At 73.2% G+C, this 56,086-nt stretch carries 56 protein-coding genes and 1 pseudogene (2 of these 57 running past the window's edge); 34 read left to right on the top strand and 23 right to left on the bottom strand.

All coding sequences use genetic code 11. From position 1 onward, the window contains the following. On the top strand, positions 1–264 hold the end of the coding sequence (locus tag ACIQFU_RS16945; RefSeq protein WP_402552206.1) for an ABC transporter ATP-binding protein. 864 nt of this gene lie to the left of the window's left edge; only the last 264 of its 1,128 coding nucleotides appear in the window; its start codon lies beyond the left edge, outside the window; the stop codon is at positions 262–264. A 58-nt stretch (positions 265–322) separates the two neighbouring features. Here the strand turns inward: ACIQFU_RS16945 and ACIQFU_RS16940 are convergent, their stop codons facing one another. Beyond that, positions 323–2,446: a prolyl oligopeptidase family serine peptidase gene (locus ACIQFU_RS16940; RefSeq protein ID WP_402552204.1), complete on the bottom strand. Its 2,124-nt coding sequence runs from the start codon at positions 2,444–2,446 to the stop codon at positions 323–325. 186 nt (positions 2,447–2,632) lie between these two features. Between ACIQFU_RS16940 and ACIQFU_RS16935 the strand changes: the two genes are divergently transcribed. Beyond that, on the top strand, positions 2,633–2,827 hold the full coding sequence (locus ACIQFU_RS16935) for a hypothetical protein (RefSeq protein WP_402552202.1): 195 nt from the start codon (positions 2,633–2,635) through the stop codon (positions 2,825–2,827). Here ACIQFU_RS16935 and ACIQFU_RS16930 read toward each other — a convergent pair. Both ACIQFU_RS16930 and ACIQFU_RS16925 read right to left on the bottom strand, forming a co-directional pair. Further along, the gene (locus ACIQFU_RS16930; RefSeq protein WP_402552349.1) at positions 2,817–2,969 is read right to left on the bottom strand and encodes a DUF397 domain-containing protein; all 153 of its coding nucleotides are present in this window, start codon (positions 2,967–2,969) and stop codon (positions 2,817–2,819) included. The two genes, ACIQFU_RS16935 and ACIQFU_RS16930, sit on opposite strands and share 11 nt — an antisense overlap. Beyond that, a pseudogene (locus tag ACIQFU_RS16925) lies at positions 2,939–3,034 on the bottom strand (transcriptional regulator); the annotation flags it as partial. The pseudogene ACIQFU_RS16925 and the gene ACIQFU_RS16930, both read right to left, overlap by 31 nt. A gap of 72 nt (positions 3,035–3,106) precedes the next feature. Between ACIQFU_RS16925 and mshB the strand changes: the two are divergent. From mshB to ACIQFU_RS16890, 7 genes are all read left to right on the top strand, one after another. Beyond that, positions 3,107–3,994, top strand: coding sequence for an N-acetyl-1-D-myo-inositol-2-amino-2-deoxy-alpha-D-glucopyranoside deacetylase (gene mshB / locus ACIQFU_RS16920; protein WP_402552201.1), 888 nt, complete (start codon positions 3,107–3,109; stop codon positions 3,992–3,994). After that, positions 3,991–4,413 (top strand): DUF6113 family protein, encoded by a 423-nt coding sequence (locus ACIQFU_RS16915; RefSeq protein WP_402552200.1) that lies wholly within the window; start codon positions 3,991–3,993, stop codon positions 4,411–4,413. Before mshB ends, ACIQFU_RS16915 begins: the two co-directional genes overlap by 4 nt. A gap of 155 nt (positions 4,414–4,568) precedes the next feature. Continuing rightward, entirely contained in the window at positions 4,569–6,935 is a 2,367-nt protein-coding gene (locus tag ACIQFU_RS16910; protein WP_402552198.1) for a hypothetical protein, read from the top strand. Positions 6,936–7,078: 143 nt separating this feature from the next. Continuing rightward, entirely contained in the window at positions 7,079–7,987 is a 909-nt protein-coding gene (locus tag ACIQFU_RS16905; protein ID WP_402552197.1) for an ABC transporter ATP-binding protein, read from the top strand. Further along, the gene (locus tag ACIQFU_RS16900; protein WP_402552195.1) at positions 7,984–8,724 is read left to right on the top strand and encodes an ABC transporter permease; all 741 of its coding nucleotides are present in this window, start codon (positions 7,984–7,986) and stop codon (positions 8,722–8,724) included. Before ACIQFU_RS16905 ends, ACIQFU_RS16900 begins: the two co-directional genes overlap by 4 nt. Beyond that, positions 8,721–9,890 carry a sensor histidine kinase gene (locus ACIQFU_RS16895; RefSeq protein WP_402552193.1) on the top strand — a complete coding sequence of 390 codons (1,170 nt, stop codon included), beginning with the start codon at positions 8,721–8,723 and terminating at the stop codon, positions 9,888–9,890. The genes ACIQFU_RS16900 and ACIQFU_RS16895 overlap by 4 nt, the downstream gene beginning before the upstream one ends. Beyond that, entirely contained in the window at positions 9,887–10,501 is a 615-nt protein-coding gene (locus ACIQFU_RS16890) for a DNA-binding response regulator (RefSeq protein ID WP_402552191.1), read from the top strand. Before ACIQFU_RS16895 ends, ACIQFU_RS16890 begins: the two co-directional genes overlap by 4 nt. Positions 10,502–10,632: 131 nt before the next feature. Here ACIQFU_RS16890 and ACIQFU_RS16885 read toward each other — a convergent pair whose 3' ends face one another. Together ACIQFU_RS16885 and ACIQFU_RS16880 are read right to left on the bottom strand one after the other, a co-directional pair. Further along, positions 10,633–11,508, bottom strand: a complete 876-nt coding sequence (locus tag ACIQFU_RS16885; RefSeq protein WP_402552190.1) for a transglutaminase-like domain-containing protein — start codon at positions 11,506–11,508, stop codon at positions 10,633–10,635. A 46-nt stretch (positions 11,509–11,554) separates the two neighbouring features. Further along, positions 11,555–12,571, bottom strand: coding sequence for a GNAT family N-acetyltransferase (locus tag ACIQFU_RS16880; RefSeq protein ID WP_402552188.1), 1,017 nt, complete (start codon positions 12,569–12,571; stop codon positions 11,555–11,557). Between the two features lie 140 nt (positions 12,572–12,711). Here ACIQFU_RS16880 and fdxA point away from each other — a divergent pair, with 140 nt between their 5' ends. Together fdxA and ACIQFU_RS16870 are read left to right on the top strand one after the other, a co-directional pair. Continuing rightward, positions 12,712–13,032 carry a ferredoxin gene (gene fdxA, locus ACIQFU_RS16875; RefSeq protein ID WP_003973842.1) on the top strand — a complete coding sequence of 107 codons (321 nt, stop codon included), beginning with the start codon at positions 12,712–12,714 and terminating at the stop codon, positions 13,030–13,032. Positions 13,033–13,148: 116 nt separating this feature from the next. Then, the gene (locus ACIQFU_RS16870; RefSeq protein ID WP_402552186.1) at positions 13,149–14,246 is read left to right on the top strand and encodes a bifunctional succinyldiaminopimelate transaminase/glutamate-prephenate aminotransferase; all 1,098 of its coding nucleotides are present in this window, start codon (positions 13,149–13,151) and stop codon (positions 14,244–14,246) included. A 414-nt stretch (positions 14,247–14,660) separates the two neighbouring features. Here ACIQFU_RS16870 and ACIQFU_RS16865 read toward each other — a convergent pair whose 3' ends face one another. Both ACIQFU_RS16865 and ACIQFU_RS16860 read right to left on the bottom strand, forming a co-directional pair. After that, positions 14,661–15,032: an ATP-binding protein gene (locus ACIQFU_RS16865; RefSeq protein WP_402552184.1), complete on the bottom strand. Its 372-nt coding sequence runs from the start codon at positions 15,030–15,032 to the stop codon at positions 14,661–14,663. Between the two features lie 320 nt (positions 15,033–15,352). Beyond that, positions 15,353–16,258: a heavy metal transporter gene (locus ACIQFU_RS16860; RefSeq protein WP_402552347.1), complete on the bottom strand. Its 906-nt coding sequence runs from the start codon at positions 16,256–16,258 to the stop codon at positions 15,353–15,355. A gap of 146 nt (positions 16,259–16,404) precedes the next feature. Between ACIQFU_RS16860 and dapE the strand changes: the two genes are divergently transcribed. Then, positions 16,405–17,484, top strand: a complete 1,080-nt coding sequence (gene dapE, locus ACIQFU_RS16855; protein ID WP_402552182.1) for a succinyl-diaminopimelate desuccinylase — start codon at positions 16,405–16,407, stop codon at positions 17,482–17,484. A 117-nt stretch (positions 17,485–17,601) separates the two neighbouring features. Further along, a complete protein-coding gene (locus ACIQFU_RS16850; protein WP_402552181.1) occupies positions 17,602–18,360 on the top strand; it encodes a TIGR00730 family Rossman fold protein in 759 nt (252 codons plus the stop codon). Positions 18,361–18,750: 390 nt separating this feature from the next. On the opposite strand, the gene folP is transcribed toward ACIQFU_RS16850, so the two are convergent. Then, positions 18,751–19,623 (bottom strand): dihydropteroate synthase, encoded by an 873-nt coding sequence (gene folP / locus ACIQFU_RS16845; RefSeq protein ID WP_402552345.1) that lies wholly within the window; start codon positions 19,621–19,623, stop codon positions 18,751–18,753. A gap of 205 nt (positions 19,624–19,828) precedes the next feature. On the opposite strand from folP, the gene ACIQFU_RS16840 reads away from it, so the two are divergent. Both ACIQFU_RS16840 and ACIQFU_RS16835 read left to right on the top strand, forming a co-directional pair. Continuing rightward, positions 19,829–20,188 carry a DivIVA domain-containing protein gene (locus ACIQFU_RS16840; RefSeq protein WP_402552344.1) on the top strand — a complete coding sequence of 120 codons (360 nt, stop codon included), beginning with the start codon at positions 19,829–19,831 and terminating at the stop codon, positions 20,186–20,188. Beyond that, positions 20,185–20,769 (top strand): DNA-3-methyladenine glycosylase I, encoded by a 585-nt coding sequence (locus ACIQFU_RS16835; RefSeq protein ID WP_402552179.1) that lies wholly within the window; start codon positions 20,185–20,187, stop codon positions 20,767–20,769. The genes ACIQFU_RS16840 and ACIQFU_RS16835 overlap by 4 nt, the downstream gene beginning before the upstream one ends. 46 nt (positions 20,770–20,815) lie before the next feature. Here the strand turns inward: ACIQFU_RS16835 and ACIQFU_RS16830 are convergent, their stop codons facing one another. Further along, the gene (locus ACIQFU_RS16830) at positions 20,816–21,619 is read right to left on the bottom strand and encodes an enoyl-CoA hydratase/isomerase family protein (protein WP_402552177.1); all 804 of its coding nucleotides are present in this window, start codon (positions 21,617–21,619) and stop codon (positions 20,816–20,818) included. 358 nt (positions 21,620–21,977) lie between these two features. Here ACIQFU_RS16830 and ACIQFU_RS16825 point away from each other — a divergent pair, with 358 nt between their 5' ends. Further along, positions 21,978–22,145: a DUF3117 domain-containing protein gene (locus ACIQFU_RS16825; RefSeq protein ID WP_003966491.1), complete on the top strand. Its 168-nt coding sequence runs from the start codon at positions 21,978–21,980 to the stop codon at positions 22,143–22,145. A 97-nt stretch (positions 22,146–22,242) separates the two neighbouring features. Here the strand turns inward: ACIQFU_RS16825 and ACIQFU_RS16820 are convergent, their stop codons facing one another. Then, positions 22,243–22,941 (bottom strand): O-methyltransferase, encoded by a 699-nt coding sequence (locus tag ACIQFU_RS16820; protein ID WP_274579073.1) that lies wholly within the window; start codon positions 22,939–22,941, stop codon positions 22,243–22,245. Positions 22,942–23,200: 259 nt separating this feature from the next. Between ACIQFU_RS16820 and sigE the strand changes: the two genes are divergently transcribed. The 5 genes from sigE (at position 23,201) to ACIQFU_RS16795 (ending at position 28,647) form a co-directional block, all read left to right on the top strand. After that, positions 23,201–23,911, top strand: coding sequence for an RNA polymerase sigma factor SigE (gene sigE / locus ACIQFU_RS16815; RefSeq protein ID WP_174855424.1), 711 nt, complete (start codon positions 23,201–23,203; stop codon positions 23,909–23,911). Further along, complete coding sequence (locus ACIQFU_RS16810; RefSeq protein ID WP_402552175.1) at positions 23,908–24,897, top strand: anti-sigma factor family protein; 990 nt, start codon at positions 23,908–23,910, stop codon at positions 24,895–24,897. Before sigE ends, ACIQFU_RS16810 begins: the two co-directional genes overlap by 4 nt. A gap of 205 nt (positions 24,898–25,102) precedes the next feature. After that, positions 25,103–27,115: a trypsin-like peptidase domain-containing protein gene (locus ACIQFU_RS16805; protein ID WP_402552174.1), complete on the top strand. Its 2,013-nt coding sequence runs from the start codon at positions 25,103–25,105 to the stop codon at positions 27,113–27,115. A gap of 147 nt (positions 27,116–27,262) precedes the next feature. After that, entirely contained in the window at positions 27,263–27,736 is a 474-nt protein-coding gene (locus ACIQFU_RS16800; RefSeq protein ID WP_402552173.1) for a sec-independent translocase, read from the top strand. A gap of 239 nt (positions 27,737–27,975) precedes the next feature. Continuing rightward, positions 27,976–28,647, top strand: a complete 672-nt coding sequence (locus tag ACIQFU_RS16795) for a hypothetical protein (RefSeq protein ID WP_402552171.1) — start codon at positions 27,976–27,978, stop codon at positions 28,645–28,647. A gap of 78 nt (positions 28,648–28,725) precedes the next feature. Here ACIQFU_RS16795 and ACIQFU_RS16790 read toward each other — a convergent pair whose 3' ends face one another. The 3 genes from ACIQFU_RS16790 to ACIQFU_RS16780 are packed head-to-tail and all read right to left on the bottom strand — an operon-like array spanning position 28,726 to position 31,794. Next, entirely contained in the window at positions 28,726–29,859 is a 1,134-nt protein-coding gene (locus ACIQFU_RS16790; RefSeq protein WP_402552169.1) for an Mrp/NBP35 family ATP-binding protein, read from the bottom strand. Positions 29,860–29,903: 44 nt separating this feature from the next. Further along, complete coding sequence (locus ACIQFU_RS16785; protein WP_402552168.1) at positions 29,904–30,503, bottom strand: DUF1003 domain-containing protein; 600 nt, start codon at positions 30,501–30,503, stop codon at positions 29,904–29,906. Next, positions 30,493–31,794 (bottom strand): magnesium transporter MgtE N-terminal domain-containing protein, encoded by a 1,302-nt coding sequence (locus tag ACIQFU_RS16780; RefSeq protein WP_402552167.1) that lies wholly within the window; start codon positions 31,792–31,794, stop codon positions 30,493–30,495. Before ACIQFU_RS16780 ends, ACIQFU_RS16785 begins: the two co-directional genes overlap by 11 nt. Positions 31,795–32,325: 531 nt before the next feature. Here ACIQFU_RS16780 and ACIQFU_RS16775 point away from each other — a divergent pair. After that, positions 32,326–33,063 carry a hypothetical protein gene (locus ACIQFU_RS16775; protein ID WP_402552165.1) on the top strand — a complete coding sequence of 246 codons (738 nt, stop codon included), beginning with the start codon at positions 32,326–32,328 and terminating at the stop codon, positions 33,061–33,063. A gap of 34 nt (positions 33,064–33,097) precedes the next feature. Here ACIQFU_RS16775 and ACIQFU_RS16770 read toward each other — a convergent pair whose 3' ends face one another. Then, a complete protein-coding gene (locus ACIQFU_RS16770; RefSeq protein WP_402552164.1) occupies positions 33,098–33,607 on the bottom strand; it encodes a hypothetical protein in 510 nt (169 codons plus the stop codon). Between the two features lie 33 nt (positions 33,608–33,640). Continuing rightward, positions 33,641–34,756 (bottom strand): magnesium and cobalt transport protein CorA, encoded by a 1,116-nt coding sequence (locus ACIQFU_RS16765; RefSeq protein WP_402552162.1) that lies wholly within the window; start codon positions 34,754–34,756, stop codon positions 33,641–33,643. 556 nt (positions 34,757–35,312) lie between these two features. Between ACIQFU_RS16765 and ACIQFU_RS16760 the strand changes: the two genes are divergently transcribed. Next, positions 35,313–35,909 (top strand): suppressor of fused domain protein, encoded by a 597-nt coding sequence (locus tag ACIQFU_RS16760; RefSeq protein WP_402552159.1) that lies wholly within the window; start codon positions 35,313–35,315, stop codon positions 35,907–35,909. A 36-nt stretch (positions 35,910–35,945) separates the two neighbouring features. Here ACIQFU_RS16760 and ACIQFU_RS16755 read toward each other — a convergent pair whose 3' ends face one another. Further along, complete coding sequence (locus ACIQFU_RS16755; RefSeq protein ID WP_402552158.1) at positions 35,946–37,169, bottom strand: MFS transporter; 1,224 nt, start codon at positions 37,167–37,169, stop codon at positions 35,946–35,948. 206 nt (positions 37,170–37,375) lie between these two features. On the opposite strand from ACIQFU_RS16755, the gene ACIQFU_RS16750 reads away from it, so the two are divergent. The 3 genes from ACIQFU_RS16750 (at position 37,376) to ACIQFU_RS16740 (ending at position 39,680) form a co-directional block, all read left to right on the top strand. Further along, a complete protein-coding gene (locus ACIQFU_RS16750) occupies positions 37,376–38,026 on the top strand; it encodes a DUF6758 family protein (protein WP_007444420.1) in 651 nt (216 codons plus the stop codon). 135 nt (positions 38,027–38,161) lie between these two features. Then, positions 38,162–39,019 carry a PHP domain-containing protein gene (locus ACIQFU_RS16745; protein ID WP_402552156.1) on the top strand — a complete coding sequence of 286 codons (858 nt, stop codon included), beginning with the start codon at positions 38,162–38,164 and terminating at the stop codon, positions 39,017–39,019. Positions 39,020–39,074: 55 nt separating this feature from the next. Beyond that, positions 39,075–39,680: a MarC family protein gene (locus ACIQFU_RS16740; protein WP_125628952.1), complete on the top strand. Its 606-nt coding sequence runs from the start codon at positions 39,075–39,077 to the stop codon at positions 39,678–39,680. Positions 39,681–39,758: 78 nt separating this feature from the next. Here ACIQFU_RS16740 and ACIQFU_RS16735 read toward each other — a convergent pair whose 3' ends face one another. Next, positions 39,759–39,911, bottom strand: a complete 153-nt coding sequence (locus tag ACIQFU_RS16735; RefSeq protein ID WP_402552154.1) for a hypothetical protein — start codon at positions 39,909–39,911, stop codon at positions 39,759–39,761. Positions 39,912–40,174: 263 nt separating this feature from the next. Here ACIQFU_RS16735 and ACIQFU_RS16730 point away from each other — a divergent pair, with 263 nt between their 5' ends. Further along, a complete protein-coding gene (locus ACIQFU_RS16730; protein ID WP_402552153.1) occupies positions 40,175–41,071 on the top strand; it encodes an NYN domain-containing protein in 897 nt (298 codons plus the stop codon). Positions 41,072–41,084: 13 nt separating this feature from the next. On the opposite strand, the gene ACIQFU_RS16725 is transcribed toward ACIQFU_RS16730, so the two are convergent. Then, on the bottom strand, positions 41,085–41,981 hold the full coding sequence (locus ACIQFU_RS16725) for an alpha/beta fold hydrolase (RefSeq protein WP_402552151.1): 897 nt from the start codon (positions 41,979–41,981) through the stop codon (positions 41,085–41,087). Between the two features lie 198 nt (positions 41,982–42,179). After that, complete coding sequence (locus tag ACIQFU_RS16720; protein WP_402552342.1) at positions 42,180–44,768, bottom strand: DEAD/DEAH box helicase; 2,589 nt, start codon at positions 44,766–44,768, stop codon at positions 42,180–42,182. Positions 44,769–45,260: 492 nt separating this feature from the next. Here ACIQFU_RS16720 and ACIQFU_RS16715 point away from each other — a divergent pair, with 492 nt between their 5' ends. Then, positions 45,261–46,034, top strand: coding sequence for a ferritin-like domain-containing protein (locus ACIQFU_RS16715; protein ID WP_402552150.1), 774 nt, complete (start codon positions 45,261–45,263; stop codon positions 46,032–46,034). An 87-nt stretch (positions 46,035–46,121) separates the two neighbouring features. On the opposite strand, the gene ACIQFU_RS16710 is transcribed toward ACIQFU_RS16715, so the two are convergent. The 4 genes from ACIQFU_RS16710 to ACIQFU_RS16695 all read right to left on the bottom strand — a co-directional run bounded on the left by ACIQFU_RS16710 (position 46,122) and on the right by ACIQFU_RS16695 (position 48,055). Continuing rightward, positions 46,122–46,391, bottom strand: coding sequence for a hypothetical protein (locus ACIQFU_RS16710; RefSeq protein WP_402552149.1), 270 nt, complete (start codon positions 46,389–46,391; stop codon positions 46,122–46,124). Between the two features lie 243 nt (positions 46,392–46,634). Then, positions 46,635–46,862, bottom strand: coding sequence for a DUF3107 domain-containing protein (locus ACIQFU_RS16705; protein WP_007444428.1), 228 nt, complete (start codon positions 46,860–46,862; stop codon positions 46,635–46,637). Between the two features lie 142 nt (positions 46,863–47,004). After that, positions 47,005–47,646 (bottom strand): TetR/AcrR family transcriptional regulator, encoded by a 642-nt coding sequence (locus ACIQFU_RS16700; protein ID WP_042825084.1) that lies wholly within the window; start codon positions 47,644–47,646, stop codon positions 47,005–47,007. A 187-nt stretch (positions 47,647–47,833) separates the two neighbouring features. After that, positions 47,834–48,055 (bottom strand): hypothetical protein, encoded by a 222-nt coding sequence (locus tag ACIQFU_RS16695; RefSeq protein ID WP_402552147.1) that lies wholly within the window; start codon positions 48,053–48,055, stop codon positions 47,834–47,836. 227 nt (positions 48,056–48,282) lie between these two features. On the opposite strand from ACIQFU_RS16695, the gene ACIQFU_RS16690 reads away from it, so the two are divergent. The 6 genes from ACIQFU_RS16690 to ACIQFU_RS16665 form a co-directional block, all read left to right on the top strand. Continuing rightward, entirely contained in the window at positions 48,283–49,350 is a 1,068-nt protein-coding gene (locus ACIQFU_RS16690; RefSeq protein ID WP_402552145.1) for an alpha/beta fold hydrolase, read from the top strand. Between the two features lie 8 nt (positions 49,351–49,358). Next, positions 49,359–51,053, top strand: coding sequence for a DUF3152 domain-containing protein (locus ACIQFU_RS16685; protein WP_402552144.1), 1,695 nt, complete (start codon positions 49,359–49,361; stop codon positions 51,051–51,053). 214 nt (positions 51,054–51,267) lie between these two features. After that, complete coding sequence (locus ACIQFU_RS16680) at positions 51,268–53,022, top strand: DUF3492 domain-containing protein (RefSeq protein WP_402552142.1); 1,755 nt, start codon at positions 51,268–51,270, stop codon at positions 53,020–53,022. A gap of 359 nt (positions 53,023–53,381) precedes the next feature. Then, on the top strand, positions 53,382–54,488 hold the full coding sequence (locus ACIQFU_RS16675) for a hypothetical protein (protein WP_402552140.1): 1,107 nt from the start codon (positions 53,382–53,384) through the stop codon (positions 54,486–54,488). Between the two features lie 111 nt (positions 54,489–54,599). After that, entirely contained in the window at positions 54,600–55,658 is a 1,059-nt protein-coding gene (locus ACIQFU_RS16670) for an NAD-dependent epimerase/dehydratase family protein (protein ID WP_402552139.1), read from the top strand. Beyond that, positions 55,646–56,086: the 5' portion of a spherulation-specific family 4 protein gene (locus ACIQFU_RS16665; protein WP_402552137.1), read on the top strand. 309 nt of this gene lie beyond the right edge of the window; 441 of the gene's 750 nt are visible here — the first part of the coding sequence; the start codon lies at positions 55,646–55,648; its stop codon lies beyond the right edge, outside the window. Before ACIQFU_RS16670 ends, ACIQFU_RS16665 begins: the two co-directional genes overlap by 13 nt.

Below are 56,086 nucleotides of genomic sequence, written 5' to 3'. Positions count from 1 at the left end.
AACATCCCCTCCGGCTGCCGCTTCCGCACCCGCTGCTGGAAAGCCCGCGAACGCTGCGCGCTGGAAGTCCCGGCCCTCGCCGTCCCCGCCGAGTTCCGCTCGGTCTCCGGACCCGCCGCCCACGACTCCGCCTGCCACTTCGCGGAGGAGAAGCAGGTGGTGCCGCCGGAGGAGACCGGGACGCATGGGACGCATGGAGCGAGCGGGCCGCACGAAGCGGGCGGTCCGCACGGTTCGCACCGGGAGGACAGCGAAGGCGCGTGACACGACGGCGGGCCGGGGCGACAGGGACCCCGGCCCGTGACGGACGAACGGACGGACGCTACGCCGGTGCGGGCAGCGACCGTTTGAGGAAGTCCACCTGGAGCAGCAGCAGGTTCTCGGCGACGGACTCCTGCGGGGTCATGTGCGTGACGCCGGACAGCGGCAGCACCTCGTGCGGCCGGCCGGCCGCCAGCAGGGCCGAGGACAGGCGCAGTGAGTGGGCGACCACCACGTTGTCGTCCGCGAGGCCGTGGATGACCATCATGGGCCGGTGCGGCTCGGCGGCGTCGACCAGCCCGGCGTCGTCGATCAGCGAGTTGCGGCGGTAGACCTCCGGCTGTTCGCCGGGGTGGCCGAGGTACCGCTCCTGGTAGTGGGTGTCGTAGAGCCTGAGGTCGGTGACCGGGGCGCCGACGACGGCGGCGTGGAAGACGTCCGGCCGGCGCAGCGCCGCCAGCGCGGCGAGATAGCCGCCGAAGGACCATCCGCGGATGGCGACGCGGTTCAGGTCCAGCGGGAAGTCGGCGGCGAGTGCCTGGAGGGCGTCCACCTGGTCCTGGAGCACGACGGCGGCCACGTCGTCCTTGACGGCCTTCTCCCAGGCGGGCGACCGCCCCGGAGTGCCCCGGCCGTCGGCGACGACCACCGCGAACCCCTGGTCGGCGAACCACTGTGAGGTGAGGTGGGCGTTGTGCGCGGCCACGACGCGCTGGCCGTGCGGACCACCGTAGGGGTCGAGGAGGACGGGGAGGAGGGCGTCACCGTGGTAGTCCGTTGGCATAAGCACGGCGCACGGGACACGCCGTGCGCCCCCCTGGGTGAGCGTCACGCGCGGGGACATACCGGGGTCTTCCGCATACGAGGCGACGGTCGCCGTCTGCTCCCCGTCCCGCAGCACCCGCACCCGGGCCCCCGGCCGGTCGAGGGCGGCGGAGACGAGTACGGTCACGCCCCCCGCGCGCACCGCCGAGTGCACGCCGGGCTCCTGGGACAGGCGCTCCACGCCGAGTTCGTTCACCCGGTACACGTGCACCTCGCCGATCTCCGTGTCGGGCGCCTCCTCGCCCGCCGAGGCGGAGACGAGCACGTCGTCGGCGCCGACGTCCAGCACCGCCCGCAGGTGCAACTGGGCGCCGGTGAGGGGCCGTTCGCCGACCGCCAGCACCCGCGCACCACCCTCGTCGGCGATCCGCACGAGCTGCCCCGAGGGGCTCCAGCAGGGCACGCCGGGGAACAGTTCCAGCCAAGTTGGATCTTCGTCGGCGTGCACCATCCGGGTCGTCCCGGACTCGGGGTCCACCGCCAGGAAGAGCTGACTGCGCTGGTCGCGCGCCTGTACGAGAAGCAGTGGCGCACCCGCCGCTGACCAGTGCACTCGCGCCAGATACGGATACCGCGCCCGGTCCCAGAGAACCTCCGTGCGCCCCCCGTCGAGGCCGACGACGAACAGCCGTACGTCCGCGTTGGGGGTACCCGCCGCCGGATACGGCACGTGTTGTGGATCACGTCCGGGGTGGGCCGGGTCGGAGATCCACCAGCGCTGGACCGGCGTGTCGTCCACGCGTGCCACCAGCAGCCGGTCCGACTCCGGGCTCCACCAGAAGCCCCGGCCCCGCGCCATCTCCTCGGCCGCGACGAACTCGGCGAGCCCGTACGTGACGCCCTCGCCGTCCGGTTCGGTCAGCGCCCGGTCGCCGTCCCCCTCGGCGTCCACGACGCGCAGGGCGCCCCGGGCGACGTAGGCGATGTGCCGGCCGTCGGGGGAGGGGCGCGGGTCGATCACCGGGCCGGGGACGGGCAGTTCGCGCGCGGTGCCGACCCGCAGCTCGGCCGCGAAAAGCCGCCCCGACAGCGCGAAGGAGGCCAGTTCGACCGCCGTGTCGGTGGCGTAGCCGACGATTCCGGCGCCGCCCTCGCGGCTGCGCTCGCGCCGGGCGCGTTCCTCGGGCGACAGCCGCTCCTGGGCGCCGCCCAGAAGGGCGCGGGGGTCGGCGGCCACGCGCTCCCCACCCTTCTCGACGTCGAGGATCCACAGCGAATTGGCCCGGTCCGTACCGGTACCGGAGCGCAGGAAGGCGACCCGTGAACCGTCGGGTGCCACGGTGAACGAACGCGGCGCGCCGAGCGTGAACCGCTGGGTGCGGGCGTGCCGTTTGGGGAAGGAGTCGGACTCGGTCGTCATGCCTCGACCATATTGGCCATGCGCCCCCTTGTGCGGCCGTGCGCCGAGAGATGCGCGCGCACGGATAGTTATGATCACTAGCACACAGTGGGTATCAACCAGGTACCCCCTGTGTGGATTTATCTGCCCCGAGCACCGACTGCGACCGACCCCCCATGTCCCTGGGCCCATTGGAGGTGAGCCGCCGTGGCACTCTCGATTTCGGCGGTTGTGCTGCTGGCGATCATCGTCTTCCTGCTGGTCAGGAAGTCAGGCTTGAAGGCGGCGCATGCGGTGGTGTGCATGCTCCTCGGCTTCTACCTGGCCTCGTCGACGATCGCACCCACGATCAGCGAGCTGACGACCAACATCGCGGGGATGATCGGGAGCATCAAGTTCTGACCGCGCCGGCCACGAAGCAGACCCAGGCCTCCGGCGCCGGCGCGAGCCGGGGGCCGGTGTCCGCCAGGTTCTTCGAGTCGCGGACGTGGACGGTGCCGGGTTCGAGGGCGACCCCACCGTGGCGATCACGGCCAGGGTCCAGTCGCCGTCCGGGTCCACCTCCCACCCCGGCTCGTCGACCTGGTCCGCCCCGGCGTCCACCGACATGTCGCCCCCTCCCCAGTTCCGTACGGCCCGTGCGGGCGTGAGGACGGGGGCCGCGCCTCATAGGGTGGGGGCATGACGGAACTCCCCGGCCGGCGTCTGCTGCTGGTGCACGCGCACCCGGACGACGAGTCGATCAACAACGGCGTCACCATGGCCCGGTACGCGGCCGAGGGCGCACACGTGACGCTGGTGACCTGCACCCTCGGTGAGCGGGGCGAGGTCATTCCGCCCGGACTCGCGCACCTCGGCGGGCCCGCCCTGGGCACGCACCGCAGGGCCGAGCTGGCCGACGCCATGCGCGCGCTCGGCGTCGACGACTTCCGGCTCCTCGGCGGGCCGGGGCGGTTCACCGACTCCGGGATGATGGGGCTGTCCGACAACGACGACCCCGGCTGCCTGTGGCAGGCGGACGTCGACGCGGCCGCGGCCCTGCTCGTCGACGTGATCCGCGAGGTGCGCCCCCAGGTGCTCGTCACGTACGACCCGAACGGCGGCTACGGCCACCCCGACCACATCCAGGCCCACCGCATCGCCATGCGGGCGGTGGAGCTGGCGGCCGAGTCCGGGTGCCCCGTCTCCAAGGTCTACTGGAACCGGGTACCGCGCTCCCACGTCGAGGACGCCTTCGCCCGGCTCCGCGACGAGTTGCCCGGTCTGCCGTTCGAGAAGGCGGCCGGTGTCGAGGACGTGCCGGGCGTCGTCGACGACGAGCTGATCACCACCGAGATCCGCGGCGAGGGCACCGCGCACGCCGCCGCCAAGGCCGCCGCGATGCGGGCGCACGCCACCCAGATCACGGTCGCCGAACCGTACTTCGTCCTCTCCAACGACCTGGCCCAGCCCCTTCTCACCACCGAGTACTACGAACTGGTGCGCGGCGAGCGGGGCGTCGGCGAGGCGCGCGAGAGCGACCTGTTCGCCGGGATCACCGGCGCCGTGGGGACCGGGGAGGACTCGTGAGCGGCCGCAACGCACCGGCGGGCTCCGCACTCGCCCAGCCGCTGCGCCCGCCCTCGCCCGGACGGGGCCTCCTGTACGCGGGCCTCTTCGTGCTCGGCGCCGTCCTCGGGGTGGCGGGCGCCCTGCTGCAGCCGGCCTGGTTCCCGGGCGGGCTGCTGCTCGCCCTGGCCGCCGAGGCGGGGCTGTGCCTCGGGGCGGGCCGCGCCGTGGGGCGCCGGGGTGGGGCCGTGGCACCCGCACTCGGCTGGGCGCTCGCCGCGGTGCTGCTCACCACCAGCCGTCCGGAGGGCGACTTCCTCTTCGCCGCCGGAATCGGTTCCTACCTCTTTCTGCTCGGCGGGATCGCCGTTGCTGTGATCTGCGCCACCCTCGCGCCGGTGAGGCAACCGGACGGCGACCGAGTCCGACTTCGCAAGTGACGTACCGCTTCGCCGTGCCGCGGGCGTGCGAGTCCCGTGTGGGTTTCCCCGGCGGTCACGGGATACGCGTCAGAAGTGGCCAGTATGGTGGTGCGCGCCGCCGAGCCGCCCGCTGAAGGCGTGACGGGCGGCGGAGCCAATCGGGAGAACCTGCCTTGAGCCGTGAAACTGACAGTTCGTCCTCCGGGCCCCACGGGCGCGGCGGAGCCGCATACCCCTCGGGCACCCCGCCCTACGGGACACCCGCGGCTTCCGACGCCGGTGCGGACGCGGGCCGTTCGGCCACGCGACCGGAGGAGCGCAAGACCGAGACGACGCTGACGACCCGCATCCGGATCAACATCCCCGGGTCACGGCCCATTCCGCCGGTCGTCGTGCGCAAGCCCGTCGCGGACGGTGACCACGCCGCCGACGACACGGAGGCGACGACGACGGGGGAGCGGCCCGCACCGGCGCCGAGCCCCGCCGCCGCGCCCGCGGGCGCCCCCGAGGCTCCCGCCGAGCCCGCTCAGCCCGCCCAGCCCGGCGAGGAGAAGCCGACCAGCGACTGGTTCGCGCCCCGCAAGTCGAGCCAGGGCAAAGGCACTCAGGGCGGCGGCTCCACCAACGGCGCCGGTCTGCCCGGCGGTTCCGCGGCGGCCCCCGGCGGCCCGGCGGCAACCGGTGCGCCGGGCGCCCGGGGTGCGGGTCCCGCGGGCGCGGGTGCTTCCGGTGCCGGTGCGCGACCGGGCGGCGGGAGTGGCCGTCCCGGTGGTGTCGTCGGCTCCATGAACGCACCCGGCGGCTCCCGGACCGGGTCCGCGGGCGGCGCCGCCCGCTCCGGGGCGACCGGCGGGCCCGTGGCACCCGGCCACGGCGGCGGCACCGGCTCCTTCGACGTGACCGAGGCGCTGGCGGCCGGCCCGCTGGGCGGCAACGGCTCCCGCCCGGGCACCGGCGCCGGTAAGGAACCACGCCGCGACGACCTGCCGGACTTCGCGGGGGAGGGCCGGGCCGACCAGGGCCCCGGCACCCCCGCCGGCCAGCGGAACGGCCTGAACGGGCACTCCCCGTACGGTGGCGGCATCCCGGGCACCCCGGGTCCCGCGGGGCCGACGAGCGGCCCGGCCACCGGCGACAGCAGGCTCACGCCGCCCCCGGCCGTCGACCTCGACGGTCTCGGGATTCCCGGTGGGCCCGGAGCGCCGGCCGGTCAGCGCGAGCCCGCACCGAACGGCCTGCGCGGCCCGGGTGGGCCCGGTGCCCCCGGCGGGCCGGCCGGCCCCGGTCCCGACACCGCCCGCCCCGGCCCCGGTCCCGACACCGCCCGCCCCGGTCCCGACACCGCCCGCCCCGGCCCCGGCGGCGGGCTCAGCGACGACACCGCGATCCTCACCCCGCAGCGGCCGGCTCCCCCCGGCATGGGCAACCCGGACAACATCTCCGGCAACACCGTCACCAGCGGCATCCCCGTCGTACCCGGCGAGCGCAACGCGCCGTTCAGGGCCGCCTCCGGCGACGGACCGCTGCCGCACACCCCGCCCAAGCTGCCCGAACCGGTCGCCACGCCCCCGGCGGGCTCCGCCAAGCCCGCCAAGAAGAAGGGACGCAGGAAGCTCCCGCTGCTCGTCGGCGGCCTGGTCGTCGTCGCCGGTGTCGCCTACGGCGCCGGTCTGCTGATGAACCGCTCCGACGTGCCCAAGGGCACCACCGTGCTCGGCGTCGACATCGGCGGCGGCACCCGCGACGACGCCGTCGAGAAGCTGGACAAGGCCCTCGGCGCCCGCGCCGCCAAGCCGCTGAAGCTCACCGTGGGCGGCGACACCGTCTCCCTGAAGCCCGACCAGGCGGGACTCCAGCTCGACACGCAGGCCACGGCCAGCGACGCGGCGACGAGCGACTACAACCCGGTGTCCGTGATCGGCTCGCTCTTCGGCCAGAAACGGGTCGTCGAACCGGCCATGCCGGTCGACGAGGAGAAGCTGCACGCCGCCCTGGAGGGTGCCGCCGGCGGGGCCGGATCGGTGACCGAGGGCTCGATCAGGTTCGAGTCCGGCAAGGCCGTCCCCGTGTACGGCAAGGCCGGCAAGGGCATAGACGTCGCCAAGTCGACCGAGGCCGTGCAGGCCGCCTACCGCGCCCAGGTGGAGACGGGCGCCGCCACCGCGGTGAACGTGCCGACGACCACCAAGCAGCCCACGGTCTCCAAGGCCGAGGTCGACCGGATGCTGAAGGAGTTCGCGGAGCCGGCGATGTCGGACCGCGTGACCGTGCAGACGGACCCGGCGCACTCCATCCCGATGAGTCCCGAGAAGTCGCTGTGGAAGTTCCTCAGGGTCACGGCCGTCGACGGCAAGCTGGTCGACAAGCCCGACCTGAACGCCCTCAAGGAGCTCTACGGCCAGACCTTCGACGGCGTCCTCATCACCCGTGCCAACGGTGACAAGACGCCCGTCACCCCGCAGGACGTCTACGGCGCCATGCGCCAGGCCCTGAAGAGCAAGACCGACCGGGTGGCGGTCATCGACACCGACCCGAGCTGACGCAGGCGCGGAGACAGGGGCGCCCGGCACCCGCCGGGCGCCCCTGTCGTCGTACGCGGCCGCCGACCGCATGACATCTGTCATCCGGCACCCCGGACCGCCGACACTGCCGGACACCCGCCCGCCGCCACCACGATGGGGGCATGACGAGGACAACGGTGGTCGGCTTCGACCAGGTGACCAAGGCGTACGGCGACGTCCGCGCCGTCGACGGGCTGACGCTCGCCCTGCACCCGGGGGAGACCGTGGCCCTGCTGGGCCCGAACGGGGCGGGCAAGTCGACCACGCTCGACCTGCTGCTCGGCCTGCGGCGCCCCGACGGCGGCACCGTCCAGGTCTTCGGCACCGAACCCCGCGAGGCCATCGTCGCCGGACGGGTGGGCGCCATGCTGCAGAGCGGCGGCCTGATGGACGAGATCACGGTCGCCGAACTCGTCCGGCTCGCCTGCGCGCTGCACCCCAAGGCGTACCCGCCCGCCGACGTGCTGGCCCGCGCCGGACTCACGAAGATCGCCGACCGCAGGGTCGACAAGCTCTCCGGCGGCCAGGCCCAGCGGGTCCGCTTCGCGCTCGCAACGGCCGGCGACAGTGACCTGATCGTCCTGGACGAGCCCACCACCGGCATGGACGTCACCGCCCGCCAGGCCTTCTGGGCCACCATGCGCGAACAGGCCGACCAGGGCCGCACGGTGCTGTTCGCCACCCACTACCTGGAGGAGGCCGACGCCATCGCCGACCGGGTGCTCGTCCTGCACCGGGGCCGGCTGCTGGCCGACGGAACCGCCGCCGAGATCAAGGCCAGGGCCGGAGCCCGCCGGATCTCCTTCGACCTGGACGGCACGATCGACGAGGCGGCCCTGCGCGGACTGCCGCACCTGACCTCGGTGGACGTGTCCGGCCAGACCGTCCGCGTCCAGTCCTCCGACGCCGACGCCACCGTGCACGCCCTGTACGGGCTCGGCCTGTACCCCCGCAACCTCGATGTCGCCGGCCTCGGACTCGAGCAGGCCTTCGTCGCCCTCACCGCCGCCGAGGAGGCCAAGCAGCAGTGAACAGCCTGAACAAGCTCGAACTCACCCGAGCCCTGCGCAACCGCAAATTCCTCTTCTTCTCGGTGATCTACCCCTCGGCCCTCTTCCTGCTGATCGCGGGCAGCGCCGACGCCACCAGCGAGGTCGACGGCACCGGCCTGACCCTGCCGACCTTCTTCATGGTCTCCATGGCCTCCTTCGGCGCGCTGACCGCCGTACTGATGGGCAACAGCGAACGCATCGCCAAGGAGCGCGAGAGCGGCTGGGTACGGCAGCTGCGGCTCACCACCCTGCCCGGCCGCGGCTACGTCCTCGCCAAGACCGCGAGCGCCGCCGTCGTCAGCCTGCCCTCCATCGTCGTCGTCTTCGTCGTCGCCGCGACCGTGAAGGACGTACGCCTGGACGCCTGGCAGTGGCTCGCCCTGACCGGCGTCATCTGGGCCGGCAGCCTGGTCTTCGCCGCACTCGGCGTCGCCATCGGATACCTGGCGACCGGGGACGCGGTCCGCCCGATCACGATGATCGTGTACTTCGGGCTCTCCATGCTCGGCGGCCTGTGGATGCCCACCACCACCTTCCCGCAGTGGCTGCGGGACATCGCCGAGTGGCTGCCGACGCACGCGTACGCTGCCCTCGGGCAGTCGATCGAACAGAGTCACGCCCCACACGCACAGGACCTCGCCGTCCTCGCCGTCTACTTCGTGCTCTTCGCGGGCGGCGCGGCCTGGCTCTACCGGAAGGACACGCTGAAGGCGTGAGCGGCGTCGGCATCGGGCAACGCCCGGAGAACCGCAGGCAGAAGACCGTCAAGATCATGTGGACGGCCATCTGGCTGGCCTACCTGGGCGCCCCCGTCAGCGACCTGCTGCACGGCGGTCACGCCGTCGGCGTCCAGGTCCTCGGCTGGCTCGGCCTCGCCGTCTTCGTGGTCTGGTACATGCTGCTGCTCTTCCGCACCGGCCGCGGCGACCGGCCCAAGCTGGTCCTCGGCTCCCTCGCCGTCCTCGCGGCCCAGTCCACCCTCCTCGCCCTCACCCTGGGCCGCGAGTGGCTGGTCCTCTTCGTGTACGTCGCGATCGCGTCCGGTGCCGCCCTGCCGCTGCGCCTGGCCCGCTGGACGATCCCGGGCGCCTCGGCGCTGCTGACGGCCCTCGCGCTCGCGGTCCCCGGCGGAACCTCCTTCATCGCCGGGCTGCTGCTCCCGGCGCTGCTCGGCGGCTTCGCCATGACGGGCGTGCGCGAGCTGGTCCGGACCACCATCGCGCTGCGCGAGGCCCGCGCCACCGTCGCCCAGCTCGCCGCCAACGAGGAACGGCTGCGCCTCGCCCGCGACCTGCACGACCTGCTCGGCCACTCGCTCTCCCTGATCACCCTGAAGAGCGAGCTGGCCGGCCGGATGCTCCCCGCCCACCCGGACAAGGCCGCCCAGCAGGTCGCCGACATCGAACAGGTCAGCCGCCAGGCCCTCGTCGACGTCCGCGAGGCCGTCACCGGCTACCGCCGGGCCCGCCTGGCCGCCGAACTCGCGGGCGCGAAGGTCGCGTTGACGGCGGCCGGAGTGGACGCCGAACTGCCCGGCGAACCGGACCCGGCCGGCCTGGCCGAGGAGACCGAGGCGGCCCTGGCCTGGGCGCTGCGCGAGGCGGTCACCAACGTCGTACGGCACAGCGGCGCCCGGCGCTGCGTGGTGGAGCTGCTGGAACGCCAGACGCTGGACGGAGCGGTGCTGGAACTGTCGGTGGAGGACAACGGCTCCGGCGGCCCCGCCGCCCCCGCGAACGCCCCCGGCAACGGCCTCACCGGCCTCACCGAACGTCTGGAGAAGGTGGGCGGCACACTGGAGACGAGCGGGTCCCGCCGGGGATTCCGGCTGGTCGCCCGCGTCCCTGCCGGTGTCGGTGCCGACGTAGGATCCGGGGCATGAGCCGCACGATCAAGGTCCTGCTGGCGGAGGACCAGGCGATGGTCCGCGAGGCACTGGCCGCCCTGCTCGGCCTGGAGGAGGACATCGAGGTCGTCGCCCAGGTCGCCCGCGGCGACGAGGTGCTGGACGCCGCCCGCACCCACGGGGTGGACGTGGCACTGCTGGACATCGAGATGCCCGGCGCGACCGGCATCGAGGCGGCGGCCCTGGTCCACCGGGAACTCCCCGGCGTGAAGCTGGTCGTCCTCACCACCTTTGGCCGCCCCGGCTACCTGCGCAGCGCCATGGAGTCCGGCGCCGACGCCTTCCTGGTCAAGGACGCCCCGGCGGCCCAACTCGCCGCAGCGGTACGCAAGGTGCTGGCGGGGGAGCGGGTCATCGATCCGACCCTCGCGGCGGCGGCCCTCGCCGAGGGCGCCAACCCCCTCACCGACCGCGAACGCGAGGTCCTCCGCGCCGCCGCCGACGGCTCCACCAACGCCGAACTCGCCAAGGCCCTCCACCTCTCCCAGGGCACGGTCCGCAACTACCTCTCCACGGCCATCCAAAAACTGGCGGTCAGAAACAGAACAGAGGCAGTACGGGTAGCAAGGAACAAGGGCTGGCTGTAGACCCCCCAGCCTGCGGGCAGCCGCCGCGCACCCCCCAGCCTGCGGGCAGTCGTGCCGCTGGGGCGGCACGGGTGGGCGCAGGCGGCACCCGTCAGCGCGGGCAAGCGACACCCCCCCCCGCCCCCCGGCGGTCAGTTCAACATCGCCCGAGCCGCCCGAGCCTCCCCCCGCACCGCCTCCGCGCCCCCGCCGTCCACCGCCCCCACCACCTCCGCATACGCCTCCAACTCCCGTGCCCCCGCCACGAACTCCCCCCGCTGCACCAGCAACCGCGCCCGCTCGTACCGCAACCGCGCCGCATGCGCCGGCAGCAGCAGCGCCAGCTCGATCACCCACAGCCCCACCGCTGACTGCTCAGGCCGCCCCGCCGCCCACGCCCGGATGTTGTTCAGCACCCGCGACACCACCTCCAACGGCGCCGCGGGCTCCAGCATCGACGGCCGCAGCTCCGCCCCCGTGGCCCCGGCGACCAGTACCTCCGCGTCCTTCCTGCCGAGCAGCCGCCCCCCGTCGAACGGATCGACGAGCACCCGCTCAGCCGCCGTGTCCCCGGACGCCGCCCCGAACCCGACCACGAAGTGCCCCGGCAGCGCGACCCCGTACACCGGAGCCCCCGCCCGCCGGGCCACCTCCAGCCACACCACCGACAGCAGGATCGGCAGCCCGCGCCGCCGCCGGAGCACCTCGTGCAGCAACGACGACTCCAGCCGCTGGTAGTCCGCGCCCACCCCGTGGAACCCGTACCGCTCGCCGAGCAGGTCCCGCAGAGCCCGTGCCCAGGCACGCGGCGTACCCGGCCGGAACGGCAGCTCCCCGGCCAGCCGGTCCAGTTCCACCTGCGCGGCGTCCAGAGCCGGCTCGTCCAGGGCGCCGTCCGCCTCCGCGCCCACCAGCAGGCACAGTGTGGCCAGGTCGGGCCGCTCGGACCGCGCCTCTTCGGCGAACCGCCGCCGCACCTCGGCCGAACGCTCCGGCGACGGGGGGTGGGGAGGATGGGGGTGACGCATGGCCGGCTCGTGCCCTTTCCGTTCCGTGCTGCCGAGACGCGATCGACTACCGGTCCGTCCCGGCGTGCCCGGGCTCCCGGTAGTGGTGGTAGGCGTGGTGCGCCGCGAAGCCCATCCCGGCGTACAGCGCCCCGGCCCCCGCGTTGTCCGTCTCCACCTGGAGCGACGCCGCCGACGCGCCCTCGTCGAGCGCCCGCCGGGCCAGCGCGGCCATCACGGTGGTCGCGAGCCCCTGGCGCCGCCGCGCGGGGTCGACCTCGACGGCGGCGAATGAGGCCCAGCGCCCGTCCACGACGCACCGCCCGATCGCGGCCGGAACCCCGCTCGCGTCCGCACCGGGCACCGCGGCGAACCACACCGACGGCCCCCCGCCCAGCACCCGCAGGGCCACGTCACTCACGCCCTTGCGCTGATACCGGGCCAGCCACGCCTCGCCCGCCTCCCGGGACAGGACCACACCGGTGCCCTCGGCCAGATCGGCGACCGGTGCGAGCCCGCCGGTCCACACCTCGGCCGTCACCTCCCGGACCCAGCCCCGCCGCTCCAGCTCCGCGCACAGCAGCTCCTGCGTGCCCTCGGCGCCGGTGGCGGTCTGGACGTACGCGGGCAGCCCCCGCTCGCCGTACCAGCGCCGTACGGCCGTCAGCGCCTCGTCCAGCGGCAGCCCCGGATCGCCGAGCGGCAGCACGGAGTTGGCCCGCCGGGTGAAGCCCCCGGCCGCCCGCAGCTCCCAGTTGCCGAGCCGCTCGCTCTCCACCGGGCGCCAGGCCCGCGCGGCGACCCGTGCCAGCTCCTCGTAGGACGCGGCGGGCCCGCGGCGGCGGGCGGGCGCGGGCGGCACGACCTTCCCGGCGACCAGCGCGGACTCGGCGATACGGACGGACTCACCACTCTTTCGTGTGATGAGCAGCACACCGTCGGTCCATGATGTGAGAACGCCTACCGTGTCGGTGAACTTGTCACCGGCGACACCAGCATCGCTCAAGCGCCGTACGGAGACTCGTTTGCCCACGTCAGCAGTGGTGATACGGACCTCAAGACGCCCGGCGGCAGAGATTTCCACGGGTCTGTCCACCCCTCCTGTTCGGATCATGCCCAAGAACGGAGATACTAGGGGCGGGCATCGACGACGCCGCGCTCCCGCGCGCCAGGCGGCGGAGCCTACGGAGGCCCGCCAGCGCCCTATCGAGGAGGAACGACAGCGTGACCTACGTCATCGCGCAGCCTTGTGTCGACGTGAAGGACAAGGCGTGCATCGAGGAGTGCCCGGTCGACTGCATCTACGAGGGCCAGCGGTCCTTGTACATCCACCCGGACGAATGCGTCGACTGTGGTGCCTGTGAGCCGGTCTGCCCGGTCGAGGCGATCTTCTACGAGGACGACACTCCCGAGGAGTGGAAGGACTACTACAAGGCGAACGTCGAGTTCTTCGACGAGCTCGGCTCGCCCGGCGGCGCCAGCAAGCTGGGGCTGATCGAGCGCGACCACCCCTTCGTCGCCGCGCTGCCGCCGCAGAACCAGTAAGAGCGGCCCGCACACGCGCCGCCTCGGTCCCGTACGGCCCGGTCACCCCGATCGGCGCCGTACGGGGCCGAGGCGTTTGCCCTGCCGGGCGGCCACGACGAAAGTGAGCCAGTAACGTGTCCGCAGTCTCCGACCGCTTGCCCACCTTCCCCTGGGACAAGCTGGAGCCGTACAAGAAGACGGCCGCCGCACATCCGGACGGCATCGTCGACCTCTCCGTCGGCACCCCGGTCGACCCGGTCCCCGAGCTGATCCAGAAGGCCCTGGTCGACGCGGCGGACTCCCCGGGCTACCCGACCGTCTGGGGCACCCCGGCGCTGCGCGACGCGATCACCGGCTGGGTGGAGCGCCGCCTCGGCGCCCGGGGCGTCACCCACCACCACGTGCTGCCCGTCGTCGGCTCCAAGGAACTCGTCGCCTGGCTCCCGACCCAGCTGGGCCTGGGCCCCGGCGACCGGGTTGCCTTTCCGCGCCTGGCCTACCCGACCTACGAGGTCGGCGCCCGCCTCGCCCGCGCGGAGTACGAGGCGTACGAGGACCCGACCGGGCTGGACCCGGCGGGCCTGAAGCTCCTCTGGCTGAACTCCCCCTCCAACCCGACCGGCAAGGTCCTGTCCAAGGCCGACCTGACCCGGATCGTGGCCTGGGCCCGCGAGCACGGCGTCCTCGTCGTCTCCGACGAGTGCTACCTGGAGCTGGGCTGGGAGGCCGACCCGGTCTCGGTCCTGCACCCCGACGTCAACGGAGGCTCGTACGACGGCCTGGTCGCCGTGCACTCCCTCTCCAAGCGCTCCAACCTCGCGGGCTACCGCGCGGCCTTCCTCGCCGGTGACCCCGCGGTCCTGGGACCGCTCCTGCAGATCCGCAAGCACGGCGGCATGATGACCTCGGCGCCGACCCAGGCGGCCGTGGTGGCGGCCCTCGGCGACGACGAGCACGTCCGCGTCCAGCGGGAGCGCTACGCGGCCCGCCGCACTGCACTGCGCGAGGCCCTGCTGGGCGCCGGCTTCCGCATCGAGCACAGCGAGGCCGGCCTCTACCTCTGGGCCACCCGCGACGAGTCCTGCTGGACCACGGTCGCCCACCTGGCCGACCGCGGCATCCTGGTGGCCCCGGGCGACTTCTACGGCCCGGCGGGCGAGAACTTCGTCCGCGTAGCCCTGACGGCAACAGACGAACGAGTCCAACAAGCAGCGACCAGACTGCAGCCCTGACCCCACTACGACACCCGTTCAGCCCCGGCTGCGGGCCGTCGTTCCGCCCCGGCTGCGGGCGGTCGTCCCGCTTCGGCTGTGGGTGGTCGTCCGCCCCGGCCGTGTCCACCCGTTCCGCCCCGGCCGTGCCGACCCGTTCCGCCCCGGCTGCGGGCCGTCGTTCAGCCCCGGCTGTGGGCGGTCGTCCGTCTCGGCTGTGGGCGGTCGTTCGCCCTGGCCGTGCCGACCCGTTCCGCCCCGGCTGCGGGCCGTCGTTTCACCCCGGCTGTGGGCAGTCGTTCCGCAGGGCGGAACGGGTGGGCACAGCCCCCGACGCCGGGCCACGGCCAAGACACGCCCACTGCCCCGGCGTAAGACGAAAACGCCGGGGCCCAGGAAACAAACCCCGGACCCCGGCGCCGCACAAGCCCGGCGCTAGCCGACCGGCAGCCCACCCTTGCCCAGCGCGTCCGTCGGCAGCCCACCCTTCGTCGCGGTCGCCGCAGTGTCACCCACGATGTCCCCGGCGGCCCCCGCCGCGCCCCCGGCGGCGCTCTGCGCGGCCGGCGCGGCCTTCTTGACGACCGATCCACCGGTGTCGCCCGCGGTCCCGGTGACGTTCTGGGCCGCGGAGTCGACGGTGTTGCCGACGTTCGCCCCGTCCAGGGCGGTCAGTCCCCCGAGGTTCGGGGTGGCCGGCAGCTCGGGAGCCGCGCCGGCGGAGCCGGCCGCACCGACCCCGGCAGCCGCTCCCGCAGCGACGAGCAGCGCGGCACGGGCGATCCGGCGAGTCAGGGGGAGGGACATGATGCTCCTTCGACGGAAGTCAACGATGGGGAATCCGACCGGGCCCGGGGAGCGATCGAAGGGTGATCGACCGGGCTCGGACGCAGTGACTACCGCTCGAGACCCGCGAAGGTTGCGGCGGCCCAACGTAAAGAGTTGGTAATGCGTCGCATTATCGGGTGCACAGAAAAACGGGCAAATGGGCGCCGGTCGGAAAGTCTGCTGAATCCTTACGGCTCTTGATTTTCCTGGGGTCCGACACACCCGGGGGTGAGCCCGCGAAAACCCGTGCTCCGCGCCGACGCGGGCCACTCTCAGGCATGACGGTTCGTACGGGCGAGCTACCAGGAGGACGTGATCCGCACCGGACCCGCCGCCCGCTCCGCGCCCTTGGTGCCCCGGGTGCTCGTCGGGTACCACTTGCTGTCGGTGTTGCCCGCGGTCCACTCCCGGCCCGCGTAGGTGACCCGCTGGATGTGCAGCGAGGAGGCGTTGGCGACCGCCCAGTGCGCCACCTGCCAGCCGCGCCGCCCGGTCTCCCGCTCCCCGCCCGCACCGGTGCCGCCGGTCACGGGCACCGTCACGGTCCGCTCGTCGGAGGCCCCCGCGGAGCGGGTGGCGCCGGTGCCGTCGGCCACCTCCGCGCCGGCCGGTTCGAGCACGGCGTGCCCGAAGTCCCGCACCAGCGCCGCGCGTACCGCGTCCGGCCCCTTCTGAGGCGTCGGGCCGGGGCGACCCTCGCAGGTCAGCGTCGCCGCGGACCGTCCGGTCAGCGCGGCGGCGAGCAGCTCGGCGTCCGGCTCGTGCTTGGCGTACGCGTACGGGAAGGCGCTGCGCTGCACGCGCTGGGCGGCGTCGGTCAGCGGCAGGTCGAGATAGCCGGGCACCTCGACCAGGTGGTCGTAGAACAGGCCCGCCGAGTACGCCGGGTCCATGATCTCCTCGGGTTTGCCCCAGCCCTGCGAGGGCCGCTGCTGGAACAGCCCGAGCGAGTCCTTGTCGCCGTAGTCCAGATTGCGCAGCGTCGACTCCTGCAGTGCGGCCGCCAGCGCGATCGTCACGGCCCGCTCCGGCAGCTGGCGCGCGGTGCCCACGGCGGTGATCGTCGCCGCGTTCACGGCCTGCTCCGGCGTGAACTCGTAGGTCGTCCGGCCGCCCTTGCCGGAGGCCACCTTGCAGCCCGGAGCGCCCGCACCCCCGGCGACGTACTGCACCGCCAGATAAGCGGCGACCGCGAGGAGAGCCATGGAGGCGGCGCCCGAACGGGCGAGGCGGCCACGGCGTTTGCGGGGCGGGGACGGCTGAAGCACGCGTACAAGGTACTGGAGGGTAGGGTCCGGTGTCCGCCGGGTGGGCACAGTGCCCCGAAGGGCATGGCGCTAGGGTCGGGACCATGGCCGATACCCCGCTTGACCTCACGCTGGACGCCGCGGAGCTTACCGCGCGGCTCGTCGACTTCCCGTCCGAGAGCGGCACGGAGAAGCCGCTGGCGGACGCGGTCGAGAGCGCCCTGCGGGACCTGCCCCACCTGTCGGTCGAGCGGTACGGCAACAACGTCGTCGCCCGTACGGAGCTGGGGCGCGCGGAGCGGGTGATCCTGGCCGGTCACATCGACACGGTGCCGATCGCCGGCAACGTCCCCTCCCGGCTGGACGAGGACGGGGTGCTGTGGGGCTGCGGCTCCTGCGACATGAAGGCGGGCGTCGCGGTCCAGCTGCGCATCGCGGCCACCGTCCCCGCCCCCAACCGCGACCTGACCTTCGTCTTCTACGACAACGAGGAGGTCGCCGCCGAGCTGAACGGCCTGAAGCACGTCGCCGAGGCGCACCCCGAGTGGCTGGAGGGCGACTTCGCGGTACTCCTGGAGCCGTCCGACGGCCAGGTGGAGGGCGGCTGCCAGGGCACGCTCCGGGTCCTGCTGAAGACGACCGGCGAGCGGGCCCACTCCGCGCGTTCCTGGATGGGCTCCAACGCCATCCACGCCGCCGCCCCGATCCTCGCGCGCCTGGCGGAGTACAAGCCCCGCTACCCGGTCATCGACGGCCTGGAGTACCGCGAGGGCCTCAACGCGGTCGGCATCACGGGCGGGGTCGCGGGCAACGTCATCCCCGACGAGTGCGTGGTCACCGTCAACTTCCGCTACGCCCCCGACCGCAGCCCCGAGGAGGCCCTCACCCATGTGCGCGAGGTCTTCGCCGACTGCGGGGTGACGGACTTCGTGGTGGACGACCACAGCGGGGCGGCCCTGCCCGGTCTGTCCCACCCGGCCGCGGCTGCCTTCATCGAGGCGGTGGGCGGCACCCCGCAGCCCAAGTACGGCTGGACGGACGTGTCCCGCTTCTCCGCGCTCGGCGTTCCGGCGGTCAACTACGGCCCGGGCAACCCGCACTTGGCCCACAAGCGCGACGAGCGGGTCGAGGTGGCGAAGATCCTCGCGGGCGAGGAGCGCCTGCGTTCCTGGCTGACGGCATGATCCACGGCAGCCGCGGCGGGTTTGTGCCGCAGCGTGGCGGACATGCTGAGGTCCCTCGCACGTAACCCGCGTAGATCTACGCTGAGGTCGAAGAACCCGCAAATGGAGGGAGAGCGCATGGCTACCGGCAACCCCGAGGGCAAGAAGCGGCCACCGGAGGAGCAGCGCCTCGGCCCCGTCCTCCGGCGGCGGGACCAGGTGCAGGAGAGCACCACGGACCAGCGGCTGCTGGACGAGCGTGCCCCGACGGACTGGGTCCACACCGATCCCTGGCGGGTGCTGCGCATCCAGTCGGAGTTCATCGAGGGCTTCGGCACCCTGGCCGAACTGCCGCCTGCCATCAGCGTCTTCGGTTCCGCCCGTACGGGGGCCGACTCGCCGGAGTACGAGGCGGGCGTGCGGCTGGGCCGCGGCCTGGTTGAGGCGGGCTTCGCCGTCATCACCGGCGGCGGTCCCGGCGCCATGGAGGCGGCCAACAAGGGCGCCCTGGAGGCGAAGGGCACCTCGGTCGGCCTGGGCATCGAGCTGCCCTTCGAGCAGGGACTCAATCCCTACGTCGACATCGGCCTGAACTTCCGCTACTTCTTCGTCCGCAAGATGATGTTCGTGAAGTACGCGCAGGGCTTCGTCGTCCTCCCCGGCGGCCTCGGCACCCTGGACGAGCTCTTCGAGGCCCTCACCCTGGTGCAGACCCAGAAGGTGACCCGCTTCCCCATCGTCCTGTTCGGCTCCGAGTACTGGGGCGGCCTCGTCGACTGGCTCCGCAACACCCTGGTCGCCCAGGGCAAGGCAGCCGAGAAGGACCTCCTGCTCTTCCACGTCACCGACGACGTCGACGAGGCGGTGGCCCTGGTCTCGAAGGAGGCGGGCCGCTAACCCCCACAACACCGAACACGACACCCGAGCCGGCGCTACTGGGGTGTCCGAGCCACGGTGCGTCGCGATGCCTGAGCCGGGAGTGCAGGGCACGGCGCCCGAGCCAGGGGCGCGGGCGCGATGCCCGAGTCGGGGGTACAGGGGCGGAGCCGGAGGGGCGCGGGCGCGATGCCCGAGCCGGGGGTGCAGGGGGCGGAGCCCCCGCCGGGGTGCAGGGGCGGAGCCCCTGGCGGGGTGCAGGGGGCGGAGCCCCTGGCGGGGTCGAAGGGGCGGAGCCCCTGGGGATGGGAACGGGTAAGGGCGGCGGGGGCGAAAACCCACCCCCAGCCCGCCGCCTCCGCGGGCGCACGCCCCTCAGACCCGCCCCGCCCGCCCGGAGGGCACCGCCGACTACGCCAGCCCCCGCCGGGCCACCGCCGGCGCCCGATGCCCGGCGATCGTCGCCACCATGTCCAGTACCTGCCGGGTCTCCGCCACCTCGTGCACCCGGTACACCCGAGCCCCCAGCCACGCCGACACCGCCGTCGTCGCCAGCGTGCCGATCACCCGCTCCTTCACGGGTCGGTCCAGCGTCTCCCCGACGAAGTCCTTGTTGGACAGGGACACCAGCACCGGCCACCCCGTCTCCACCATCTCCCCGAGCCGCCGCGTCGCCTCCAGACTGTGCCGCGTGTTCTTGCCGAAATCGTGCCCGGGGTCGATCAGCACCGACTCCCGCGGCACCCCGAGCCCCGCCGCCCGCTCCGCAAGCCCCAGCGTCACCCGCAGGACGTCGGCCATGACGTCGTCGTACGCCACCCGGTGCGGCCGCGTCCGCGGCTCGGCGCCGCCCGCGTGCGTGCACACCAGCCCCACCCCGTACCGGGCCGCGACCTCCGCGAGCTTCGGGTCGACGCCGCCCCACGCGTCGTTCAGCAGGTCCGCCCCTGCCTCGCACACGGCCTCGCCGACCTCGTGCCGCCAGGTGTCCACGCTGATCACGACGTCCGGGAAGCGCCGCCGCACCTCCGCGACGAAGCCCACCGTCCGCCGGGCCTCCTCCGCGGCCGACACCTCGTCCCCGGGGCCGGCCTTCACCCCGCCGATGTCGATGATCGCGGCGCCCTCGGCCACCGCCTGCTCCACGCGCGCGAGGGCGGGCTCGTCGCGGAAGGTCGCCCCCTGGTCGTAGAAGGAGTCGGGGGTCCGGTTCACGATCGCCATGATCACCGGCTCGTGCGCCGTGAACTCACGCCTGCCCAGCCTGAGCGTCCCCTGTGACATCTTCGCGTCCATACCCGTTCTCTCGTCCTGAACTCGACCTCGGGTGCACCGTCCTTCGACGGCCGCGGCCCCGACTGTCAGACTCGCATGGCACGATCGGACCCGACACAACCGACTCCGACACACCGACTCCACCGATTCCGGCGCACCGATTCCGGCACACCGACTCGGTGCGGACTCCGACCCGACCATGGGGGCCCCAGCGATGGTCATGTTCCTGTTCCTCGTCATCGCGCTGGCCGTCGTCGTGGCCGCGGTGACGCTCGCCGTGGTGGGCGGCGGCGACAGCGGGCCGCTGCCCGACGCCGCACCCGAGCGGGTACGGGACGCACTGCCCCCGGACCGCCCGGTGGGCCGCGGCGACGTGGAGGGGCTGCGCTTCCCACTCGTCGTCCGCGGCTACCGCATGGCGGACGTCGACGACGCCCTCGGCCGCCTCGGCGCCGAGCTGGCCGAGCGCGACGCCAGGATCGCCGACCTGGAGTCCGCGCTGGCGGGTGCCCGCGCCGCCGCGGTCCACCGCCGAGCCGTCATGGACGAGCAGGCCCCGGAGGAGCGGCAGTGAGCGCGGGGGAGGCCGTCGCGGGCCAGGACGGCCGGCTGCGCTGCCCCTGGGCGCTGTCCACCGCGGACTACGTCACGTATCACGACGACGAGTGGGGCCGCCCGGTCCACGGAGACGACGCCCTGTACGAGCGCCTCAGCCTGGAGGCCTTCCAGTCCGGCCTGTCCTGGATCACCATCCTGCGCCGCCGCACCGGCTTCCGCCTCGCCTTCGCCGGCTTCGAGATCGCCGAGGTCGCCGCCTTCACCGACGCGGACCGCGAACGCCTGCTCGCCGACGCCGGCATCATCCGCAACCGCGCCAAGATCGACGCGACCCTCGCCAACGCGCGCGTGCTGGCCGAGTGGGCCCCCGGCGACCTGGACGAGCTGATCTGGTCCCACGCCCCGGATCCGGCCGGCCGGCCGGTCCCCAAGACCCTCACCGACGTCCCGGCCGTCACGCCGGAGTCCACGGCGCTGTCCAAGGCCCTGAAGAGGCGGGGCCTGCGCTTCGTCGGCCCGACCACGGCGTACGCGCTGATGCAGGCCTGCGGGCTGGTCGACGACCACCTGGCGGCGTGCGTGGCCCGCCGCGCCTGAGCCGCCGGGCGCCCGCCACCGTCACCGGGCGCCCGCCACCGGCCGCCTACCGGCCCAGGTACTTCGGCTTCCGCTTCTCGACGAACGCCCGCACCGCGATCGCGTGGTCCTCCGAGGAGCCCGCCCGCGACTGCAGTTCGTCCTCCTTGTCCAGCGTCTCGGAGAGCGAGTGCGTCAGCCCGTACGCCATCGCCTCCTTCAGCGCCGCGTACGCCACCGTCGGCCCCTCCGCCAGCGCCCGCGCCGTCTTCTCGGCCTCGGCGCGCAGGTCGCCGGCGGGAACGACCCGGCCGGCGATCCCCAGCTCGTACGCCTCCTGCGCGTCGATGCTGCGCGGGAAGAGCAGCAGGTCGGCGGCGCGCCCGGGGCCGACGACACGCGGCAGCGACCAGGAGATGCCGGAGTCCGCGGTGAGCGCCACGCCCGCGAAGGACGTGTTGAACGTCGCCGTGTCCGCGACGATCCGGTAGTCCGCCGCGAGGGCGAAACCGAGGCCCGCCCCGGCCGCCACGCCGTTCACGGCGGCGACCACCGGCTTCTCGGCCCCGGCGAGCGCCCGCACGATCGGGTTGTAGTGCTCGCCCACCGTGCTCATGGTCTGGCCCGAGCCGGTCTCCCGGTCGGCGGCCAGCAGGCCGATGTGCTCCTTGAGGTCCTGGCCGACGCAGAACGCCCGCTCACCGGCCGCGGTCAGCAGCACCGCCCGTACGGCGTCGTCCGCCGCCGCGGAGCGCACCGCGTCCCGGAGCGCGACCTTGGTCTCGATGTTCAGCGCGTTCATCGCCTCGGGGCGGTTCAGCGTGATCGTCGCGAGCCCGTCGCTCACCTCGTAGAGCACGGTGTCGGCCATGGAGATCCCCTCCGTAGTGGCATGCAGTGGCTTGTGTCCGTCAGACAGCATGACGGAGATCACCGGGAACGGATCGGCCGGGCGATGTGACCTGCGTCAAAGAATTCCGGTCCGTATCCGTTCGGTGGAAGCAGGCGAGGGCGCGCAGTATCGCAGTCACATCGCCGAATTGAGTGGTTTTGCTCGCGCGCGTTGCCCAAGCGATGCCGACTGATGTTGGTCATCGGGTCCTGGGATGCGGGATAATGGCTGGGAAGCAATGTGTTCGATGCCGGTGTCGCGCGTCCAAGCCGGACTGCGCGTGCCCTCAGGGGCCGTCGGCGGTGACGGTGAGCTGGTATCAGGAAGGGGAACGAGCATGGCGGCCATGAAGCCGCGGACGGGCGACGGCCCGCTCGAGGTGACCAAGGAGGGGCGGGGCATCGTCATGCGCGTTCCGCTCGAAGGCGGCGGGCGGCTCGTCGTCGAGCTGACCCCCGATGAGGCCGACGCGCTCGGCGACGCCCTCAAGAAGGTCGTCGGCTGACGCGCGAGCGACCATACCCGTTCAGTCGCCCCGGTACCGCACATGGTGCCGGGGTGATTGTCTTGGCACGGCATTCCCCGGCGTCCGGCGCATTTCCTCAGCGCTTCACGGCGCAGAGCAGTCCGTCGCCCACCGGCAGCAGGGACGGCACCAGCTCCTGGCTCTCGCGCACCGCGCGCAGCAGTTCCCGCACCCGCAGCACTTCGGTGGGCTGCGGCCCCGAGTCGATCGTGCGGCCGGCGCCGAAGACGCCTTCGAAGGCGACGAGACCTCCGGGGCGCAGCAGGCGCAACGATTCAGCGAGATAGTCCTGGTACTCCAGGCGGTCGCCGTCGCAGAAGACGAGGTCGTATCCGGCGTCCGCGAGCCGGGGCAGCACGTCCAGGGCGCGGCCGGGGATGAACCGGGCCCGGTTGCTGGCGAAGCCCGCGGCACGGAAGGCCTGGCGGGCGAACTGCTGGTGTTCCGGCTCCGGGTCGACCGTGGTCAGCACGCCGTCCGGCCGCATGCCGTGCAGCAGATGGATCCCGGAGACGCCGCAGCCGGTGCCGATCTCCGCGACCGCCTTGGCGTCCACGGCGGCGGCGAGCAACCCCAGGGCGGATCCCGTGCCCGGGGTCACCGAGCGCAGGCCCGCCTCGCGGGCCCGGTCGCGTGCCCAGAGCAGCGCGTCGTCCTCGGCGACATAGGCGTCGGCGAACGCCCAGCTCGTCTGCCGGTTGCCGGTAATGACCCTCTCCTGTCCCCGTCGTTGCCTCGGCGTGACTGTATCCGTTGGCGTCGGGAACCCGCAGATGGGACCAGTCGTTTAAAGGGGGAAGCAAAGAGACGGGCGAAGAGACGACCGAGCGGCCGGGGCTGTGACGGGGAGGGCGGCGATGGACCAGGGCGTCGAGCACGTGGCGACACGGCCGGACGAGCCGTACCGGCCCAGATCAAATTCTCGTAAAACCGCTTATCCGGAGCTAACGGGCGAGGTGGCTATGGTAGGGGCTCCACTGGACACCACCAGAGCCGACAGGGGAGGTGCGGCCGCACCCGCGGATCGGGGCGGAGTGCTGCGGCGCTTCCTCGGATCGGCAGGCAGGCCGAAATCCGTGAACGACACCGCTGCTGACCACCGCCACGCCGACGGTCCCACGGGACACGGCCAGACCGCGACCTTCACAGGCGACGCGGACGGGCCCGCGTGGACTCCGCCCACCTGGGAGGAGATCGTCAGCACCCACAGCGGCCGGGTCTACCGCCTCGCCTACCGCCTGACGGGCAACCAGCACGACGCGGAGGACCTCACCCAGGAGGTCTTCGTCCGCGTCTTCCGTTCCCTGTCGACCTACACGCCGGGCACGTTCGAGGGCTGGCTGCACCGCATCACCACCAACCTCTTCCTGGACATGGTCCGCCGCAAGCAGCGCATCCGGTTCGACGCGCTCGGCGACGACGCGGCCGAGCGGCTGCCCAGCAGGGAGCCCACTCCGCAGCAGCTGTTCCACGACGCCCACTTCGACGCGGACGTCCAGCAGGCCCTCGACACCCTCGCGCCCGAGTTCCGCGCCGCCGTCGTCCTGTGCGACATCGAGGGCCTTTCGTACGAGGAGATCGCCGCGACCCTCGGCGTCAAGCTCGGCACGGTCCGCTCCCGCATCCACCGCGGCCGTTCCCAGCTGCGCAAGGCGCTCGCGCACCGTTCCCCGAAGGCGCGGGCCGACCGTCGCTCGTTCGCGGCCGGTGTTCCCGCACTGGGAGGAGGGGGCACGAGCGCGTGAGTGGGTCACGGCCTGAGTCCGAGGGACACCTCGCAGAGCAGCATCTGGGAGACCGACTCTCCGCCCTGGTGGACGGAGAGCTCGGTCATGACGCGCGTGAGCGCGTACTGGCGCACGTGGCGACCTGCCCGAAGTGCAAGGCGGAGGTCGACGCGCAGCGCCGGTTGAAGAACGTCTTCGCCGAAGCGGCCCCGCCGGCCCCGTCGGAAAGCTTCCTGGCCCGCCTCCAAGGGCTCCCCGGGGGCGAATCGGACGGTGGCGGCCCGCCGCTCGCCGGGCTGCCCGCAGGGTTCGGGACCCCGGCGGGCTCCGGTGTCTTCGGCACGAGGCGGGGCGAGCGGTTCGAGTTCGACTACGTCCCCGCCCGGCCGCACGCCCCCGTCCTGCCGGCCTCCGCCCACGGACGGGGCGGCTTCCGGATCCACGACGTGAGCAGGCCCGAGTCCGAGCGCTCGGCCTCGCGCGGTCTGCGGTTCGCCTTCGCCGCCGCCGGGGCGGTGTCGCTGGCCGCGATCGCATTGGGCGGCGTCACCCTGGGCACACCGGACACCACCACCGAGGCCCGCGGCTCGGGCAGCGGCAGCAACGTGACGCCGATGCGCACCCCGGGTTCGGCGGCGGCCACCGGCTCCGAGAGCCAGCGCCGCCGCACGGGCGGCCCACTGCTCGGGCAGGGCCAGCGGACGCTGGGCGACACCCACGCGGTACCCACCACGGCCTCCGCGCCGCTGCTGCCCGGGATGCCGGCCCCCGCCGGGGGCGACGCACGGCAGCAGGCCGTCCGGGCACTGACCACTCCGGTGACCGCCGGCGCGGCCGCCATGTCCCCGCTGATACGTCCGCTGGAGGCGGTCCCGCCGCTCTCCCTGAGCTCCTGGCCGGCGACCGACGAGGTCAGGCCGCCCGGCCTGCTCGCCGCCCCCGACGCGGCTCCGTCCCCCTACCCGGCAGCTTCGTCGGCCGCGTCGCACCGACCGGTTCGCTGAGCAAATCTGCGCGCCGGTCCGCGAACCTGGTTGAATCCGGGGTGGCGCCTGAGCCCTGGGCCCTGTCGCCACGTTCCCGCCTGCCCGGCGACGCCGGGCACGTACTCTCGCTGCACGCCGCCGGGCCCGCCCTTCGGGCGGGACGACGGGAATGTGACGACAGGACCTGGGAGCCGACGATCTGCGGCCAGCTGCGGGGGAGAACATGAACGAGGGGAAGCCCACGAAGGCGAAGTGGTGGAGTCGTCCCCGCTCGTCCGAAGACGCACCCGACGGCGACTTCGAACTGGAACGCCCCAGCCCGGTCCCCGCGGAACCGGGCGCGGGCACGGCCCTCGACGACCGCGAGGCCGACGGGGGCGACTTCGAGCTGGAACGCCCGGTGCCGCCCCGCGCGAGCGACGAGGGGGACTACGAGCTGGGCCTGCCCCTGCCCGGGCGGGACGGACCGACGGACGCCGCTCCGCGTCGGCGCGCCGAGCCCGGGGCCGAGGCCTCCGCCGGCCCGGCCGTGGGCGCGGACCCGCAGACACCCTCGGGGCCCGTCCCCGATCAGGTCGCCGACGGCACGCCGCCCGCCGAGCGCCCCAGGCCGCTGCACGAACCCGACCCGTACAGCACCCCGCCGTACGGCGAGCCGGGCCCGTGGGCCCCGGCCCCGCCGGTCCAGCATCCGGCGGCCACACCGGCGCACGGCACGGCGACCGATGCCCCGCACGCACCCGCACCGGCCGCACCCGCCGCAGCACCCGCGACGACGCCGTCGGCGGCTCCGCCCCCGGACCCGGCTTCCGACCCGGCGTTCGCCCAGAGCGCCCCGCCGCTACCGCAGGCGGGGCAGGACCCGGGACAGGACCTGGACCGGCACCCGGCGGTGCCCGGCCAGGCGTACGACGCGGCGTCTCACGCCGGAGCCCCGCCCGGCGCGACACCTGCCGCCCCGCAGCCTTCCGGCCCCTCGCCCGTGCCCGGCCCGTGGGCGGGGCCGACCGCGCCGGCGCCCGGCGCCGAACCCGCCTCCGACCCGTGGGGGCGCTACGACCCCTGGGCCGTCTCCGCCGCTCGGCACCACGAAGCCGTCGGCCCGGCGCCGGGGCAGCGACGTCGGCGGGCGACGAAGACGCTCGTCGGCGGTGCCCTGCTCATCGCCCTGGTCTCCGGCGGCCTCGGCGGCGCCGTGGGCGGGTACCTGGAACGCAACGGCGGGGTGGGGACCGTCGAGCTGCCGCAGGCCGCGCCCGAGGATGCCGAGCGGGCCCCGGACAGTGTCGCCGGCATCGCCGCGCGGGCCCTGCCCAGCGTGGTGACCCTGCATGTGAACGGCAGCGAGTCGGCCGGCACCGGCACCGGGTTCGTCCTCGACGACCGGGGCCACATCCTGACCAACAACCACGTCGTGGAGCCCGCCGGCTCCGACGGCGAGATCACCGTGACCTTCAACAGCGGCGACACCGCCCAGGCCGCGGTCGTCGGCCGGGACAGCGGATACGACCTCGCCGTGGTGAAGGTCAAGGGCGTCAGCGGCCTCACCCCGATGCCCCTCGGCAACTCCGACAACGTACGGGTCGGCGACCCCGTCGTCGCCATCGGCGCCCCCTTCGACCTGGCCGGCACGGTCACCTCCGGCATCATCAGCGCCAAGGAACGGCCCATCACCGCCGGCGGCGGGGAGGGCGACGGCAGCGACGTCTCCTACGTCGACGCCCTCCAGACCGACGCGCCCATCAACCCCGGCAACTCCGGCGGCCCCCTCCTGGACGCCCAGGGCCGGGCCATCGGCATCAACTCCGCCATCCGCTCCGCCGACAGCGGCAGCGCCGAGTCGGAGGGCGGCCAGGCCGGTTCCATAGGCCTCGGCTTCGCCATCCCCGTCAACCAGGGCAAGCGCGTCGCCGAGGAACTGATCAACACTGGCAGGGCCACCCACCCGGTCATCGGCGTCACCCTCGACATGGGCTACGCGGGTGACGGCGCCCGCGTGGGCGCCAAGGGCAGCGACGGCGGACCCGCCGTCACCGCGGGCGGCCCCGGTGCCGAGGCCGGCATCGAGCCGGGGGACGTGATCACCGCGGTCGACGGACAGCGTGTGCACTCCGGCGAGGAACTCATCGTCAAGACCCGCGCCCACCGCCCCGGCGACCGTCTGGAGCTGACCGTGGAACGCGGCGGCAAGGAGACGAAGGTCTCACTGGTGCTCGGCTCGGCCGACGGCGACTGACCGCCGCGCAGGTCCCGACAAGGCACCAGGAAGGCAAACAATTCGGAAAGCGGTCACGTACACGGGTCCGGGGCCCCCGGGACGGTACCGGTCGGACGGGGTCGGCGGGTACCGTGGTGGCGGCCCGGACATTCCAAGGAGCTTCAGGTGTTCAATGACATAGGCGCACTAGAGCTGGTGACGCTCGTCGTCCTCGCCGTGCTCGTCTTCGGTCCGGACAAGCTCCCCAAGGTCATCCAGGACGTGACGCGCACCATCCGGAAGATCCGGGAGTTCTCGGACAGCGCCAAGCAGGACATCCGCCAGGAGCTGGGCCCCGAGTTCAAGGACTTCGAGTTCGAGGACCTGAACCCCAAGACGTTCATCCGCAAGCAGCTGGACAACGACGAGCTGGGGCTCAAGGAGATCCGCAACGGCTTCGACCTGAAGAAGGAGATGGCCGAGGTCACCGACGCGGTCCACGGCCGGGACCCGGAGGGCTCGTCCTCCGGCTCGTCGTCCTCCGGGTCCACCGGCTCCTCCGGTTCCGGCAGCGGCCGTATCGACATGTCGAAGAAGCCCGAGCCGTCCGACAGGCCCGCCGCGGACGACCGCCCGCCCTTCGACGCGGACGCCACCTGATCCCGGTCCCCGCATCCGCGCTCCACCTCCGGCCCGCGGGCCGGGAACGTGACGTGTCTCATACTCCGGACGGGGCGCACAGGCCCTGAAGGCGACGCCCGCGCGGCCCACGCGCCGGGCGATTCCCCGGCTCCCGCCAGTGGTGTGGCTATGCTGCCCAGGTTGTTGTGCGGACCGGACGAGTGCGCCCGATAGGGGGGCGGGCACGGTCCGACGAGAGCGAGGAGGCGTCCGGGCACATGGAGACGACGAGTCGGACAGTCGCGCAGACACCGGCCGCGGAGGGCGGACCACAGTCCTCCTCCGGCCGGCAGACGGTCGACGGCTACCTGCGTGCGCCCTTCCCGTGGTACGGCCTCGACGAGGCCTTCACGGGACCGCGCCGGCTGATGCAGATCGGTACGGCGGCCGACGGGGCCGTGGAGCACGGTTCGATCGGCCACGGCGACGAGCCGTCGGTGCGCAACGAGCACGTGGCGGGCGACGAGCAGGACGCCAAGGAGAAGTTCGCGGTCGTCGTGACCGTCGCGGCCAACCCCGACCGGCGCAGCGCCGACGGCACCGGCCTGCTGGAGGCCACCTCGGTGTCCTCGGCGGCCTGGCTCGCCGGAGTGGGACTGCTGTCCTTCACCTGGCCCGGCCAGATGGACCACTCGCTGCGCGACGACTGGCTCGAGCAGCAGACGGAGACCGCGTGGGTCCTCGCGGACGACCTCGACGGCGAGGACTGGACGACGCTGTCCCTGCCCGTGGACGGCGTGCCGACGCCCTTCCACTACCGGGAGTCCGAGTTCGGCTGGGTGTTGGCCGGCACCACCGGGCAGGGTGTCCACCTCGGCGCGTACGGGCGGGGCATGAGCGCCTACGGGCTGGCCTTCGCCGTCGTCAAGGACATCGCCGAGTACGCCTAGCCGGAGCCCGCCCGGCAGCCGTACGCACGACGAGGGGCGCCGTCCCGGCGGACAGCGCCCCCACTCCCGTACCCGACGTCAGAACTTGTTCTTCGGCGTGATCCCCAGCGACAGCCCCGAAAGGCCCCGCTGACGGCCCCCGAGCTTGCCCGCGATCGAGCGCAGGGCCGCGCCCGCCGGGGAGTCCGGGTCGGACAGGACGACGGGCCTGCCGTCGTCGCCGCCCTCGCGCAGCCGGACGTCGATCGGGATGGCGCCGAGGACCGGCACCGGCGCACCGGTCGTGCGGGTCAGACCGTCGGCGACCGTCTGCCCGCCGCCGGTGCCGAAGACGTCGACCATCTCGTCGCAGTGCGGGCAGGGCAGCCCGGACATGTTCTCGACCACGCCGACGATCTTCTGGTGGGTCTGCACGGCGATGGCACCGGCCCGCTCGGCCACCTCGGCCGCGGCCTGCTGAGGGGTCGTCACGACCAGGATCTCGGCGTTCGGCACGAGCTGCGCCACCGAGATCGCGATGTCACCGGTGCCGGGCGGCAGGTCGAGCAGCAGCACGTCCAGGTCGCCCCAGTACACGTCCGCCAGGAACTGCTGGAGCGCGCGGTGCAGCATCGGGCCGCGCCAGACGACCGGCGCGTTGCCCGGAGTGAACATGCCGATCGAGATGACCTTCACACCGTTGGCCGACGGCGGCATGATCATGTTCTCGACCTGGGTGGGACGACCGTCGGCGCCCAGCATGCGCGGCACGGAGTGACCGTAGATGTCGGCGTCGACGACACCGACCTTCAGGCCGTCGGCCGCCATCGAGGCCGCCAGGTTCACCGTCACCGAGGACTTGCCGACGCCGCCCTTGCCGGACGCCACCGCGTACACCCGGGTCAGGCTGCCCGGCTTGGCGAAGGGCACCTCGCGCTCGGTCTGACCGCCGCGCAGGGCGGAGGCCAGCTCCTTGCGCTGCTCGTCGCTCATCACGTCCAACTCGACGTCGACGCGCGTGACACCCTCGACCCGTGCCACCGCGTCCGTCACGCGCTGCGTGATGGTGTCCCGCATGGGGCAGCCGGAGACCGTCAGGTACACGGCGACCGCGACCGCTCCGTCCGCGCCGATCTCCACCGACTTGACCATCCCGAGCTCGGTGATGGGCCGGTTGATCTCGGGGTCGTTCACCGTCGCCAGTGCCTCGCGCACCGCGTCTTCCGTAGCCATAGACACGATGGTACGGCGCCGCCTACGGGACGCGGTAAGCCCCGTCAGCGGTCGTGTACGTCACGCTCCGAAGACCGATCCGCCGGGAATACCCCGCGGTCCGGGTGGTGGCCGTTCTGCCGCTCCTCCAGGTCCCTGAGCACGTCCTGCAGCTCGGAGCGGATCCAGTCCCGCGTCGCGACCTCGCCGAGGCCGATGCGCAGGGCGGCGATCTCCCGGGTCAGGTACTCGGTGTCGGCGATCGACCGCTCGTTCTGCTTGCGGTCCTGCTCCAGGTTGACCCGGTCCCGGTCGTCCTGCCGGTTCTGGGCGAGCAGGATCAGCGGGGCGGCGTAGGAGGCCTGCAGGGACAGGGCCAGGGTCAGGAAGATGAACGGGTACTCGTCGAACCGCAGGGCGCTCGGGGCCGCGACGTTCCACAGCACCCACAGGATGATGACGACCGTCATCCAGACGATGAACCGCCCGGTGCCCAGGAAGCGCGCGACGCGCTCGGACAGCCGCCCGAAGGACTCCGGGTCCCACTCGGGCAGCAGCCTGCGGCGCGGCGGCCGGGGCTGGTCGAGGCGGGTCCGGGCCCGGGAGGACGCGGTCGCTCCCGACGCGGCGCGCTCCCGGGCCGCCGTCTCGCGCTCAGGCACCACCGGCGCCCACCTCCCCCGTCGTCCCGGCCGTGTCGTCCAGGTGGTACTCGGTCTCCCGCCAGTCGTCGGGCAGCATGTGGTCCAGTACGTCGTCCACGGTGACCGCGCCGAGCAGCGCCCCCGAGTCGTCGACGACGGGCGCCGCGACCATGTCGTACGCGGCGAAGAACCCGGCGACCACGGGCAGCGCGGCGTCCGGCTCCAGGGGTTGCAGGTCGTCGTCGAGGATCGAGCCGACCAGCGTGTACGGGGGGTCGCGCAGCAGGCGCTGGAAGTGGACCGTGCCCAGGTACTTGCCGGTCGGGGTCTCCTCGGGCGGGCGGCAGACGTAGACCTGGGCGGCGTGCGCCGGGGACAGGTCGGGGTTGCGGATGCGGGCCAGGGCGTCGGCGACGGTCGCGTCGGGCCGCAGCACGATCGGCTCGGTCGTCATCAGACCGCCGGCCGTGTGCTCCTCGTACGCCATCAGGCGCCGCATGTCGGCCGCGTCGGAGGGCTGCATCAGGCTCAGCAGCCGTTCCTTGTCCGCCTCGGGCAGCTCGCCGAGCAGGTCGGCGGCGTCGTCGGGGTCCATGGCCTCCAGGACGTCCGCGGCGCGCTCCTCCTTCAGCTTGCCGAGGATCTCGATCTGGTCGTCCTCCGGCAGCTCCTCCAGCACGTCGGCCAGGCGGTCGTCGTCGAGGGCGGCGGCGACCTCCGCGCGGCGCTTGGCGGACAGGTGGTGCAGGACGTTGGCGAGGTCGGCGGGGCGCAGCTGCTCGAAGGTGGCCAGCAGGTTCTCGGCGCCCTGGCCCTGCTCCTCGACGGAGAAGCCGGTGACGCCGGACCACTCGACGGTGAGCGTCTCGCCCTTGTTGCGCCGGAACGCGCCGCCCTTCCTGCCCTTGCGGACGAAGACCTTGTCGATCTCCCAGTCCCGGCGGGCGGGCAGCTGCTGCACCGACAGGTCAAGGACCGTCGCCTCCTCACCCGTCTCGGTGAGCGTGACCCGCCGGTCGAGCAGCTCGCCGAAGACGAGGCGCTCGGTGGGCCGCTGCTCGAAGCGCCGGACGTTGAGCACGCCGGTGGTGATGACCTGGCCCGACTCGATGCCGGTGACCCGGGTCATGGGCAGGAAGATGCGGCGGCGGGTGGTGAGTTCGACGACCAGTCCGAGCACGCGCGGGGGTTTGCGGCCGACGCGGAGCATGACGACCAGATCGCGGACGCGGCCCACCTGGTCACCGGCCGGGTCGAACACGGCGATGCCGGAGAGGTGGGAGACGAAGATCCGGGGGGCGCCCGCTGCCATGGCCGCGGCCTCCTTTCCTCACGCCCGCGCTTCGCGGAGCCGAGCGAGCGTGCCTGAGAGTCGAGTGGGGGTGCGTGAAAGCTGATGCGTACAGTGTCTCTTTTCCGAATTGCCCGCTCGGACGCGCTTCAGGCTATGGCCTGTCCGGCGGATCATGCCGCAGACGCGGGGTCCGGCACGCCCATCTGCCGCGTTGCCGTCACTCGCCGACTCCCCACGCTCGACTGCGCCCGCGCGGGCCCCCATCGCGTCGACTCCCTCCTCCGCCTTGCAGCGGCACACACCAGACCCCGCTCACCGGCGTCGACGAGGTGCCGTGGCCTTCCTGCGCACTGACTCGCCGGACAGGCCCGGCCCGTCCCGGTCGGCCTCGCCCCGGCGGCCGGTCCGGACGGACTGGCTCCGTTCGCCGCGCACGGCCCCGGTACGCTGCGGCCCAGGCCCTGTCGACACGTTCCCGTCGTCCGCCCGTGGGCGGGCCGCCACGCCCGCCGGCCCCGTGTCAGCCCTGTCAGAAAGGCAGTTCCACCTGTGTCTGTGACTCCCCGGCGCCGAATCCGCAGGGCCGCCTGGCTGGGCCCGGTGTGCGCCCTGGCCGTGACGGGAGCCGGGCTGACGGGATGCGGCAGCGAGGACCCCGACGCGGGCACCAACGGCCTCGGGAAGCTCTCCGCCGACAAGATCCACGCCAAGGCCGCCACGGCCGCCGAGGCCGCCGACACGGTCCGTCTGCACGGCACGGTGGAGGCCGGCGGCAACAGGTACACCCTCGACATGCGGCTGAAGGCCGACGGAGGGACCGGGTCGGTCGCCGCCCAGGGGACGACGTTCGGACTGCTGCGCGTCGGCGAGCAGCTCTTCCTCAAGGCCGACGCCGGGTTCTGGAGCCACGACGACGGCGACGCCAAGGCGGCCGACAAACTGGCCGGCAAGTACGTGAAGGTGCCGCAGAGCGACCCCGTGTACAAGAAGTTCAGTGGTTTCACGGACAAGGACGTCCTCCTCGACGGTCTGCTGACCCTGCACGGCACGGTGAAGACCGACGGCCGCCACGAGCAGGCGGGCGTGCGCACCATCCGGGTGACCGGCGACGACGGCGCGGGCGGCTCGCTGGACGTCTCGCTGGAGGGCAAGCCCTACCCGCTGCGGCTGGTGCGGGCGGGCAGCGCGGGCACGATCGGCTTCTCCGACTGGAACAAGGACTTCGCCCTCGAACAGCCGGCGAAGGACGACACCCTGGACTACGGCAGGCAACTGCCAGCGTCCTGAACCAGGGCCACCGCCCGAGTCCTGGTCCCGGCCACTATCGCCTGCGCCGTTTGAACAGCAGCCGGGGCAGTCCCGCCGGAACCGGCCGCCGGGTCGTCGCCGGGCTCGGCAGCGGCGCCTCGGCCAGGGCGGCGTCGGGCAGCGGCGCCGTGCTCCCCGTCGGCTCCAGGCGCAGCACCCGGCACTCGCGGGCCCAGCGGCCGGTCATCGCCTCGCCGTCCGGGGCGTTCAGCCGCTTGCCCTTGAGGTCGCCGACCGCCGCCTGCCACGCCTCGGAACCGGAGGGCAGCTCCACGACCCGCGCGGCCCAGGAGACCAGCCGGCCGCCCTTGTCCTTGCTGCGCACCGTCACCTCGGCCGCGACCCCGTCGGCCAGCCCCGGCAGCGGCTGCTCGCCCGGCCCGTCGCCGACGACGCAGGCGGCGCCCTCGTGCCAGACGTGCCACAGCGCGCGTGCGGGCACCCCGGGGCCCTTGACCCAGATGAGGCCGGACTTCTTCGTGGCCTCCTCGACGAGGGCCTTGTCGAGCAGCTCGCTTGTCATGCGGTCAGCCTATCCAGCGGCCCGTGGCCGGGTTCAGAGCCAGCCGTTGCGCTTGAGCGTGCGGTGGATGCCCAGACAGATGCCGACGGTGATCGACAGCACCAGCGGATAGCCGAACTTCCAGTGCGTCTCCGGCATGTAGTCGAAGTTCATGCCGTAGACCCCGCACACCATCGTCGGTACGGCGACGATCGCGGCCCACGAGGTGATCTTGCGCATGTCCTCGTTCTGCGCCACGGACGCCTGGGCGAGGTTGGCCTGGAGGATGGAGTTCAGCAGTTCGTCGAAGCCGATGACCTGCTCCTGGACCCGTGCCACGTGGTCGGCGACGTCCCGGAAGTACTTCTGGATCTCCGGGTCGACCAGCCGCATCGGCCGCTCGCTGAGCAGCTGCATGGGCCGCAGCAGCGGCGCCACCGCCCGCTTGAACTCCAGCACCTCGCGCTTGAGTTGGTAGATCCGGCCGGCGTCCGTGCCGCGCGGGGTGCCCTTGCGGCCCGGCGAGAACACCTCCGTCTCGACCTCGTCGATGTCGTCCTGCACCGCGTCGGCGACCGCGATGTAACCGTCGACGACGTGGTCGGCGATGGCGTGCAGCACCGCCGAGGGGCCCTTGAGCAGCAGCTCGGGGTCCTCCTGGAGCCGGCGCCGCAGGGCACGCAGCGACCCCTGCCCGCCGTGCCGGACGGTGATGAAGAAGTCCCGGCCCGTGAAGCACATGACCTCGCCGGTGTCGACGACCTCGCTGTTGGCGGTGAGCTGGTCGTGGTCGACGTAGTGGACGGTCTTGAACACCGTGAACAGGGAGTCGTCGTAGCGCTCCAGCTTGGGCCGCTGGTGGGCCTGGACCGCGTCCTCCACGGCCAGCGGGTGCAGCCCGAACTCCCGGGCGATACCGGCGAACTCGTCCTCGGTGGGCTCGTGCAGGCCGATCCACACGAAGCCGCCGTCGCGGCGCACCTGGCGCATCGCCGTGTGCGGGGTCAGCGGCAGATCGGTCTCGACGCGCGTGCCGTCGCGGTAGACGGCGCAGTCGACGACGGCGGAGGCCGTAGCCGGGTCACGGGTGGTCTCGTAGGCGCCGCCGTCCCTGTGCAGGGAGACTCGGGACGGGCGGACCGCGGCGCGCAGGTCACGGATCATCGACATGGCAGGCTCCTTCGCGGCGGGCAGCGAATGAGGCCGGTGACGGGTGGAACCGCCCGGAATGAGGACGTCCTGACTACGCGTGCTCGGCGCGTCCACAAAGCGGGGGGCACCGCACCGTCGCGGTGGCCGACTTCGCTGCTGATTCAGCTGCTGACACGGATCGACACGGTCGAAGCGGACCGGCGGTGATCGCATCGATGGATCGGATCAGGCAAAAGATCAGGCAAAACGGGACGAAGTGCTCTTCTGTGTGAAGGCGCGCGAACGGAAAGCGGCAGCGGGAAGAACCGGAACGGCTCGGTCAGCGGCCGGAAGAGCGGGTGGTACTGCACGGTCGACTTCGGTCCATGCCAGCCCCACCTCCTCCGGCCGGTCCCTCGTGAGGGACGATCCATTCCCCTTGTTTGAAGGGGTTCCCCGTAGGGGAGATTCCACAGCGTCGGGGACTTGATCGCGACGCCCTGCGTGCTGCCCCGAACCGCTGGGTCAGAGTACCAGTCACCCGACGTGTCAAGGCGCCGCTTTGCCTCTTCGCGACGAGTTCTATGCTCGCCGCATGGCTGATGTTCTTCCTCTGGTCGAGGCCCGGTTGCACAGCGCACTGGGCGAGCCGGACGCGCGCGCGGCGGTCACCTTCCTCGGCACCGACCGCATCGAGGTGCTGCGCTTCCCCGCCGCCGGCCAGGAGGGCGACGTCGTCCGCTACGCCACCCTCGGCATGTCGGCCCAGCCCATGGCGGACCCCGCGGCCGTGCTCGCCGACCCGGTCAAGGGCCCCCGTGCCGAGCTGGTGCTCTCCGTGCGGGCCGGGGCGGCCGACACCGACAAGGTGCTGCGCCCGCTCGCCGTACTGGCCGCGTCCCCGCAGGTCGAGGGCGTGATCGTGGCGCCGGGTGCTTCGCTCGACGTCGGTGAGCCGCTGTGGCCCGGGGCTCCGTTCACCTCGGTCCTGGTCGCCGAGCCGGGCGGCCTGGTGGAGGACCTGGAGCTGGACGCCCCGCTGGACCCGGTGCGGTTCCTGCCGCTGCTGCCGATGACGCCGAACGAGGCCGCCTGGAAGCGCGTGCACGGCGCTCCCGCCCTCCAGGAACGCTGGCTGAACCACGGAACGGATCTGCGCGACCCCGCGCGCAGATCCGTTCCCCTGGACTGATGCCGCCGGGTGACGCAACTCACCGGCCCCGTCTCGTCAGTTGGCGAAGACCGTGACCGAGTCCTCGGTCGCGTGCCGCGGCTCCAGTTCCTCGGCCTCGTGGGTGAGCGCGCGACGCCGTACGACGACCACCACCGCGCCGAGCACGGCGGTCGCCGCCGCCACCACGAACGGGATGTGGGCGTCGGTCCACTCCTCGATCTTCGGGGCGAAGTAGGGCGCGGCCGCCGCGGCGAACCAGCGTACGAAGTTGTAGCCCGCGCTCGCCACCGGACGCGGTGCGTCCGAGACCCCGAGTGCCAGCTCGGTGTAGACCGTGTTGTTCACGCCGATGAACGCGCCGGAAAGGATCGTGCAGACGACGGCGGCGGTGTGGTTGCCGTACCCGAGGACGAGCACGTCGGCCGCGAGCAGCACCAGCGAGCCGCCGAGCACCTTGAGCGAGCCGAAGCGCCTCTGCATGCGCGGCGCCACCAGAACCGAGAAGACGGCGAGCAGCACACCCCAGGCGAAGAACACGGCACCGGACTTGTACGGCGTCATGTTCAGCACGAAGGGGGTGAAGGCCAGCACGGTGAAGAACGTGTAGTTGTAGAAGAACGCCGAGACGGCGGCGGAGGCGAGGCCGCCGTGGCCGAGCGCCCGGATCGGGTCGAGCAGCGAGGTCTTGCGGGCGGGCCTCGGCTGTTCCTTCAGGAACACCGAGATGCACAGGAAGCCGATCGCCATCAGGAAGGCCGTGCCGAAGAACGGGTAGCGCCAGCTGGCGTCGCCGAGCAGCGCTCCCAGCAGCGGGCCGCAGGCCATGCCGAGCCCGAGGGCGGACTCGTAGAGCAGGATCGCGGCGGCGCTGCCGCCGGCCGCCGCGCCGACGATCACCGCGAGGGCCGTCGAGACGAACAGCGCGTTGCCGAGGCCCCAGCCGGCCCGGTAGCCGACGAGCTGGCCCACGGTGTCGGAGGTGCCGGCGAGGCCCGCGAAGACCACCACGAAGGCCAGGCCGAGCAGCAGGGTCTTGCGGCCGCCGATGCGGCTGGAGACGAAGCCGGTGACCAGCATGGCCAGGGCGGTGATGAGGAAGTACGAGGTGAACAGGAGGGAGACCTGCCCGGCGCTCGCGTCCAGGCCCTTGGCGATGGACGGGAGGATCGGGTCCACGAGCCCGATGCCCATGAAGGCCACGACGGACGCTCCCGCGGTCGCCCACACGGCCTTGGGCTGCCGCAGGATGCCGCCCGCACCCGCGTCGAAGGGATCCATTGCTTGCTTCTCCAATGCCGACGGGATGGATGCCAAATGGTTGGCTTATACACATAGTAAGTTAGCTGTGCTAACTAATGCAACATGCACCTAGTTTCCCGGGGTGCGGCCCGGGCCACGTCCCGGGTGCACCCCGGGCCGGCCCTTCCCACCGGATGGGTGATCGTCCTTGACGTGGGCGGGCGAGGGTAGGACCGTGGGGCTCTATGAGGGGCGAACCCAGTTGCCCGAAGTGCGGTGGCCGGGTCAGGGCTCCCGGTCTCTTCGCCGATTCCTGGCAGTGCGACCTGCACGGCACCGTCCACCCGCTGCAGCCCGTACTCCCGCCCAGCGTCGAGGCGCTCGGCGTCGTGGTGCACCGCACCCAGGTTCCGGTGTGGATGCCCTGGCCGCTGCCGGTCGGCTGGCTGTTCACCGGCGTGGCCTGTGCGGGCGACGACCGCAGTGGCGGCAGGGCGACCGCCGTCGCCTGTTCCGGACCCGGCCCGCTCGGTGGCATCGGTGAGCTGATCCTGGTCGCCGAGGAGCTCGGCGTCGGCCTCGGCGCGCGGTACGCGGGCCTGGACGCCCCGGACCCCGGGCCGTACATGGAGGTCGAGAAGCCGCCCCAGGCCAAGGTCCTGGCCGCGGGCCGGCCCACCCCCCTCTGGCACGTCTCCGGCGGTCCCGTCGACCGCGCCGTCTTCGCCGGAGAGGCCCTCGGGATGTGGCTGTGGGCCGTCGTGTGGCCCGAGCGGTCGGGGCTGCTGATGTACGAGGAGCTGGTGCTGACCGACCTGCGGGACGCGGGCGCCGAGGTGGACCTGGTGCCGTGCGGTGCCCTGTCGCCGCGACTGATCGAGCCGACGGCGCCGTAGGCCCTCGTGGGGCCGGCGTTGGCCGGGCGGGGCGCGTAGGGGGCGCAGGGGCGCTGCGGGTGTGACGGCGGGCGGTCCCGTTCCGGTTATCCTTGAGCGTCCCCTTCCGTCCCGTCACCGCTTGGAGTCAGCGTCGTGCGCATCGATCTGCACACCCACTCCACCGCGTCCGACGGCACGGACACCCCGGCCCGGCTGGTGCGCAAGGCCGCCGCGACCGGCCTCGACGTCGTCGCGCTGACCGACCACGACACCACCCGGGGCCACGCCGAGGCCCTCGCCGCGCTGCCCGAGGGGCTCACCCTCGTCACCGGCGCCGAGCTCTCCTGCCGTCTCGACGGCGTCAGCATGCACATGCTGGCCTACCTCTTCGACCCCGAGGAGCCCGCCCTGCTCGCCGAGCGCGAGCTGGTCCGGGACGACCGGGTGCCGCGCGCCCGGGCCATGGTCGCCAAGCTCAACGAGCTCGGTGTGCCCGTCACCTGGGAGCAGGTCGCCGGGATCGCCGGCGACGGCTCGGTCGGGCGGCCGCACGTGGCCTCCGCCCTCGTGGAACTGGGCGTCGTCCCGACCGTGAACGACGCCTTCACCGAGGACTGGCTGGCCGACGGCGGCCGGGCCCACGTGGAGAAGCACGAGACCGACCCCTTCGAGGCGCTCCGGCTGATCAAGGGGGCGGGCGGCGTCGCCGTGTTCGCGCACCCGGCCGCCGCCAAGCGGGGCCGCACCGTGTCCGAGACCGCGATCGCCGACCTGGCGGCCGCCGGGCTCGACGGCATCGAGGTCGACCACATGGACCACGACGCGGACACGCGGACACGGCTGCGCGGGACGGCGAAGGAGCTGGGGCTCCTGGTGACCGGCTCGAGCGACTACCACGGGAGCCGGAAGACCTGTGTGCTCGGCGAGTACACGACCGACCCCGAGGTGTACGGGGAGATCACGCGACGGGCGTTCGGGGCGTTCCCCGTACCGGGGGCCGGCGGGGCCTGAGCCTCACCTCCGCGCGTCCACCTTTCCACTCCTCCGCAAGGCCAGTAGCCCACCCATGTTCGACGTCGCCGTCTTCGGCTCCCTCTTCCTGACCCTTTTTGTCATCATGGATCCCCCCGGGATCACCCCGATCTTCCTCGCGCTGACCGCCGGGCGCCCCGCCAAGGTGCAGCGGCGGATGGCCTTCCAGGCCGTCTGCGTCGCCGGTGGCGTGATCACGGTGTTCGGCCTGCTCGGACACCAGATCCTGGACTACCTGCACGTGTCCGTGCCCGCCCTGATGATCGCGGGCGGGCTGCTGCTCCTGCTGATCGCCCTCGACCTGCTCACCGGCAAGACGGACGAGCCGAAGCAGACCAAGGACGTCAACGTCGCACTCGTACCGCTGGGCATGCCGCTGCTCGCCGGGCCCGGGGCGATCGTGTCGGTCATCCTGGCCGTGCAGAAGGCGGACAGCGCGACCACGCAGGTCTCGGTGTGGGCCGCGATCCTCGCCATTCACGTGGTGCTGTGGCTGGTGATGCGGTACTCGCTGCTGATCATCCGGGTCATCAAGGACGGCGGCGTGGTCCTGGTGACCCGCCTCGCCGGCATGATGCTCTCCGCGATCGCAGTGCAGCAGATCATCAACGGCGTCACGCAGGTGATCCAGGGCGCGTGAGCGCGGACACGACGCACACAACAGGGCCCCCGTACGGGGTTCCGTACGGGGGCCCTGCACATGTGCGAAGGGTCCGCGCTACAAGGCCGAGGTGTCGGCGGGGCGGATCCACAGGCGCTGCCCCATGGCGGCGGCCTGCTGAACGATGCGGTTCACGGAGGCGGCGTCCACGACAGTCGTGTCCACGGGGGTCCCGTCGACGTCGTCGAGTCGCATGACTTCAAAGCGCATGGCCTCTCCCTTGATCTGGTCATCCTCCTGCGGAGAACTACTGGTGTGGCTCCTGGGTCGTCGGTGCCCGGGCTTCCGAGATGTTCAACGAGATGCCCTCTGCAAACATTCCCTACGCTAAGGAAATTTTTCGCACGACTAATTACTGACAAGTAAGTCGCTTGTTACGAGCTGAAGTGAACGGGCTCGGCCGATAGGTGTCTGATACAAGACTGACCGGGACCGGTTGTGTTCGTAGCGTGACGGCCGGGACAATGGAGGCGATGAATGACGACCTCGCGCCACTGAACGCTCGCATCGATCGCACGAACGAGCTGCTCCGGCGCATGCTCGCCGAGGTGGCGAAGACCCCCTCGACCCACGCGATCTTCGTCGACGCCGGCTACCTGTACGCGGCGGCGGGGCGGCTGGTGGCCGGGACCGAGGACCGCCGCGCCTTCGACCTGGACGCCGAGGGGCTGATCGAGGCGCTCATCGACAAGGCCCGCACCATCTTCGCGGACAGCCGGCTCCTGCGCGTGTACTGGTACGACGGCGCCCGGCGCCGCATCCACACCGCCGAGCAGCAGTCCATCGCCGAACTCCCCGACGTCAAGGTCCGCCTGGGCAACCTCAACGCCAACAACCAGCAGAAGGGCGTCGACTCCCTCATCCGCTCCGACCTGGAGTCCCTCGCCCGGCACCGCGCCATCAGCGACGCGGCGCTGCTCGGCGGCGACGAGGACCTGGTGTCGGCGGTCGAGGCCGCCCAGGGATACGGCGCCCGCGTCCACCTGTGGGGCATCGAGGCCCCCGAGTGCCGCAACCAGGCCGAGCCGCTGCTCTGGGAGGTCGACAGCCAGCGCACCCTCGACCTCGACTTCTTCAAGCCGTATGTCTCCCGGCGCACGGCCCACTCCGTCGACGGGGCGGTCGCACCGCGCCCCGCCGGCGAGGACGTCCGCTTCGTGGGCGCGCAGATCGCGGCGAAGTGGCTGGCGGCACGGGGGCGCGACTCCCTGCTGGAGCTGCTCCCCGGCCACCCCTACCTCCCCGGCTCCGTGGACCAGGACCTGCTGGTGGAGGCCGAGGGGCTGCTCCAGTACTCGCTGCGCGGCCAGGCCGACCTGCGCCGGGCGCTGCGCGACGGCTTCTGGGAGCACCTGCGGGCGCAGTACTAGGGCGGACCTCTCCTCAGGCGACCGGCGGCCGGGGCGGCGCCGGGTGGTCGTCCCAGAAGTCGGCGAGAGCGCGGGCGGTGGGCAGCGGCTGGTCGGTGTTGGGGGAGTGCTCGGCACCGGCGACCACGGTCCGGCGCGCGTCCAGCCGTACGGCCATCTCGTCCAGGAGCGGCACGGGCCAGGTGTCGTCGTAGGCGCCCGACAGCACGTGGTACGGCAGCGGCACCTCGGCGAGTTCGGCGACACGGTCCGGCTCGGTGCACAACTGGCGGCCCGTGGCCAGCAGTTGCGCCGGCCTGGTGCCGAGCCAGCGCTCGCGCAGCCGGACCGGCTCCTCCGGGCCGTGGGCGGGCGCCGGGGCACCGGCCTCCTCAGGCGGTCCCATCGTCTGCATCACCGCCCAGACCTCCGCCATCGTCATCGTGTCCAGCGCGTCCCGCAGCAGCTTCACCCGCTGTTGCTGGGACTCGGAGATCCGCGCCGGGCCCGAGGAGACCAGCGTGAGGGACAGGAACGGGGCGTGGTCGAGCAGGACGGCGGCCCGCGCGATCTGGCCGCCCAGGGAGTGCCCGAGGAGATGCACGGGCGTCCCGAGGGCGGCGACCTGCGCCAGCACGTCCCGGGCCAGCTCGGGCCGGGCGTACGCGGCCTCGTCGTGTTCGGGCCCGGCCGACTCGTACTGTCCCCGTCCGTCCACGGCGACCGTGCGGTAACCGCGCTCACCGAGCGGCCGGTGCAGCAGCGTGAAGTCCTCCTTGCTCCCCGTGAAGCCGGGCAGCATCACCACCACGCCCTTCGGCGCGGCCCCGCTGGCCACGGGCGAGTCGACGACGGCGAACTCTCCGCGCGCGGTGCGCAGCCGGTACGCACGGGCGTCCGGGGGTGGGCTGAAGGCGGCGTTCCTGCTCACGGGCAGAGGCTATCGGGCGTAGGTCGCCGGGCGGTGGACACGGGTGCGGCAACGCCGTGGGGGCGGGGGGCGCGGGGGGGGGGGGCCCCGGGGGGGGGGGGGGGGGGGGGCGGGGGGGGGCCCGGGGGGGCGCCCCCGCGGGGGCCCGGGCCCGGGGGGGGGGGGGGCCCGGGCCCGACGGTCGGGGTGCGGCGCGGATCAGCTCTCGCCGGCCTCCGCGGGCTGCGTGGCGGCCGCGGCCGCGGCCGCCTTGCGGGTGCGGCGGGCCTTCGGCTTCGCCTCCGCCGTGTCGGCGGCCTCGGCGGGCGCCTCGACGACGGCCGCGGCCTTGCGCGTCCGACGCCGCGGTGCGGCCTCCGGCTCCTGCGAGGCCTGAGCCGGAATCCCGGCGGCGGCCTCGGTGGCCGCGGCGGTCTTCCGGGTGCGGCGGGTCTTGGGCTTGGCCTCCGCGGCCTCGGCGGTGTCGGCGGCGGCTTCCGCGGCGGCCTCTGCCTTGGCGGCAGCCGCCTTCCGGGTGCGGCGCGGCTTGGCCTCGGGCTCGGCCTCGGGCTCGGCCTCGGTCACCGGCGCGGCCGGCTCGGCGGCCTTGCGGGTGCGGCGGGTCTTCGGCTTGGCCTCCGTGCCCTCGGCGGTGTCGGCGGCGGCCTCTGCCTTGGTGGCGGCCGTCTTCCGGGTGCGACGGGGCTTGGCCTCGGCCGCTTCCGGAGCCTGCGCCGGGACGTCGGCCGCGGCCTCGGTCACCGGCGCGGCCGGCTCGGCGGCCTTGCGGGTGCGGCGGGTCTTGGGCTTGGCCTCCGCGGCCTCGGCGGTGTCGGCGGCGGCTTCCGCGGCGGCCTCTGCCTTGGCGGCGGCCGTCTTGCGGGTGCGACGGGGCTTGGCCTCGGGCTCGGCATCGTCCGCCGGGGCCTGGACGGCGGGCTCGGCCGCCTTGCGGGTCCGGCGGCGCGGCTTGGCCTCGGCCGGCTCGGCCGCGGGCTCGGTCGTTCCCTCGGCCGTGTCGACCGCCGCTTCGGCGGTCGTGGCCTTGCGCGTGCGGCGGCGCGGCTTCTCGGCGGGGGCCTCGGCGACCGGTGCCTCGACGGCGACCGGGGCCTCGACGGCGACCGGGGCCTCGACGACGGCCAGTGCTTCCGCGGCCACCGTCTCGGTGGCGGCCGGAGCCTCCGCCGACTTGCGGGTGCGGCGGCGGCGCGGCTTCGCCGGGGTCTCCACGGCCTCCGCGGTCTCCGCCGTGCCGACGACTGCGGCCTCGGCCTCGGAAGGCGCGAGCGCGGTGTCCTCGGCGGCCTGCGCCATGGGGGTGTCGGTCGCCGTGGCGGTGTCCGGACGGCGCGACGGCTCGCCGTTGCGTGTACGGCGCCGGCGGCGCAGCGTGCGGGGTCCCTGGGCGGTGCCCGCGTCGGCGGCGCTGTCCGCACCGCCGGTCACGGCCTCGGCCGCGGGGCTCGCGGCGGCCTCCGCGTCCACCGGCGCACCGCCGCGCATCCGACGGCGGCGGCGCGGTGTCGTACGGGACGAACGGTCGCGCTCGCGGTCGCCGGAACGCGCGTCGTCGCGCCCACCCCGGCCGCCGCGCTCACCGCCACCGCGTCCGCCCGGCTCGCCCAGGTCCTCCAGCTCCTCCGCGTCGAGCCCGGCGCGGGTGCGCTCCGAGCGCGGCAGGACGCCCTTGGTGCCCTCGGGGATACCGAGGTCGGTGTAGAAGTGCGGGGAGGTGGAGTAGGTCTCCGCCGGGTCGTTGAAGCCCAGGTCCAGGGCCTTGTTGATCAGCTGCCAGCGCGGGATGTCGTCCCAGTCGACCAGCGTGATCGCCGTACCCTTCGCGCCCGCGCGGCCGGTGCGGCCGATGCGGTGCAGGTACGTCTTCTCCTCTTCCGGCGACTGGTAGTTGATGACGTGCGTCACGCCCTCGACGTCGATGCCGCGGGCGGCGACGTCGGTGCATACGAGCACGTCCACCTTGCCGTTGCGGAAGGCGCGCAGGGCCTGCTCGCGGGCGCCCTGACCGAGGTCGCCGTGGACCGCGCCGGAGGCGAAACCGCGCTGCTTGAGCTGGTCGGCCAGGTCGGCCGCGGTGCGCTTGGTGCGGCAGAAGACCATGGCCAGACCGCGGCCGTCGGCCTGCAGTATGCGGGCCACCATCTCGGGCTTGTCCATGTTGTGCGCGCGGTAGACGAACTGCTTGGTGTTCGCGACCGTGGCGCCCGCGTCGTCCGGCGAGGTGGCGCGGATGTGCGTGGGCTGCGACATGTAGCGGCGGGCGAGTCCGATGACCGCGCCCGGCATGGTCGCCGAGAACAGCATGGTCTGGCGCCGGGCCGGCAGCATGTTGACGATCTTCTCGACGTCGGGCAGGAAGCCCAGGTCGAGCATCTCGTCGGCCTCGTCGAGGACCAGGCACTTGACGTGCTTCAGGCTCAGCTTCTTCTGGCCCGCGAGGTCCAGCAGGCGGCCCGGGGTGCCGACGATCACGTCGACGCCCTTCTTCAGGGCCTCCACCTGCGGCTCGTAGGCGCGGCCGCCGTAGATCGCGGTGACGCGCACGTTGCGCACCTTGCCGGCGGTCAGGAGGTCGTTGGTGACCTGCTGGCACAGCTCGCGCGTCGGGACGACGACGAGGGCCTGCGGCGCGTCGGTGAGGGACTCGGGCGCGGCGCGGCCCGCCTCGACGTCGGCGGGGACGGTGACGCGCTCGAGGAGCGGGAGGCCGAAGCCCAGCGTCTTGCCGGTGCCGGTCTTGGCCTGGCCGATCACGTCCGTGCCCGAGAGGGCCACGGGGAGCGTCAGCTCCTGGATCGGGAAGGGAGTGGTGATGCCGACGGCTTCGAGGGCTTCGGCGGTCTCGGGGAGGATCCCGAGGGATCGGAACGTCGTAGTCAGGGTGCTGCCTCTTCTGTGTACGTGGTGCGAGGCGAGCGCGCGGGTCGTGCCGGACCGTGTCGGGGACGTCGGCTGCCTTACGGGTGAGCCGTAGGACACGGGACCTCTGTCGACGCTCCAGCGCTCGTACCACTGAGGGTCCCCCTCCGGATTCCGTACGCACTGTGGCGGACGGCAGGGAGGGCTGTCGGGTCGGAGCCGATCGGGCCACCGACCGGGCATCCTCATGCGTGCGGCCCGACGACGATGTCACGTACCCGTACGTCACATACTCGGCAGGCGCATTACCACCATACCCCGGATTCGCGCACACGCGATGGCCGATTTGCTCACGTAGTCGTCGTCACACTGACTGACCAGGGCCTTACCACCGCCGAAGAGCAGACTATTGTGCGCTGCATGACGAGCTCTGACAAGCCTGGTACCGCCGCAGACGCCCCCACCGAGACCTCCGGAACCGCAGGTACCGGCGGGGTCACCCCGGTCGCCGCCCGCGACTGGGAGTCGGCCGCCGCCGACCCGCAGTACCGCGCCGCGGTCGTGGACCTGCTGGGTGCGCTGGCGTACGGCGAGCTGGCGGCGTTCGAGCGGCTCGCGGAGGACGCCAAGCTGGCGCCCACGCTGGCGGACAAGGCGGAGCTGGCGAAGATGGCGTCCGCGGAGTTCCACCACTTCGAGCGACTGCGCGACCGGCTTGCCGGGATCGGCGAGGAGCCGACGGGGGCCATGGAGCCGTTCGTCGCCGCCTACGACGGCTTCCACAAGCAGACCGACCCCTCCGACTGGCTCGAAGGCCTCGTCAAGGCCTACGTCGGGGACTCCATCGCCAGTGACTTCTACCGCGAGGTCGCCGCCCGCCTCGACACGGACACCCGCGAGCTGGTCCTCGCCGTGCTCGACGACACCGGGCACGCCGGTTTCGCCGTGGAGAAGGTGCGTGCGGCGATCGACGCCGACCCGCGTGTGGGCGGGCGGCTCGCCCTGTGGGCGCGGCGGCTGATGGGCGAGGCGCTCTCCCAGTCCCAGCGGGTGGTGGCCGACCGGGACGCGCTGTCGACGATGCTCGTGGGCGGGGTCGCGGACGGCTTCGACCTCGCGGAGGTCGGCAAGATGTTCTCCCGGATCACCGAGGCGCACACGAAGCGGATGGCGGCGCTGGGGCTGGCCGCCTGACCTCTGCCGTCCTCACCTCCGCAGGCGCGGGGCCTGGGCCGGCCCGGTCCTCGGTGGGGTGGGGCCGGTGCGGTGCGGCGGCTGCCGTCAGGCGGTCGCCGAGCTGCGGCGGAGCCTTCCCGCGGGGCGCAGCAGCAGCGACAGCGAGGCCGCGGAGAGCGTCGCCGATCCAAGGAGCACCAGCAGCAAGCCTCCGGCGCCCAGCGCGGTGTGCGTGACGAACGCCCCGAAGAGGGCCCCTGCGATCCCGGTCGGCAGGACCAGGAGGCGGGCCGGCAGGCGGTGGGGCAGACGGCGCGCGGCCGCCCATGCCAGGGCGAGGCCGAGGATTGCGGCGCTGAGCGCTTCCAAGAGCATGTCGGGGTCCCTCCCACATGGCCGGCCTGCCCCAAACGGTCACAGCCGACTTACCCCTGACCTGCGGAACACAATCCTCCCCCTGTGGGTGAACTGTGCTCCGTCCGTGAACGGGGGCGGTGAGCGGGGACGGGTGGGGGACGTGCGCGGGAAGGCGGGCGGGGCCGGCGGAAAGACGGGTGGGCCCGGCGGAGATCTCCGCCGGGCCCACCCGTCTTCTTCGTCCGTAGTCCGCGTCGCCGACTACAGGGCGCCGAAGCCCACCTTGCGCGGAGCCGGCTCACCGATCTCGACGTAGGCGAGCCGGTCGGCCGGCACCAGGACCTTGCGGCCGTGCTCGTCCACCAGGCTCAGCAGCTGCGACTTGCCGGCCAGTGCCTCGCCCACCACGCGCTCGACCTCCTCGGCGCTCTGACCGCTCTCCAGAACGATCTCGCGGGGCGCGTGCTGCACGCCGATCTTGACCTCCACGGCTATGTCCCTCCGACGGTCATCAAGTGCGCGATCTTCCGCGCCGTACCAGCACACATTAGCCCGGTGAGGGGACGTACACGCAGCGTCGGAGAACGCCAGGAGCGAACAGCCGACGGGAAGCGAATCCGCGCCGTGGCGGTCAGTGCTGGTCGGTGCCGTGCAGCGGGAAGCCCGCGATGCCCCGCCAGGCCAGCGAGGTCAGCAGCTGGACCGCCTGGTCGCGCGGGACGCTGCGGTCGCTGTGCAGCCAGGAACGCGCCACCACCTGCGCGAGGCCGCCCAGACCGGAGGCGAGCAGCATCGACTCCGCACGCGAGAGACCGGTGTCCTCGGCGATGACGTCGCAGATCGCCTCGGCGCACTCGTTGGTGACCTTGTCCACGCGCTCGCGCACTGCGGGCTCGTTGGTCAGGTCCGACTCGAACACCAGACGGAAGGCGCCGCCGTCGTCCTCGACGTAGGCGAAGTACGCGTCCATCGTCGCCCGGACGCGCTGCTTGTTGTCGGAGGTCGACGCCAGCGCGCTGCGCACGGACTGGATCAGTGCCTCGCAGTGCTGGTCCAGCAGGGCGAGGTAGAGGTCGAGCTTGCCGGGGAAGTGCTGGTAGAGCACCGGCTTGCTGACCCCGGCGCGCTCGGCGATGTCGTCCATCGCGGCCGCGTGGTAGCCCTGGGCGACGAACACTTCCTGTGCGGCGCCCAGCAGCTGGTTGCGTCGGGCTCGGCGGGGAAGGCGTGTGCCCCGCGGGCGTACCGCCTCTGTCTGCTCGATGGCTGTCACGCCGCCTCCCATAGTCGTCCTCGTGCGGTGTGCGCCGCGTCGACATCGTACTTTTCGGTAACCGTGGTGTGGGTGCTGCGAGCGCAGAATTTCACGGACCGGACGGTGACGAAAGCCGTACAACAGGTTTCAAAAGCTCTCAGGCCGGGCAGGAATCGGCCTTTCTTTCCGTCCGGCGAGGCTCGTCTCAGCGGTAGTCGTCTTCGTCGTGCGAGACGACCCGGGCCTGTTCGGCCAGGTCGGCCTCGTTGGCGCGGTCCGGCTCGACGTCCGTCAGCGGCTCGTCGCGCTCCTGTCCGACGTCCGCCCGCTGCTCGGCCGCGTCGGCGTCGGGTGCCTCCACGTCACGTTCCTCCGCTTCCGCCGCCTCGTCGTCGAAGGTCTCGGGGTCGGTGGGGTCGACGGTCATGCTGGGCTCCCTTCCTGTGAACGTCCCCGGGGTGCAGGGGTCACACGCGGGTGCCCACTTCACGAGCGTAGGAGACACCCGATCCGGACGCCACGTGTCGCCCGGCCCCGGTCCACGCACGGCGGTGCTCGCGCCGACGGCATGCGTACCCGCCGGCGCGCCGCCGCAGCACAATCTGTGACGGCGAACACATGAGTCACTGCGTGATCGTCTCGTAACATTGCCGCATGCCTTCGACCGAGCCGCCTTCCGTGCCGCCCGCCAACGTGCTGCCGAAGGTCGCGGCCGTCAGGGTCGCGGACGGGGAACGGCTCAGGTCGGCCCACCTTCCCGGCATCACCCTGACGGTGCGGTCGAGAACGCCCGCCCGCGAGGGACTGCCGCCCGCCCTCTGCGTCCACGGCCTCGGCGGCTCCTCGCAGAACTGGTCGGCGCTGATGCCGCTGCTGGACGGCGTCGTCCACAGCGAGGCCCTCGACCTGCCCGGCTTCGGCGATTCCCCGCCGCCGGACGACGGCGACTACTCGATCACGGGTCACGCGCGCGCGGTCGTCCGTTACCTCGACGCGGCCGGGCGCGGCCCCGTGCACCTCTTCGCCAACTCGCTCGGCGGCGCCGTCGCGACGCGGGTCGCCGCGGGACGGCCCGACCTGGTGCGGACGCTGACCCTGATCTCGCCCGCGCTGCCGGAGATCCGCGTGCAGCGCAGCGCCGTACCGACGGGGCTGCTGGCGCTGCCGGGGGTGGTGCCGCTGTTCAACCGGCTCACCCGGCAGTGGACCGCGGAGCAGCGGGTCCGCGGGGTGACGGCGCTCTGCTACGGCGACCCGGCGCGGGTGACGCCCGAAGGCTTCCGCAACGCCGTGGAGGAGATGGAGCGGCGGCTGCGGCTGCCGTACTTCTGGGACGCGATGGCGCGTTCCACCCGGGGACTCGTCAACGCGTACACGCTGGGCGGCCGGTACGGACTGTGGCGACAGGCCGAGCGGGTTCTCGCACCCACGCTCCTGGTCTACGGTGGACGGGACCAACTCGTCGGCTACCGCATGGCCCAGCGGGCTGCCCGCGCCTTCCGTGACTCCCGGCTGCTGACCCTGCCGGACGCGGGACACGTGGCGATGATGGAGTATCCGGAGACCGTGGCCACGGCGTTCCGTGAACTCCTCGCGGACACCCGGGGCACCGTGAACGCCGCGGACGGCCCGGGCACCGCGGGCAGCGGGAAACCGGCGGTCGGCGAGAGGACCGACGGGGCCGTCGACGGCGAGCCCGCCAACCAGACCACAGGAGGCTGAGGCGCGAAGTGGGACGCCACAGCCGTCGCGGGCCCGCCCCCAGGGCCGACGCCGCGGACAACGCCGCAACACGGGGCAACCGGACCGGAACCGGGCGGGCAGCCGACCCGCCGCGGTGGGAGAACGGGAACGCGCAGGGGCCGAACGGGCCGGATGCGCAGGACGGACCGAACGGTCCGCCGGGCCCGCGGGGCCCACGCGGGCCGTACAGGTCGGAGTGGCCGCAGGGGACCCGGGGGGCGCGGGAGGCGCCTCGCGGGTCGGCGCCGGGCGAGGCCATGGGCGGACGCCAGGGGTACTGGGGCCCCGGACCGGGCCGTGGCGGAGAACCGGGCGCGCGATTCCCGGACGGAACGCCGGCCCGGGGGTTCCCGCGGCAGGGGGACGGTACGCCCGCGCGGGGTGTGCCGAGGTTTCCCGACGGTACGCCCGCGCGCGGCAGGCCCGGATTCCCCGACGGCACCCCGGCACACGGTGTGCCGGAGGTCAGGGGCGGCCACCCTGAGCAGCGGGAACCAGGCGGTGGCTGGGGCGAGTTGAACGGCCGGCCCGGTGCCGGGTACGGACCCCCGGCGGCACCGCACACCGGTGCCGCCCCCGCCTCGTTCGCACCGTCGTCGCCCTCCGGGCCGCCCGTACCGCCCGCGCCCTTCCCGCGGCAGCGGCGGGCACCCCAGGACGGGCCGCGGCAGGACTACCTGGACGCCTTCGGCGAGGACGACGACGTCTTCGCGGCCCGCCCCGCGCGCCGTGCCCCCGGCACGGCAAGGCCCGCCGACCCGTACGCCTCCGTCACCGACTGGAGCGCCGCCGGCGGGGGTGCCGTCGGGGGCGGTGGTGGTGCCCACGACGACGCCGAGGACGAGCCGCCCGCGGGCGATCCCGTGCCGGTCAAGGGCGCCAAGGGCCGGACCTTCACCGGTATCGCGGCGGCCGCCGTCACCACCGTGCTGGCCGTGGTCGTGGCCGGTCAGGTGGCCGACGGGTCGGACGTGGACGACGTGCGCTCCCAGTCCGCCGCCGAACAGGCCCGGGGTGTCCACGACCCCACGTCACGGGACGACGAACGGCCGACGCCCTCCGCGTCCGGGGCCGCGAAGCCCCTGACGTACGAACAGAAGATGGGCAAGACCTACCCGCTCGGTGCCACGGCCAAGGGCTCGGGGAAGTTCGACGTGATTCCTGGCATCGCCAAGGGGACCGGGAAGGGGCAGAAGTACACCTACCGCGTGGACGTGGAACAGGGGCTCGGCCTCGACGGCCAGCTCTTCGCCGACGCCGTGCAGAAGACGCTCAACGACAACCGGAGCTGGTCCCACAACGGCTCCCGCACCTTCGAGCGCATCGAGTCGGGGCAGCCCGACTTCGTCATCACGCTGGCCAGTCCCGGGACCACCGCGGAGTGGTGTGCCAAGTCCGGCCTGGACACCACCGAGGACAACGTGTCCTGCGACTCGGCCGCCACCGAGCGGGTGATGATCAACGCGTACCGGTGGGCCCAGGGTGCGGAGCCGTACGGCGACGCGATCCACGCGTACCGGCAAATGCTGATCAACCACGAGGTCGGTCACCGCATCGGCTTCAACCACGTCACGTGCGACAAGGACGGCGAACTCGCCCCGGTCATGCAGCAGCAGACGAAATTCGTCGACCACGACGGAATCGACTGCCGGCCGAACCCCTGGGCCTACCCGAACGGCTGATCGGCAGTCCGGGCCCGAGCGTTGCGCGTGGTGACTCCTTGATCTCTTAGCGCGACCGAACGCGCCTCGCACGGGAAAGTTACGACCGTTCACCCCTTTTGGTGGCGCGATGGACAACCGTCCATCGCGCCACCTCTCTGTCCGCATACGTTCGTCCCGCTGCGAGCCGCCGGGCCAACGGCGGCTCCCCAAACGGGAGATCGGGGGTGCGCGCGTGCGCATCGGACTGCTTACGGAGGGTGGCTATCCGTATGTGAGCGGTGAGGCCGGGCTCTGGTGCGACCGGCTCGTGCGCGGACTGGAGCAGCACGAGTTCGACGTCTACGCCCTCAGCCGCACCGAGCGGGAGGAGGCCGCAGGCTGGGTCCCCCTGCCGTCGCAGGTCGGCCGGGTGCGCACCGCCCCGTTGTGGGAGACCGTGGACGACGCAATCGTCCACGGGCGGCGCGCGCGCCGGCGCTTCGCCGAGTACTACGGCGAGCTGGCCACCGCCCTGTGCACCGCCGTCCCCGGTGACCCCTCGGGGAGCCTGGACGGGGTGCCGGAAGGGCAGTCGGCCCTTGAGGCGGACCGTTTCGCCAGTGCGCTGTACGGTCTCGCCGAACTCGCCCGCGACGAGGGCGGGCTGCCCGCCGCCCTCCGCTCGGAGACCGCCGTACGCGCTCTGGAACGCGCCTGTCGCACGCCCGGCGCCCACCGCTCCGCACGCGAGGCGCGTGTTCCCGATCTGCTGACCGTCGCCGCGCGCCTCGAACGCGCCCTGCGCCCCCTGTCCCTGGACTGGTACGAGGACGACGACCTCGGCTCGGTGGACCTGTGCCACGCGACCTCCGGCGGCACCGCCGCCCTGCCCGGCCTGCTCGCCCGGCACTTCTGCGACGTCCCCCTGCTGGTGACCGAGTACGGCGTGCGGCTGCGGACGCACTACCTGACGGAACCCGACTCCTCACCCGCGATACGGTCCCTGCTCTCGTCCTTCCACAGTCGGCTGGCCGCCGAGACGTACCGGCGCGCGTCCGTGATCACGCCCGGTAACACGCACGCCCGCCGCTGGCAGGAGCGCTGCGGGGCCGACCGCGCCAAGCTGCGCACGGTCCACCCGGGCATGGACGCCGCACCCTTCGCGGATGCGGGGGAGCACCCGGAGTGCGCCGACCCGCGGACCCTCGTCTGGGTCGGACGCGCCGAGCCGGCCAAGGACCTGGTTTCGCTGCTGCACGCCTTCGCGGAGATCCGCAGGGCGGAGCCCGCGGTGCGGCTCAGGATCGTCGGCTCCCCCTTCGGGCCCGAGGGCCCCGCCTACCTCGCCCACTGCAAAGCACTGGCCGCGCAGCTCTTCCCCGACGAGGCCGACGGCCCGCACGCGGTCGGCCGCAACCCGGTCTCCTTCGAGGAGACCGGCGGGCCCGAACTGCCGTCCCGCGCCGACGCGTACGCCTCGGGCGCCCTGGTGGTGCTCTCCAGTGTCGTCGAGGGATTCCCGTCCGGGCTCGTCGAGGCCATGTTCTGCGGCCGTGCGACGGTGTCCACGGACGTCGGCGCGGTGGTGGAGGCCATCGGCGGCACCGGACTCGTCGTGCCCCCGCGCAATCCGCGGGCGCTCGCCGAGGCGTGCGTCGCGCTGCTGCGCGACCCCCAGCGCCGTGAACGCCTGGGTGCCGCCGCACGCGCCCGCGCACTGGAGCTGTTCACCGTCGAGCAGAACATCACGGCATTTCACGGCATTTACCTGGAGATCCTCTCGCGTACACCGGTACGTCGCGTCGTCCTCGACGACACCGGCGAACCCCTGCCCTTCGCCGTCCCCGCCGAGGCCCATGTGCCCGGTCGCTGGAGTGACCCCACGGCCCGTGTCGCGGCCAGGGGCGGCCCCGCCCCCGCGACAGCCCGGAGCGGTCCGGGCTGGGCGAAGGACGGTCCCGTCCGGGCCACGGTTCCGGTGTCGGCCACCGAGGGAGCGGCCCGATGAGCGGCATCGACGAACTGGACCGGCCCGAGACCCCGCGCAGCCCTGGCGCCTGGGACGAACGCTCACGGACCTGCCTCACCGACGGGACCCACGGGACGGACCGGGAGGACGGCGCGGACAGGGCGGACGGCGCGGACAGGGCGGACGGCACGGCCGGGGCCGTCACGGCCGGGGATGACGGTGTCGGGCGCGGGGGCGACGGACGGGAGAGTGCCGGCCGTGGAGACGTCGGGCGTGACGGTGCCGGGCGTGGAGACGTCGGGCGGGACGGCGCCGGGCGTCAAGAAGCCAGGCGTGAAGGCTCCGGCAGTGAAGGTGGCGGGCGCGACGGTGGTGTCGCCGGTGGGGAGGTTCGGGGCGTGCGGCAGTCGCCGTCCGTGTCCGCCGCGCGCCGTGCCGCCGCCGACCCCGTGAAGGGGCTGCTCCACCGGCACCGGGACCTGTGCGAACGCGCCGTGGACCCACTGGAGATCGCGGCGGGCCTGGAGGCGCACGGCGTCACCGACCGGACCGCCGCACGCTTCCGTCACCGGGACGTCTTCTCCCTCGCCGAAGAGATGTACGCCCGCGTCCCGCGCGACGGCGACGCCCCGGCCCGCCACGAGCAGGCGCCGACGCCCCGGCCACGCACCGCCGGTGTCGTCCTCGCTCTGCTGCCGGGCGTGCTCTGTGCCGCCACCGTGGCCGCACTGCGCCTCACCGAGGGCCGGCCGCGCCTGATCGCCGCCGCCGTCGGAGTACTCGCGGTGACCCTGGCCCTGGGCGCGGCACTTCGCCGCGGGCCGCTGAGCGCCTCGACGCGCACCACCAGCACCTGGACCTGCTGGCTCGTCGGTTACGCCCTCCTCGGCGACGGACTCCTCCGCAACGCTGTCACCGGTGGCCCGGACGGCCTCCCCGACGGCACCGCCGACGGTCCGTGGCCCGTCACCCTCGCCCCCGTCCTGGCGCTCGCGCTGTCCTACGCGCCCGCAGTCGGATGCGCCCACCTCTTCACCGCGGGCGCCCGCCGCAAACTGTCGTCCAGCCGGGGCCTGGCCGACTTCTCCACCTCCGTACGGCCCCTGATGCTCGGCGCGTTCGCCCTGTACCTGGGCGCGCTCGCGGCTCTGCTCGCGCTGACCGGAGCCGTGCTCGGCGAGCCCGCCGCCCATCCCCAGGCCCTCACCCTGGGCGCCCTGCTGCTGCTCGCAAGGCTGCTCACCGTGCACGGTCACGCGCACGCCTCCACTCTCGTCCTCACCACCACGGCCACCGCCGAGGCGGCGGCTCTGGCCACGCTCTTCGCCGGCCGCCTCCCCGGCTGCGGCTTCCTGACCGCTCCAGTGGAGGCCCTGGTCGCCGCCTGCGGCCCGGCCGGTGTCCCGACGGCCGCCTGCGGGATCGGCGCCCTGACCCTCCTGGTCCACGCGTCCCGTCGCCTGACCCGGGCCTCGGCCCACGTGTCGACGGAGGGAACGCGGTGAGTGCCCGCACGGCCGGCCCCCCACACGTCCTCACAACCCTCGCATCACCCCTTGAAGGAGCCCCCAGATGACCACCTCCCGACCCGACGCCTCGGCACCGGGAGCCGCCCGATGAGAGTCCTGCTGATCGGAGCCAACGGCTACATCGGCCGCTTCGTCGCCGACCGTCTGCTCGCCGACCCCGCCGTCCAGCTCACCGCCCTCGGCCGCGGCGACGACGCCGACGTACGCTTCGACCTCGCCACCGGCAGCCCCGGCGCCCTCACCCGCTTCCTCGACGCGGTCCATCCCGGAGTGGTCGTCAACTGCGCGGGCGCCACCCGGGGCGGAGCCCGCGAACTCACCCGGCACAACACCGTCGCCGTCGCCACCGTCTGCGAGGCCCTGCGCCGCAGCGGCTGCGGCGCCCGCCTGGTGCAGGTCGGCTGCAGCGCGGAGTACGGCCCCAGCCAGCCCGGCTCATCCACCGCGGAGGACGCCGTGCCCCGCCCCGGCGGCCCCTACGGCGTCAGCAAACTCGCCGCGACCGAACTCGTCCTCGGCTCCGGGCTGGACGCCGTCGTCCTGCGCGTCTTCTCGCCCGCGGGACCCGGCACGCCCGCCGGTTCCCCACTCGGCCGCCTAGCCGAGGCCATGCGGCGTGCGATGCAGTCCGGGGACGGCGAACTGCGCCTCGGCGGCCTCGGCGCCCAGCGCGACTTCATCGACGTCCGCGACGTCGCCCGTGCGGTGCACGCGGCCTCGCTCTCCGCCGCCCAGGGCGTCATCAACATCGGCTCCGGCCGGGCCGTCCGCCTGCGCGACGCCGCCGCCACCCTCGCCCGGGTCGCCGGCTACGGCGGCGCCCTGCACGAACTCGACGGGCCCCCCGGCGCCCTGCGGCCCACCATCGGCCACCCGCGCACCGAGTCCGTCGCCCACCGCGTCGACGCCCTCGGCCACCACCGGACCGACGCCCTCGGCCACCACCGCCAGGACCCTCTCGGAAGCCGGGGTGAGCGCACCGACTCGGAGCACACGGCACCGGCCCCCCACCCGTACCCCGACGGCTGCGGCAGCTGGCAGCAGGCCGATGTGCGCACCGCACGCGACCGGCTCGGCTGGCGGCCCCGGATCGCCCTCGAAGAGTCCCTCGCCGACATCTGGATGGAGGCGGCATGCCGTATCTGACCAGCACCAGAGCAGGCACCGCGAGTACGGGAGTCCGCACCGGATTCGGTGTCCCGGGACTGGCCCACCCCCTCGTGGCCCCCGACGAGTGGGCCGGTCTCACCAGCCCCGGCACCCCGCTGCACTGGGTCGTCCTCAACATCGCCGACGGTCCCGGCGTCCACCCCGACCCGCGCTGCCTGGAGGCCGCCGGACGCCTGCGCAACGCGGGCGTCCGCGTCCTCGGTCACCTCGACGCCGCCTACGGGGCCCGGAGCCTGGGCGAACAGCTCTCCGACGCCCACCGGTACCTCGACTGGTACCAGGTCGACGGCTTCCTCCTCGACCGCTGCCCGTCCGAACGGGCCGCCCTCCCCGAGGTCCGCCGCACGGTCACCACCCTGCGGACGATCCGTGACGATGCCCACATCGTGCTCGGCCACGGCACC

The sequence above is a fragment of the Streptomyces sp. NPDC093065 genome, assembly GCF_044754585.1.
GTDB lineage: Bacteria > Actinomycetota > Actinomycetes > Streptomycetales > Streptomycetaceae > Streptomyces.
This window is presented reverse-complemented; position numbering and strand designations above follow the sequence as displayed.

Coding starts and splice junctions, on each gene's coding strand:
- ACIQFU_RS16730 (WP_402552153.1), top strand. CDS start 40,175: ATGAATGACGACCTCGCGCCACTGAACGCTCGCATCGATCGCACGAAC.
- ACIQFU_RS16940 (WP_402552204.1), bottom strand. CDS start 2,446: ATGACGACCGAGTCCGACTCCTTCCCCAAACGGCACGCCCGCACCCAG.
- ACIQFU_RS16735 (WP_402552154.1), bottom strand. CDS start 39,911: ATGCGCTTTGAAGTCATGCGACTCGACGACGTCGACGGGACCCCCGTG.
- folP (WP_402552345.1), bottom strand. CDS start 19,623: ATGTCACAGGGGACGCTCAGGCTGGGCAGGCGTGAGTTCACGGCGCAC.
- mshB (WP_402552201.1), top strand. CDS start 3,107: ATGACGGAACTCCCCGGCCGGCGTCTGCTGCTGGTGCACGCGCACCCG.
- ACIQFU_RS16830 (WP_402552177.1), bottom strand. CDS start 21,619: ATGGCCGACACCGTGCTCTACGAGGTGAGCGACGGGCTCGCGACGATC.
- ACIQFU_RS16795 (WP_402552171.1), top strand. CDS start 27,976: ATGGAGACGACGAGTCGGACAGTCGCGCAGACACCGGCCGCGGAGGGC.
- ACIQFU_RS16755 (WP_402552158.1), bottom strand. CDS start 37,169: ATGGATCCCTTCGACGCGGGTGCGGGCGGCATCCTGCGGCAGCCCAAG.
- ACIQFU_RS16740 (WP_125628952.1), top strand. CDS start 39,075: ATGTTCGACGTCGCCGTCTTCGGCTCCCTCTTCCTGACCCTTTTTGTC.
- ACIQFU_RS16865 (WP_402552184.1), bottom strand. CDS start 15,032: ATGTCCCTCCCCCTGACTCGCCGGATCGCCCGTGCCGCGCTGCTCGTC.
- ACIQFU_RS16860 (WP_402552347.1), bottom strand. CDS start 16,258: ATGGCTCTCCTCGCGGTCGCCGCTTATCTGGCGGTGCAGTACGTCGCC.
- ACIQFU_RS16765 (WP_402552162.1), bottom strand. CDS start 34,756: ATGTCGATGATCCGTGACCTGCGCGCCGCGGTCCGCCCGTCCCGAGTC.
- ACIQFU_RS16770 (WP_402552164.1), bottom strand. CDS start 33,607: ATGACAAGCGAGCTGCTCGACAAGGCCCTCGTCGAGGAGGCCACGAAG.
- ACIQFU_RS16790 (WP_402552169.1), bottom strand. CDS start 29,859: ATGGCTACGGAAGACGCGGTGCGCGAGGCACTGGCGACGGTGAACGAC.
- ACIQFU_RS16780 (WP_402552167.1), bottom strand. CDS start 31,794: ATGGCAGCGGGCGCCCCCCGGATCTTCGTCTCCCACCTCTCCGGCATC.
- ACIQFU_RS16710 (WP_402552149.1), bottom strand. CDS start 46,391: ATGCTCTTGGAAGCGCTCAGCGCCGCAATCCTCGGCCTCGCCCTGGCA.
- ACIQFU_RS16690 (WP_402552145.1), top strand. CDS start 48,283: ATGCCTTCGACCGAGCCGCCTTCCGTGCCGCCCGCCAACGTGCTGCCG.
- ACIQFU_RS16885 (WP_402552190.1), bottom strand. CDS start 11,508: ATGCGTCACCCCCATCCTCCCCACCCCCCGTCGCCGGAGCGTTCGGCC.
- ACIQFU_RS16670 (WP_402552139.1), top strand. CDS start 54,600: ATGAGAGTCCTGCTGATCGGAGCCAACGGCTACATCGGCCGCTTCGTC.
- ACIQFU_RS16850 (WP_402552181.1), top strand. CDS start 17,602: ATGGCTACCGGCAACCCCGAGGGCAAGAAGCGGCCACCGGAGGAGCAG.
- ACIQFU_RS16760 (WP_402552159.1), top strand. CDS start 35,313: ATGGCTGATGTTCTTCCTCTGGTCGAGGCCCGGTTGCACAGCGCACTG.
- ACIQFU_RS16715 (WP_402552150.1), top strand. CDS start 45,261: ATGACGAGCTCTGACAAGCCTGGTACCGCCGCAGACGCCCCCACCGAG.
- ACIQFU_RS16825 (WP_003966491.1), top strand. CDS start 21,978: ATGGCGGCCATGAAGCCGCGGACGGGCGACGGCCCGCTCGAGGTGACC.
- ACIQFU_RS16840 (WP_402552344.1), top strand. CDS start 19,829: ATGGTCATGTTCCTGTTCCTCGTCATCGCGCTGGCCGTCGTCGTGGCC.
- ACIQFU_RS16750 (WP_007444420.1), top strand. CDS start 37,376: ATGAGGGGCGAACCCAGTTGCCCGAAGTGCGGTGGCCGGGTCAGGGCT.
- ACIQFU_RS16905 (WP_402552197.1), top strand. CDS start 7,079: ATGACGAGGACAACGGTGGTCGGCTTCGACCAGGTGACCAAGGCGTAC.
- dapE (WP_402552182.1), top strand. CDS start 16,405: ATGGCCGATACCCCGCTTGACCTCACGCTGGACGCCGCGGAGCTTACC.
- ACIQFU_RS16890 (WP_402552191.1), top strand. CDS start 9,887: ATGAGCCGCACGATCAAGGTCCTGCTGGCGGAGGACCAGGCGATGGTC.
- ACIQFU_RS16805 (WP_402552174.1), top strand. CDS start 25,103: ATGAACGAGGGGAAGCCCACGAAGGCGAAGTGGTGGAGTCGTCCCCGC.
- ACIQFU_RS16695 (WP_402552147.1), bottom strand. CDS start 48,055: ATGACCGTCGACCCCACCGACCCCGAGACCTTCGACGACGAGGCGGCG.